Origin of the sequence: Lacihabitans sp. CS3-21 (assembly GCF_024343675.1) — a bacterium.
GTDB lineage: Bacteria > Bacteroidota > Bacteroidia > Cytophagales > Spirosomataceae > Leadbetterella.
Window position 1 is genome coordinate 115343 of sequence record NZ_RJUD01000113.1, and the last position, 57671, is coordinate 173013.

At 36.6% G+C, this 57671-nt stretch carries 53 protein-coding genes (2 of these 53 running past the window's edge); 32 read left to right on the forward strand and 21 right to left on the reverse strand.

The genetic code is table 11. The features are described from left to right. The 4 genes from EGI24_RS20355 to EGI24_RS20370 all read left to right on the forward strand — a co-directional run. Nucleotides 1-811, forward strand: partial view of a VWD domain-containing protein gene (locus EGI24_RS20355; RefSeq protein WP_255050461.1) — the end only. 1460 nt of this gene lie to the left of the window's left edge; 811 of the gene's 2271 nt are visible here — the last part of the coding sequence; its start codon lies beyond the left edge, outside the window; it ends in the stop codon at nt 809-811. Between the two features lie 4 nt (nt 812-815). Next, nucleotides 816-1685 (forward strand): complement C1q domain-containing protein, encoded by an 870-nt coding sequence (locus EGI24_RS20360; RefSeq protein WP_255050462.1) that lies wholly within the window; start codon nt 816-818, stop codon nt 1683-1685. Between the two features lie 49 nt (nt 1686-1734). Then, on the forward strand, nt 1735-2628 hold the full coding sequence (locus tag EGI24_RS20365) for a hypothetical protein (protein ID WP_255050463.1): 894 nt from the start codon (nt 1735-1737) through the stop codon (nt 2626-2628). Nucleotides 2629-2997: 369 nt separating this feature from the next. Continuing rightward, nucleotides 2998-3870 carry an inositol oxygenase gene (locus EGI24_RS20370; protein ID WP_255050464.1) on the forward strand — a complete coding sequence of 291 codons (873 nt, stop codon included), beginning with the start codon at nt 2998-3000 and terminating at the stop codon, nt 3868-3870. Nucleotides 3871-3952: 82 nt separating this feature from the next. On the opposite strand, the gene EGI24_RS20375 is transcribed toward EGI24_RS20370, so the two are convergent. The 5 genes from EGI24_RS20375 to EGI24_RS20395 form a co-directional block, all read right to left on the reverse strand. Then, nucleotides 3953-4330 (reverse strand): VOC family protein, encoded by a 378-nt coding sequence (locus EGI24_RS20375; protein WP_255050465.1) that lies wholly within the window; start codon nt 4328-4330, stop codon nt 3953-3955. Between the two features lie 76 nt (nt 4331-4406). Next, the gene (locus EGI24_RS20380) at nt 4407-4928 is read right to left on the reverse strand and encodes a DUF4199 domain-containing protein (protein WP_255050466.1); all 522 of its coding nucleotides are present in this window, start codon (nt 4926-4928) and stop codon (nt 4407-4409) included. 80 nt (nt 4929-5008) lie between these two features. Beyond that, entirely contained in the window at nt 5009-5422 is a 414-nt protein-coding gene (locus tag EGI24_RS20385) for a LuxR C-terminal-related transcriptional regulator (protein ID WP_255050467.1), read from the reverse strand. A 127-nt stretch (nt 5423-5549) separates the two neighbouring features. Then, nucleotides 5550-6311 (reverse strand): rhamnogalacturonan acetylesterase, encoded by a 762-nt coding sequence (locus EGI24_RS20390; RefSeq protein ID WP_255050468.1) that lies wholly within the window; start codon nt 6309-6311, stop codon nt 5550-5552. 316 nt (nt 6312-6627) lie between these two features. Next, the gene (locus EGI24_RS20395; RefSeq protein WP_255050469.1) at nt 6628-7938 is read right to left on the reverse strand and encodes a glycoside hydrolase family 28 protein; all 1311 of its coding nucleotides are present in this window, start codon (nt 7936-7938) and stop codon (nt 6628-6630) included. A 193-nt stretch (nt 7939-8131) separates the two neighbouring features. Between EGI24_RS20395 and EGI24_RS20400 the strand changes: the two genes are divergently transcribed. Beyond that, nucleotides 8132-9148 carry an Ldh family oxidoreductase gene (locus EGI24_RS20400; RefSeq protein ID WP_255050470.1) on the forward strand — a complete coding sequence of 339 codons (1017 nt, stop codon included), beginning with the start codon at nt 8132-8134 and terminating at the stop codon, nt 9146-9148. A 167-nt stretch (nt 9149-9315) separates the two neighbouring features. Then, nucleotides 9316-9774, forward strand: coding sequence for a hypothetical protein (locus EGI24_RS20405; protein WP_255050471.1), 459 nt, complete (start codon nt 9316-9318; stop codon nt 9772-9774). 127 nt (nt 9775-9901) lie between these two features. On the opposite strand, the gene EGI24_RS20410 is transcribed toward EGI24_RS20405, so the two are convergent. Both EGI24_RS20410 and rhaM read right to left on the reverse strand, forming a co-directional pair. Beyond that, nucleotides 9902-11251 carry a glycoside hydrolase family 105 protein gene (locus EGI24_RS20410; RefSeq protein ID WP_255050472.1) on the reverse strand — a complete coding sequence of 450 codons (1350 nt, stop codon included), beginning with the start codon at nt 11249-11251 and terminating at the stop codon, nt 9902-9904. 225 nt (nt 11252-11476) lie between these two features. Next, a complete protein-coding gene (rhaM, locus tag EGI24_RS20415) occupies nt 11477-11791 on the reverse strand; it encodes an L-rhamnose mutarotase (RefSeq protein ID WP_255050473.1) in 315 nt (104 codons plus the stop codon). 180 nt (nt 11792-11971) lie between these two features. Here rhaM and EGI24_RS20420 point away from each other — a divergent pair, with 180 nt between their 5' ends. Then, on the forward strand, nt 11972-13000 hold the full coding sequence (locus EGI24_RS20420) for a GntR family transcriptional regulator (protein WP_255050474.1): 1029 nt from the start codon (nt 11972-11974) through the stop codon (nt 12998-13000). Between the two features lie 188 nt (nt 13001-13188). On the opposite strand, the gene EGI24_RS20425 is transcribed toward EGI24_RS20420, so the two are convergent. From EGI24_RS20425 to EGI24_RS20445, 5 genes are all read right to left on the reverse strand, one after another. Beyond that, nucleotides 13189-15090: a glycoside hydrolase family 88 protein gene (locus tag EGI24_RS20425; protein WP_255050475.1), complete on the reverse strand. Its 1902-nt coding sequence runs from the start codon at nt 15088-15090 to the stop codon at nt 13189-13191. 103 nt (nt 15091-15193) lie between these two features. Continuing rightward, on the reverse strand, nt 15194-15520 hold the full coding sequence (locus tag EGI24_RS20430; protein WP_255050476.1) for a cupin domain-containing protein: 327 nt from the start codon (nt 15518-15520) through the stop codon (nt 15194-15196). After that, nucleotides 15517-16650, reverse strand: coding sequence for a S9 family peptidase (locus EGI24_RS20435; protein ID WP_255050477.1), 1134 nt, complete (start codon nt 16648-16650; stop codon nt 15517-15519). The genes EGI24_RS20430 and EGI24_RS20435 overlap by 4 nt, the downstream gene beginning before the upstream one ends. Continuing rightward, a complete protein-coding gene (locus EGI24_RS20440; RefSeq protein WP_255050478.1) occupies nt 16647-17618 on the reverse strand; it encodes an alpha/beta hydrolase in 972 nt (323 codons plus the stop codon). Before EGI24_RS20440 ends, EGI24_RS20435 begins: the two co-directional genes overlap by 4 nt. Nucleotides 17619-17721: 103 nt before the next feature. Next, a complete protein-coding gene (locus EGI24_RS20445; RefSeq protein ID WP_255050479.1) occupies nt 17722-18294 on the reverse strand; it encodes a hypothetical protein in 573 nt (190 codons plus the stop codon). 182 nt (nt 18295-18476) lie between these two features. On the opposite strand from EGI24_RS20445, the gene EGI24_RS20450 reads away from it, so the two are divergent. From EGI24_RS20450 to EGI24_RS20520, 15 genes are all read left to right on the forward strand, one after another. Continuing rightward, the gene (locus tag EGI24_RS20450) at nt 18477-19346 is read left to right on the forward strand and encodes a UbiA family prenyltransferase (RefSeq protein WP_255050480.1); all 870 of its coding nucleotides are present in this window, start codon (nt 18477-18479) and stop codon (nt 19344-19346) included. Nucleotides 19347-19432: 86 nt separating this feature from the next. Further along, nucleotides 19433-20503 (forward strand): type III polyketide synthase, encoded by a 1071-nt coding sequence (locus tag EGI24_RS20455; protein WP_255050481.1) that lies wholly within the window; start codon nt 19433-19435, stop codon nt 20501-20503. Continuing rightward, entirely contained in the window at nt 20500-21156 is a 657-nt protein-coding gene (locus EGI24_RS20460; RefSeq protein ID WP_255050485.1) for a class I SAM-dependent methyltransferase, read from the forward strand. Before EGI24_RS20455 ends, EGI24_RS20460 begins: the two co-directional genes overlap by 4 nt. Further along, nucleotides 21153-22286 (forward strand): NAD(P)/FAD-dependent oxidoreductase, encoded by a 1134-nt coding sequence (locus EGI24_RS20465; RefSeq protein WP_255050486.1) that lies wholly within the window; start codon nt 21153-21155, stop codon nt 22284-22286. Before EGI24_RS20460 ends, EGI24_RS20465 begins: the two co-directional genes overlap by 4 nt. Before the next feature lie 70 nt (nt 22287-22356). Next, a complete protein-coding gene (locus tag EGI24_RS20470) occupies nt 22357-22884 on the forward strand; it encodes a YceI family protein (RefSeq protein ID WP_255050488.1) in 528 nt (175 codons plus the stop codon). A 17-nt stretch (nt 22885-22901) separates the two neighbouring features. Further along, on the forward strand, nt 22902-23906 hold the full coding sequence (locus tag EGI24_RS20475; protein ID WP_255050490.1) for a hypothetical protein: 1005 nt from the start codon (nt 22902-22904) through the stop codon (nt 23904-23906). Nucleotides 23907-23910: 4 nt separating this feature from the next. Then, nucleotides 23911-24354, forward strand: coding sequence for a YHS domain-containing (seleno)protein (locus EGI24_RS20480; protein WP_255050491.1), 444 nt, complete (start codon nt 23911-23913; stop codon nt 24352-24354). 75 nt (nt 24355-24429) lie between these two features. Further along, entirely contained in the window at nt 24430-25098 is a 669-nt protein-coding gene (locus tag EGI24_RS20485; RefSeq protein WP_255050492.1) for a Crp/Fnr family transcriptional regulator, read from the forward strand. A 101-nt stretch (nt 25099-25199) separates the two neighbouring features. Then, the gene (locus EGI24_RS20490) at nt 25200-25658 is read left to right on the forward strand and encodes a DM13 domain-containing protein (protein WP_255050493.1); all 459 of its coding nucleotides are present in this window, start codon (nt 25200-25202) and stop codon (nt 25656-25658) included. Between the two features lie 26 nt (nt 25659-25684). Beyond that, nucleotides 25685-26383, forward strand: a complete 699-nt coding sequence (locus EGI24_RS20495; protein ID WP_255050494.1) for a hypothetical protein — start codon at nt 25685-25687, stop codon at nt 26381-26383. Between the two features lie 11 nt (nt 26384-26394). Continuing rightward, complete coding sequence (locus EGI24_RS20500) at nt 26395-26898, forward strand: hypothetical protein (protein ID WP_255050495.1); 504 nt, start codon at nt 26395-26397, stop codon at nt 26896-26898. Then, a complete protein-coding gene (locus EGI24_RS20505) occupies nt 26886-27602 on the forward strand; it encodes an NRDE family protein (protein ID WP_255050498.1) in 717 nt (238 codons plus the stop codon). The genes EGI24_RS20500 and EGI24_RS20505 overlap by 13 nt, the downstream gene beginning before the upstream one ends. Before the next feature lie 161 nt (nt 27603-27763). Continuing rightward, on the forward strand, nt 27764-29053 hold the full coding sequence (locus EGI24_RS20510; RefSeq protein ID WP_255050500.1) for a voltage-gated chloride channel family protein: 1290 nt from the start codon (nt 27764-27766) through the stop codon (nt 29051-29053). 148 nt (nt 29054-29201) lie between these two features. After that, nucleotides 29202-29402: a DUF4177 domain-containing protein gene (locus EGI24_RS20515; protein ID WP_255050501.1), complete on the forward strand. Its 201-nt coding sequence runs from the start codon at nt 29202-29204 to the stop codon at nt 29400-29402. 27 nt (nt 29403-29429) lie between these two features. Then, nucleotides 29430-29777, forward strand: coding sequence for a HopJ type III effector protein (locus tag EGI24_RS20520; protein ID WP_255050502.1), 348 nt, complete (start codon nt 29430-29432; stop codon nt 29775-29777). Between the two features lie 4 nt (nt 29778-29781). Here the strand turns inward: EGI24_RS20520 and uxuA are convergent, their stop codons facing one another. After that, on the reverse strand, nt 29782-30969 hold the full coding sequence (uxuA, locus tag EGI24_RS20525) for a mannonate dehydratase (protein WP_255050504.1): 1188 nt from the start codon (nt 30967-30969) through the stop codon (nt 29782-29784). A 59-nt stretch (nt 30970-31028) separates the two neighbouring features. Then, complete coding sequence (locus EGI24_RS20530; RefSeq protein ID WP_255050505.1) at nt 31029-32480, reverse strand: UDP-N-acetylmuramoyl-L-alanyl-D-glutamate--2,6-diaminopimelate ligase; 1452 nt, start codon at nt 32478-32480, stop codon at nt 31029-31031. 254 nt (nt 32481-32734) lie between these two features. Here EGI24_RS20530 and EGI24_RS20535 point away from each other — a divergent pair, with 254 nt between their 5' ends. Beyond that, a complete protein-coding gene (locus EGI24_RS20535; protein WP_255050506.1) occupies nt 32735-34780 on the forward strand; it encodes an LruC domain-containing protein in 2046 nt (681 codons plus the stop codon). 1019 nt (nt 34781-35799) lie between these two features. After that, on the forward strand, nt 35800-37839 hold the full coding sequence (locus EGI24_RS20540; protein ID WP_255050507.1) for an LruC domain-containing protein: 2040 nt from the start codon (nt 35800-35802) through the stop codon (nt 37837-37839). Between the two features lie 178 nt (nt 37840-38017). Here the strand turns inward: EGI24_RS20540 and EGI24_RS20545 are convergent, their stop codons facing one another. Continuing rightward, nucleotides 38018-39298 (reverse strand): DUF3472 domain-containing protein, encoded by a 1281-nt coding sequence (locus EGI24_RS20545; protein ID WP_255050508.1) that lies wholly within the window; start codon nt 39296-39298, stop codon nt 38018-38020. A gap of 69 nt (nt 39299-39367) precedes the next feature. Here EGI24_RS20545 and EGI24_RS20550 point away from each other — a divergent pair, with 69 nt between their 5' ends. Then, nucleotides 39368-39757: an HIT family protein gene (locus tag EGI24_RS20550; RefSeq protein ID WP_255050509.1), complete on the forward strand. Its 390-nt coding sequence runs from the start codon at nt 39368-39370 to the stop codon at nt 39755-39757. Here EGI24_RS20550 and EGI24_RS20555 read toward each other — a convergent pair. Beyond that, nucleotides 39752-41266, reverse strand: coding sequence for a lipopolysaccharide biosynthesis protein (locus tag EGI24_RS20555; protein ID WP_255050510.1), 1515 nt, complete (start codon nt 41264-41266; stop codon nt 39752-39754). The two genes, EGI24_RS20550 and EGI24_RS20555, sit on opposite strands and share 6 nt — an antisense overlap. Before the next feature lie 152 nt (nt 41267-41418). Between EGI24_RS20555 and EGI24_RS20560 the strand changes: the two genes are divergently transcribed. Further along, a complete protein-coding gene (locus EGI24_RS20560; protein ID WP_255050511.1) occupies nt 41419-42162 on the forward strand; it encodes an NIPSNAP family protein in 744 nt (247 codons plus the stop codon). A gap of 31 nt (nt 42163-42193) precedes the next feature. Here the strand turns inward: EGI24_RS20560 and EGI24_RS20565 are convergent, their stop codons facing one another. Together EGI24_RS20565 and EGI24_RS20570 are read right to left on the reverse strand one after the other, a co-directional pair. Then, nucleotides 42194-43972 carry a family 43 glycosylhydrolase gene (locus EGI24_RS20565; protein WP_255050513.1) on the reverse strand — a complete coding sequence of 593 codons (1779 nt, stop codon included), beginning with the start codon at nt 43970-43972 and terminating at the stop codon, nt 42194-42196. A 92-nt stretch (nt 43973-44064) separates the two neighbouring features. Next, the gene (locus EGI24_RS20570; RefSeq protein ID WP_255050514.1) at nt 44065-46428 is read right to left on the reverse strand and encodes an ABC transporter permease; all 2364 of its coding nucleotides are present in this window, start codon (nt 46426-46428) and stop codon (nt 44065-44067) included. 357 nt (nt 46429-46785) lie between these two features. Here EGI24_RS20570 and EGI24_RS20575 point away from each other — a divergent pair, with 357 nt between their 5' ends. The 5 genes from EGI24_RS20575 (at nt 46786) to EGI24_RS20595 (ending at nt 52378) form a co-directional block, all read left to right on the forward strand. Next, a complete protein-coding gene (locus EGI24_RS20575; RefSeq protein ID WP_255050515.1) occupies nt 46786-48573 on the forward strand; it encodes a tetratricopeptide repeat-containing sensor histidine kinase in 1788 nt (595 codons plus the stop codon). A gap of 63 nt (nt 48574-48636) precedes the next feature. Then, nucleotides 48637-49281, forward strand: a complete 645-nt coding sequence (locus EGI24_RS20580; protein WP_255050516.1) for a response regulator transcription factor — start codon at nt 48637-48639, stop codon at nt 49279-49281. 66 nt (nt 49282-49347) lie between these two features. Further along, complete coding sequence (locus EGI24_RS20585; protein ID WP_255050517.1) at nt 49348-50562, forward strand: hypothetical protein; 1215 nt, start codon at nt 49348-49350, stop codon at nt 50560-50562. A gap of 95 nt (nt 50563-50657) precedes the next feature. Beyond that, on the forward strand, nt 50658-52031 hold the full coding sequence (locus EGI24_RS20590; protein ID WP_255050518.1) for a tail fiber domain-containing protein: 1374 nt from the start codon (nt 50658-50660) through the stop codon (nt 52029-52031). A 17-nt stretch (nt 52032-52048) separates the two neighbouring features. Continuing rightward, nucleotides 52049-52378, forward strand: coding sequence for a LytTR family transcriptional regulator DNA-binding domain-containing protein (locus tag EGI24_RS20595; protein ID WP_255050519.1), 330 nt, complete (start codon nt 52049-52051; stop codon nt 52376-52378). Here the strand turns inward: EGI24_RS20595 and EGI24_RS20600 are convergent. Next, the gene (locus tag EGI24_RS20600) at nt 52375-53472 is read right to left on the reverse strand and encodes a Gfo/Idh/MocA family protein (RefSeq protein ID WP_255050520.1); all 1098 of its coding nucleotides are present in this window, start codon (nt 53470-53472) and stop codon (nt 52375-52377) included. The two genes, EGI24_RS20595 and EGI24_RS20600, sit on opposite strands and share 4 nt — an antisense overlap. A 176-nt stretch (nt 53473-53648) precedes the next feature. Here EGI24_RS20600 and EGI24_RS20605 point away from each other — a divergent pair, with 176 nt between their 5' ends. Next, nucleotides 53649-54566, forward strand: a complete 918-nt coding sequence (locus EGI24_RS20605) for an alpha/beta hydrolase (protein ID WP_255050597.1) — start codon at nt 53649-53651, stop codon at nt 54564-54566. Nucleotides 54567-54907: 341 nt separating this feature from the next. Here EGI24_RS20605 and EGI24_RS20610 read toward each other — a convergent pair whose 3' ends face one another. After that, the gene (locus EGI24_RS20610; protein ID WP_255050521.1) at nt 54908-55822 is read right to left on the reverse strand and encodes a ThuA domain-containing protein; all 915 of its coding nucleotides are present in this window, start codon (nt 55820-55822) and stop codon (nt 54908-54910) included. 207 nt (nt 55823-56029) lie between these two features. Then, nucleotides 56030-57671 carry the 3' portion of an ABC transporter permease gene (locus EGI24_RS20615; RefSeq protein WP_255050522.1) on the reverse strand. Its footprint extends 773 nt past the window's final position, so 1642 of the gene's 2415 nt are visible here — the last part of the coding sequence; the start codon falls outside the window, past its right edge; the stop codon is at nt 56030-56032.

The following is a 57671-nucleotide window of genomic DNA, read 5'->3' on the forward strand; positions in this document are numbered from 1 at the left end:
TGAAAGTGGCAAAAATTCTTTGAGTTTTACGGATGTCAAATTCCCTTACCAAGAGTTTACTTTTAGTCTAACAGCCATTCAGCAAGCCGAAAGTCGTTGTCGGCAGTCTGGTATCAATCGAGAACCTTATCTGAGCCAGTGCGTTTATGATGTAAGTTTGACAGGCGATATTTCTTTTGCAGAATCGGCCAAATGGAGTCAAAGTCTTACCACCTTTAGCACCTTGCCAATAGCTTCTGACCTCAATTATTTTCAGAACGTGAGGATTGAAGTTGGTTCTCGTCAAAACCAAAGCGACATGAAAAATGTGATTGATTTTGATACCGGAAAGACCTACACTTTTGCTGAATCCAAATCAAATAAAGCCATTGACGGTGTTGCCTATTATGACATCATTCAGAATTCCATCTGCACTTTCGCTTTTCTAAAAACCTGCGGAATTTCGTGCGGAGTTGGTTCATTGAATGATTACCTCAAGTCAATTTCATGGAACATCTGGAACACAGGCATGATTCAGATCTCAAATGGCTCCGACAAAGCCTTTAAACTCAAAATCAACAACCTAGACTTTTACAATGTCCAGAATTCTTCAGGAATCAGTAGTCTCTTGCAGAATAAGCTGAATAAGAATTCAGATTATGAAAATGGCGTAGCTGTAATAGAAGACTTCAGTAAAGGCATTGATAGTCAAAATGTTTTTGCATTCATCACGGCAGATGGTAAACAAGGACTTTTTAGAATCGTAGGTACAGGTATTAATCCAGTTACAAAAATTTCATATTATGATATTGACATTAAAATTCAAAAGTAAACTCATGAAAAGGCTATTATTTTCTATTCCATTTTCATTTTATTCCATGGTTGGATTATCCCAGGTAACCACCCTACCAAACAGCATTGGAATTGGCCAAACCATAAACGCTGCCATTCCACTTCATATCAATAAGCCAGGTGAAGTAGCCAGATTTCAGGGTGCTAGCCCTTATGTAACTTTTTATGATGCTTTGAATTTTAAAGGATATATTCAAGTTATTGGAGATCATTTAGAAATAGGTTCTAAAAACAATCATAACATAGACTTTTATACAAATAACCTTCCTCAATTTAGGATTGATGGAACTTCTGGCCAAATCACCGCTTTTCAAAAAATAAATGCAAATAATGGAATTAGACTTTCAGGCCCTTTACAAGCTGAGAACGAAAGTGTTGGACCTGCGGGAAGTGTTTTAGTTTCTAGAGGCAATGCTACGCCAGCTTGGGAAGAACAAAAGGTAGGTTTTAGGGTCATCAGCCCGATAACTGCACTTCCAAATAATTCAGAAACCGAAATCAGTACTTACCATTTTCCGACATTTAATGATGGCGGTGGATTTAACAACACTACTGGTGTTTTTACAGCACCTTCAAGTGGCGTGTATTTGTTTAATGTAAAATACAAAATAAATCCGACTGAAACCCCTTTAGATGACTTTAAAGCTATGATAAGATTAATAAAAAATTCCTTAGGAAATATGCAATATAATGGTGACTTCAAAACTTTTGACAACTATGCCACTTCAGTAGAGACAAATTTTTTAATTAAATTGGTGCAAAATGATGCTGTTAAATTTTCTTTTTTCCAAGTTTCACCTTATGCTCTTAGTTTGAACGTTGTTGCTGAAGTCTCGGGTTTTAAAGTTTATTAATTTTGTTAGACATTATTAATTTTGAAAATTTCCTTAAAAGCTAAATATTATGCCATTTATTAATTTAATCGTTTTATTGTTTTTGGTTAATGGAGCTCTTGCCCAGTCCTTCACTGCCAAAACAGGCTATCTGTATTTGGGAGAAAAAGAAACGGAACTCAATGGTGGAATGGAAGTTATAACAGGCATTATCAAGAAGAATGATAAAATTGATATTTATGCCCCAACGGGTCGAAAATTTACAGCAACTATCACCAAAATATCGGGTAATAGCAATGAAGAAGTAAACCAAGTAAAAACTGGCGAATACGGCTATTTTGATTTAAAATTTACCGAAAATCCTTCAACAGGAAAGGATTATGTTAACAAAGACTACAAAGTATATCCTGCTGGCTTTAAGACAAATACCGCAGAATTGAAAGCCGATGCAGAAGCCATAATCTCGGCGAGTACGAATTTCAAGTCCACGCTTGATGGAAAAACATGGAATGCAAAAGTGACCTATAAAGGTGCTTCTTTCTGGCGAAAAGGCATTAAAAATTATATAGAAAAACCTTATTTGCAATTACAGTTTGCAAGTGTTCGAGCACCAGATGAAAGATTATTAACAGTTCAGGTTTTTTATCCAAAAGAAACACCTGCAAAATACGCTTCAAAAGACCTAGAAGTAAACTTTAGCGGCTCACCTGATGGAAACAAAGCCAACACCGAAATGTATGGTTTTGTAAACGGAAAAGGAAACACCGATTTCAGTCTAGAAATTACAAAATGGCAAAAAATTTCCTCTACAAAAGCCATCATTTCTGGCAAAGTTTCTGGTGAATTGAAAGAAGTTAAACTACTCGGCACTCCAAAACTTATACACCGTTTCTCTGATGGTGTATTTGAGGATGTTGAGGTGGAGGTTTTTAATGAGGTTTTTGATTTGATGGGGAAGAAGTAAAACAATCATTTACTCTTAGAATCCTTAAAAAAATGTTCATTCCATTCTTCAATTAATTACTCTTTTAGTCCTTAAAAACTCACTTCAATAAATAAACCTGCGTTTCTGCCAAAAGATAAAACCCGAGACCACAATACGCAAGATTGACTTTTTTATTCATAGAGAAGAAGTTGGTCATATTTGGGCTATTTAAGACAGCCTATCCCAAAAAGTATACAACTAATTAATAACAAGGATGATTATGTAAATTTTAACATTTTTAGACAATTTTAGACAAAAATGACATTGATTAATAATTTAACTCCAATGTATTTACCTGAATCTTAAAAAATAATTTATATTTGGGCTTGAAATTCAATCATCAAAATAATGGAAAACAATTTTTCAGAAAAAGAACTAAACCCATTGGCTTCTATTGAAGAGTGGGAAGATGATGTACTAGAGCGTTACCCAGAGCCTTTTGAGAAATCAAAAGAAGAATATCGCAACTACGTAGACTCGGCAAGACAAGACACCGTTAAAGAGTTTTATAGATTAAATCATACTTTTCAGACATACGAATTTGCGAAAAACAAGCAGGAGCATTTCTTAAAGTTTGACAAGAAAGAAATGAGTATTTGGGATGCAGTAGATTTCCTAAATACGCTCATAGACGACTCTGATCCTGACACCAGTATGGATCAGTTGCAGCACTTGCTACAAACGTCGGAAGCTATTCGTCAAGATGGTCACCCTGATTGGTTTGTACTGACTGGCTTTATGCATGATTTGGGCAAAGTTTTGTGTTTGTTTGGTGAGCCGCAATGGGCTGTGGTGGGCGACACCTTCCCTACTGGTTGTAAGCACTCAGATAAAATCGTTTATTCAGAGTTTTTTGCTGAAAACCCAGACTCAAGAGATCCGAGATACAATACGAAATATGGTATTTATGAGCCAAACTGCGGCCTTGATAACGTACAAATGTCATGGGGGCACGACGAGTACATTTATCGTATCATGAAGCCTTATATTCCTGAAGAAGGATTGTACATGTTGCGTTATCATTCGTTTTACTCGCAACACCGCGAACATGCGTACGATCACCTCATGAATGCCCACGACCACGAAATGTTTAAGTGGGTGGACAAATTCAACCCTTATGACTTGTACTCAAAAGTGCCATATCCGCCTAATGTACAAGAGTTAAGGCCTTATTATGAGGATTTGGTGGCCAAATATTTACCAGCTACGTTGAAGTTTTAAAATATGAAAACCTCCTGAGTCTCGGGAGGTTTTTTGTTGCTAAATGCATTATAGAATACTCGAATATTAAGCTGTGATTTGACTAATCAATTGGCTCCCAAAGTTCAATTTTGTTCCCTTCATTATCAAGAATATGGACAAATTTCCCGTAGTCGTAGATTTCCAAATTATCAAGAATTGTTACTCCTTCTTTTTTTAATTCAACAAGTAAACTCTCCAAATTTTCGACACGATAATTCATCATAAAGTCTTTCTTCGAAGGTTCAAAATAATTTGAAGTTTCTTTAAATGGAGTCCATTGCGTTTGAGCTTTTTTTATTCCATCTGAATCTTCAAACCAATCAAAGCTGGCACCATAAGGGTTGGTGGTGAATCCAAGATGTTTTTGATACCACTCAGTAGTCGTTTTCGGGTCCTTACATTTAAAAAATACTCCACCAATACCGGTAACTTTTTTCATACCATTGTTTACTTTTTTATAAATACAAATTTAGTCTTTTAAGAAATCTTCTTTAATCATAAAGAATCTCCTAAAGTTATGCCGATTTGTTGTTTTTTAGAATTAAAGAACTTATAATCGTAACCAATAATCCCACTGGAAAAATCTCAGCGAAAGTAATTCCCGCAAACGAAAACACATTGTCATATAGACCTCTACTTTGTTCAATCTCCTTTATTTTAGCATCAAGTTCTGCTGTTGGTAAATTTAATTTTTGTAATTTCTCTATTTCAGACAAAATATACTTATCAAGAAAATCAGGCATAAAAAAATGGTACTCAATGCCCCAAGCTATTACATACATAAGGCTAGCGATTGCTGAGATAGCAATTCCTATTTTAAAAGCTGTAAAAAAGGTGATTTTTCCATCGGCTACTTTATCACGATAGTTTTTAATGCCAATAAAAACAAAAGAAAAAGCCGCCAACATAGAGACATATCCAATGAGCATACTACCTTCAGCATGCTCTGAATTATACACATAGGCCATTGAACAGACCATGAAGATGGAAACAGCAAGTCCTGCAATAAGTCCGTTTTTAAGAATAATTTTTTGCATATCAATTGGGTTTAAATTTTAGGCAATTTTCTGAATTTTAGTGTTTAACACTTTCATACTTTAGTATGAAATTACGTTTTTCATTCTAAAATTTCTAATTCTTTGGCTCTTATTAAAGCTTGAGTACGGTTTTTCACGTCTAGTTTTACAAAGAGATTGGAGCCATGGGTTTTTATGGTATGGATAGAAAGAAAAAGCTTATCGGCTATTTGTTGATTTGTGAAGCCTTGTGACATCAATTCAAGAACTTCCATTTCTCGTTGACTAAGTCCGAGCTCAGGTATCGCTACCATTTCTTTTCTTGCATTTTCCTTTTCCTGTTTCCTCTGCTGAAAATGGTACATCAGCCATGCTCCCAATACCATAAAAACTATGGATATTATTCCGGCATAAATTTCAAAGAGATGATTGAAAACCACAAAGCGGAGCTCTAACCATTTCAGTAGAAATAGCAAAATGGCCATCGAAACTCCGTAAAGAATGGTTGACTTCACATTAATTTGTTTTGTCAAAAATAGTTAGATTTTTGTTGATTTCTATACTTGTCAATGGCACGCTGATGACGTTGATCCTTCTTAAAGCGAATATCACTGATTTTTTTACTTAACTCGCCAAAACATACTATTTTAAAAACTTTTTCAGTTTTGTTTTTTTAGTATTTCTAATTCCATTGACTACATTTTCGGCATTTAATTTGGCACCAGTTAGGTTGGTGTGAACATTATCTTTTGGAGTGAAATATCGCTTTTTGGTTTCGTTAAATCCCAGTTTATCGTAGAAAACGGCTGACAATTCATGCAAGTCTATGAAATGAGCATGGGTATTTTCAGCGACTTGTTTTGTCCATTTTGGGTAATATTCCTCTTGGCGTTTCACCTTACCATTTTCAAACTTATTGAAAGGCACCTGCGAGCATACAAACACATCTACACCTTTCGCTTTGGCTTCATTTACATATTTGCTCATATACCAACCAAAACTATGCACTACTTCATATTTTTTCGTTATCAAATTATCAATTTCAACAGAATCCAAACCAATTCCCTTTATAGTCCCTCTGGCTCTTATGGTATCGTTTATCGCCCAGTCGTCGTTATGCCCAAACTGTATAATCAAAAAATCTCCCTTCTTCATCTTTTTCAAAATCGGCTCCCAGCGGCCATCTGTCAGGAAAGTTCGGCTGCTTCTGCCGCCTATCGCATGGTTTTCGATATGGATTTTAGTAGAATCAAAATACTGCCCGATGAGGCTTCCCCAGCCCCACATATCATTTTCACCCTTACCTTGACCAGCTTTTACGGTGCTATCGCCGATGAGGTAGAGGGTGGGTTTGGGTTTTGGGGTGAAGCTGAAAAGTGCTAAAATTATTATTAGGTATTTCATTATTTGGTGAGTTGAATTTTCACAATTCATTAATAAAAAACAAAAGTAGAATTTTTCCGCCTCAAATCTAAAGAGATTAAAAATTACTAATTAAGCAAAAATATGACTGATGTTCATAAACATAAATAGGCTCGATTGAAACTAGGGAGGACAAAATGCTCGGTTAGAATATATTTAGAAGAGCTCATCGAAGTCCCTTGTTCCACCTTCTAATATTAATTAAGTCTTTCAGATATAAAATGAGTTCTAGATTTTCAAAAGTAAAGAAACATTATTTATTCTAAATGAATATTTTATTACATAAAAACCAAAGATTTCACCTCACCCTCTCTCCATTCACCAACACATTTTTCAAAGAAAAACCTTTAACAATGCTTTTGTCTATTTCCGCTTTTTTGGTTTTGATGATTAGATTTTTGAAGGCGAAGTTGGAGAGTTTGTCATACTCGGTAATGGCTACGTCAAACATTATATTGCAATCCATGTCTATGTTTTTGAGGCTGATGTGGTCGGAGTAGGATAGCGGCACATCTTTGCGTCCTTTGAGGTCGAAAAACTGCGTCCATGGTTTTACATATATCAAGCTATGGGCTTTGCCTCTCACGTTTTCTACGCTTATGTACTCATACATTTGTGGCGTATCAGGCCGCATTTTGAGCCAGAGTACACGCATGGCTTCGTTGACTGTGCAGTTTCGCATGATGATATTTTTATTGTGTATGGCCTCGCTGCCGCAGGTCAATGCCGCATGACAAAACCCAAATTCACAGTCTTCTATCAAGATATTCGCATTGCCGCCATTGTTGGGGTCGGTGTCGGCATAAGGGCCTTTGCCCCCTTTGAGTGCTATGGCATCGTCGTTTACGGCCATATAGCAGCCCTTTATCAATATATTGGTGCAGGCGTCAAGGTCTATGGCATCGGTACTTGGTGCTTTTATGGGTTCATGAGGCGAAAATATGTGCAAATCCATGATTTTGACATTGTTGCATTTATAATAATGACTCGTCCAAAAGCCCGAATTGTGCAGTTTTACGTCTTGCACTTGTACATTATCACTGTTCCATACAAACACCAGACGTGGTCGAGAGACTTCGAGATTGGTGCAGTTGGGGTTTTCTTTGCGTCGTTGCCAAAATGCCTTCCAATAGTTAAGTCCGTTGCCATCTATTGTACCTTTTCCCGAAATCGTGAAGCCATCCACACCATAAGCATTTACCAAAGCAGGGAAATAATCAATGCTTTGACCTTCCATACGCGAGGGCATTATGGGATAATCAGTTATATTATCTGAGCCTTTAAGTTTTGCATTTTCAGACACATAAAGATGCGTTTTGGGTTTGAAAAATAAAGCTCCAGAAAGAAAAGTACCTGTTGGAATTACCACCACACCGCCTGTTTCAGCAGCTTTATTAATAACGGCCTGTAAGGCAACCGTTTGCACCAAAGTGCTGTCATTTTTTACGCCATGTTCAGTGATTATATACTGTTGTCCAAGGTTTTCGAGTTTTGTTTTGGTAAAATCACTAAACCAAGGAAACATTTTTGAGCCATCTGGAAATCGGTTTTTTTGAGCATTTGCACAAAAAAACAGGACTGTAAAGATTAACGTAAGGATGTTTTTCATTAATAGAAATCAATTGTTATTCAAAAATACAAAATCTGAAACGGATTTCGTGTACTGCGGTTGTGGGTGGTTATACTGAATTTTCACTAGTCAATTAAATATAAAATGAGAAATGAATCAATATCAAGGAAATAAGAATTGGATTTTTAAATCAAGACATAAATTTCAATCTTTGCAATACTATTCAATAATTATGCAAAATACTACTCTAGAATACCCCGAATTATTATCAAAGCTTACTTTGGCTTTTCAATCCAAAGGCCTAGATTTTGAAAAAGCAGACTCTACTGCCAGGATATTGCTGGAAGGTGAATTGCTCGGCCATACGACTCATGGCTTGGCTTTGGTAAAACCTTATTTAGACGAGTTGGAGTCAGGACAAATGGAAAAATCTGGGACCTACGAAGTGATAAATAAAACCGATACCGCAGAAACTTGGAATGGAAGATATTTACCTGGAATTTGGCTTACAGAAAAAGCCATTGAAAAAGCCTCTGAAATAGCCAAAAATATGGGAATCGGAACGGTGGTGATTCAAAAATCGCATCATATTGCATGCTTGGCGGCATTTTTAGAAAAAATAGCTAGACAAAACTTAATGGTCATCATAGCCTGCTCCGATCCTCGAAACAAGACTGTGGCCCCGTTTGGCGGAAAGATTCCTGTGTATTCGCCAAATCCGCTAGCTTTGGGGATTCCGACCGAAACCGACCCCATTCTTATTGATGTTAGCATGTCCACAACAGCAAATGCTGTCGTAAATCGTGCTGCCAAAAACAATGAAAAATTGGGTGGTGAATGGCTTTTACAATCAGATGGAACAGCAACCAACGACCCACAAACCTTTTTTCAAAATCCCCCTTCGTCACTTTTACCTCTTGGGGGTTTGGACTTGGGCTATAAAGGGTTTGCGTTGGGCATAATGATAGAAGCCATGACCAGTGCATTAGGTGGCTTTGGCAGAAGTGATAGTCCAGAACGTTGGGGTGCCTCGGTTTTTGTGCAAGTTATCGACCCCAGCAAATTTTCAGGGGAAAGTTACTTTCTTAAAGAAATGGAATTCTTTAAAAATCAATGTTTGGCAAGTATGCCTCTTAATACCAAAAATCCTGTAAGAATGCCAGGAGAAAAAGGTTTAGAAAGAAAAAAATGGAACCTGGCAAATGGAATTAAAATTAGTGATGAATTGGCAAATTTAATTTCAATTTAAGTTTCTACAATTCACAAAGTATTGATTTTTATATTTTTGTGTAATTTGTGATAATTTAAAATTGGCTTTTTGTACTTTTCTAATAGCCAAAGTTTAAGGGAAATTTAACTGGGTTTCTAAACCTAATAATTCGTGTAAACGTAATTTTGGAAAAACAATCTGAAATTATGAAACAACTAATTATTCTTTTTCTACTTATAAGTTTTTCGACAACCGCTCAATACAAATATGCTTTTGGAGCAAGATTTGACGGTAGTCCCGGCATCACTTTCAAAATCAACAACGGCAAAAAAGCATCCTTAGAAGGACTTTTGAATAGCTTTGGGAATGGAGCCAAAGCAACATTGCTCGCCGAATGGCATCAAAAGGCATTTTCGACAGGGCAATGGAGATGGTACTATGGCGTGGGCGGTCATGCAGGAACGGCAAATCGTTACAGAAACCGTTACTACTATGACAATTATGTGCAGGTCGGTGCTGACGGAATTTTGGGACTTGAACACACTTTCTCCGAAATCCCACTCAACCTCAGTGTAGATTGGAAACCCGAACTCAACTTTTTCAATGACGCAGGTCTATATGTGACTAATCTAGGTTTTTCGGCAAGATTTACTTTGAAGAAGTAAACGAAAATACCGATTTTTTTATACATTGAAAATAGGCATAAAGTGAGAAAACGCTCTATGCCTATAGTTTTTCTGGCGACAATAAAAATCTATGCTCTCTATGTGTCTATTTGTTTAAAATAAAAAATCACTTCTTCAATTGCACCGAACTATCATTTATCTCAAACTTGCTGTTATTCAACAAGTTAATAATCTCTGATGCTGCATAAATGGTAGGTCCATACCCATGTGCAGCGAAAGGACTTACTGGTCGGTGGTAATAAAAAGCTGGGTCAAATCCCATACCTGTTCCCACACAAGTACCTTCCACTTGACCTTTTTCATTGATTTTTGTAGAAACCGCATTCCAGCCTAACATCACCATGGGCGAATAAGCCATTTTATCTATCCAGCCTTTATTTATAGCGTGGGCTATGCAATACGTATAAATGGCGGTGGCCGAAGTTTCCAAATAAGAGTCTTCTTTGTCCAATAATTGATGCCAGAAACCTGATCCTGATTGATATTTTGCTAAACCTCTGATATGATCTTTCAGCATTTTAAGAATAATCGGTCTTCCGGGATGATTTTCGGGCAAAACATCCAAAACCTCAATTTTAGTTAAAATCGCCCAACCGTTAGCTCTTGCCCAATGAAATTGCGGATGCTCAGCCATACCTTGAATCCAGCCATGCATATACACCCCTTTTTCATTATTAAACATCTTACTATGAAACAATTGAATCTGCTTTACGGCTTCGTCGAAATATTTTTTTTCTCCTGTAAACTTACCCATGTTGGCTAATGCAGGAACGCCCATAAACATATCATCAAGCCAAAGTGCATCCGCTTGCGGACGCATTCGAGCCAAAGTTCCATCCTTTAAACGATGCTCTTTTTTCATGATATAATCAATGTGCGTATCTATCAAAAGTTGGGCATCAAGGCTTTCTCCTGCCATTTTTGTTTTCAGAATAGCCGTACACATGGCACCACAATCGTCGAGGGCTTTCGGAGCTATTAATCCTCTCAGTGGGCCGGCAGTTGCCCAGTCGGCATGTTCTTCTGAGGTCTTTTTAAAATACGGTGCTGCATTGGAGATGAATTTAAGTCTATCAATTGAATATTTCTTATACTTATCGTCTCCAGTAGCTTTTGCAGCGGCCAACATGGCAGCATATGTTACGCCCCATTCGTAACTAACAATTCTGTAATCCCCTTTTTTAAGTGCGGTAGTGGAGCTAATTTTCGATAAGTCAGTGATTTCTTCACCAGTTTTGGTGTCCACAAAGGCCGTTGGAGTTACGTTATTTAAATATTCATAAATTCTGTTCAAAGAAGACTTTACATCTTCAACTTTCGGTATCCCATAAGGAACTGGATAATCAGGTTGTAACAAGTGCAGCGGTGTGTTACTATCGTTGGCATTGGTTACGTTGCGTTGAGCAAATACGTTTACAGTTATAAATAAGGCTGTAATTAATAATTTAATTTTCATTTTTTATGTTTTCGAAAAAATTGTTTTGTTCTCTATTGTTCTGAGAAAAATGTTTGACGAATACAAGGTCATTTTAATTTTCTCTATTTTTTCATGCATGGTTATTCGGATTTTACCCTTTCCGGGTTATGAAAACTTAAGGTTTATTAAATCTTTCGTTATCAGTCTTTTTTACTGAATTGAATCTTGTAACTTAGTACTCAAAACTCGGTTCTCGGAACTCAATCATCCCATATAAAACACATCCTTCAAACTTACACTAACAGGCGAATTGTCGGGGTTGGTTTCCATAATATCTGCCATGTATGCCCACCATTTTTTCATGACTTCGGTTTTAGGGAGTTCATCCATTTGGGTTTCGTCTTCCACACTCAAAACCCCAAATAGGCTGAGCGTTTCTTCATCTAAAAAAATGGAATAATCTGAAATACCGTGTTCATGAAGCAAATCGACCAATTCGGGCCAGATTTCATCGTGACGTTTTTTATATTCCTCTACTTTTCCGGGGAAAAGCTTCATTTTGAAGGCAAGTTTTTTCATTCAGGTTTTGTTTTCAAAGGCAATTTAACGGATATAAAGCAATATCCATGTCCTGCACTCCTATGTTTTGGTACAAGAATTTACGGAATCGATTGCGGTAGAAAAATGAAAACAGTGCAGGAGACATACATCCAAAAATAATGGTTAATTTGTGATAGATTTAATGTTAATTGACTTTAGATGAAGAAATCAGAGAATCTAAATAGGGTATTATCTATCAACGAAAAGGACAAAACGCCTAAGTATAAGCAAATTGTAAATGCCATCGTAAATGACATAGAACGCGGTTATTATAAAAAAAATGACCAATTAATGTCCATAACCGAGCTCAGCATTGAACATTTGCTCTCGAGAGATACTGTGGAAAAAGCCTACCGAGAACTTAAAAGATTGGGATTTATTGAGTCGGTTCATGGAAAAGGATATTTTGTTAAGGCCAACAGAGAAAATAAGATGCGGGTCCTGCTGGTTATGAACAAAATGAGTTCATACAAAAAACTGATATACTATGCTTTACTGAAAGGTCTAGGTGAAAACAGCATTGTAGACTTGCAAATCCACAACTATTCAGCAGATTCATTTGAAGATATTATAGATAGAAATTTAGGAAAATACAACTTCTATGTGGTGATGCCACATTTTTTAGAAAGCAAGGAGGTTTACTTGCCAGTTTTAAACAAAATACCAAAGACAGAGTTGCTCCTACTGGATAAATACGTACACGAACTAAAAGATGTACCCACCATTTATCAAGACTTTGAACAAGATATTTTTTCTGCTTTTGAGAAAAACTTATCTAAAATAAAAAATTACAAAAAGCTGTATTTGATATTTCCCGACGACAACAATTATCCAGCCGAAATCATGAAAGGCTTCAGGACTTTTTGTGCGTACAACAACCTCTCAGCCAAAGTTTTCTCATCTGCCGAAGCAGCCTTGGCAGATCATGAAAACAATGTTCTTTATGTGGTTATTGAAGAATACGACCTCGCTGAGCTGATAAAATATGCAAAAAAGAAAGAGCTTGTTTTGGGTAGAGATTTGGGCATAATTTCATTCAATGAAACCACTTTGAAAGAGGTTTTAGACATAACCGTGATCACCACCGACTTTGAGGCCATGGGCCGAAGAGCCGCTGAAGTGGTTTTGCAGAAGATTTTTGTTTCGGAGAAAAATCCGTTTTATTTGATAAACAGAGGGTCGGCTTAGTCTGGTTTCGATTATTCGCTTATTTTTTTGTTTCCTACAAAACACATTTTAGAACTATAGAAACACGGATTTTTCGGATTTGCCACAGATAATAATGGTTAATACTATATAGCTGCACTTCATATTTACTTTGACCTATATGTCAGAATCCGTGTCATATCTGTCCTAATCCGTGTTCCAACTAAACATTACTTACTCAAAACCCACTTAGCTAGGTCTTTAGCAGCCTGGTAGTTTTGATATTCTTTCGGTATCCTTCGTCCGTCTACATATTCATTGTATAACCAGGGATCACCGATGACAAAAACTCGACCTTTACCAAAATTGGTTGCGGACATTATTACATCTCCACCTTCTTCTATAACTGGATAGGCCTTTCCGCTTAGTTGAAGCGTAACCAATTCTTTCACATAAACTTTTTGGGTATTCTTGAAGATTGGGTTGCCGACAGGAATATCCACCAAACCTTGGTGCCATTGGGTGCCTTGTACCATATTGCGGCTTTTTCCTGTAAATGCTATTCCGAAAGACTTCGACAATTCATTGAATTTTGGAATCTCGCAATTGGCTGTATCATTGGCCATTAGCACCAAGGTACCACCTGCGTTTACCCAATTTCTGATATTTTCTATCGAAGTTTTATCCATAAAATTTGGAGCAGTGGTTTCTTTCTTTGTATCCGGGTCAACGATGATATAGACATTTTGCCCTTTCAAATTGATGGCCGTTGGTTTGTCTTTTATTGCAGTAAGCTTAGCCCCATAGTTTTTGAAAACATCTCCCCACCACAAGAATCCCGAATGAAAAGTATCTTCCCAAGTATAATGAAATTGCTCGTTCTGACCATTCCAATCCTTTCTGAATTCTCTATTGAAATAATAATCTAAAGCCACTTTTTTGCCTTTTCCGATATTATTTTCTTCCATAATCTCCATCTCGGTACTCGCAAAAATGAACGGACCTACACCTTTCAAATCGTTTTTACGAAGGGGCTCACTCAAGTAATATTCGTAAGTGCCATCTCTATAGGGGTTTCCACCTAAACCGCCCACCGAAACTGTTTTTTGAAATGCCAAGCCGCCGTCCGCTTCTTTTTCAACAAATTCTTTCAAAATACCTGCATAGCCTTTTTTGGCATTGGTTTTAAAAACAGGACTGATGTAACCTAATCGAGCTGCTTTGGCTAAAGTATAAACAAACATACATGAAGACGATGCTTCCAAATAGTTGCCCTTTTTACCAGCCAAAGCTGTCATTTGATACCAAACACCTGATTTTGGGTCTTGATATTTCGCCAAAACCGGTGCTAATCTTTGTAAATATTTAATAAGCTTGGGTCTTTCGGGATGATTTTCTGGGAAATAATCGAGTACTTCTACCAAAGCCATTCCATACCAACCAATGGCTCTACTCCAAAAATGTGGAGAAAGTCCAGTTTTTTTATCGGCCCATTTTTCGCTTTTAGACTCGTCATAACCATGGTAAATCAATCCTGTTTTTGGGTCAACCATGTATTTCTCGACCATTTCAAATTGTTTAGCGATGTGATTAAAATGCTCAGTATGATTAAATACTTTGGCATATTCCGCAGAAAACGGTTCCGCCATAAAAAGGCCATCCAGCCAAATTTGAAAGGGATAACGTTGTTTATGCCAATAAGCCCCTTCTTTGGTTCTAGGCTGGTTTTCAAGCTGATGCCAAAGCACATCTGCCGCTTTTTTAAATTTATCTTTTCCAGGTTGTGTTTGTTGGTAGAGCATCAGTAAGCCTCTACCTGAATTGATATTATCTAGATTATAATCCTCTGTTTTGTAAGTTTTTATACTGCCATCTTCGGCCACAAAACGGTTCATATCGGCCAAAATATAATCGTAATATTTGGTATCAGCGGTTCTTCGCCATACTTTTTCGATGGCTTTGAGCATCAAACCTTGCTCATAATCCCAAGTCGATTTCACGCGTGGTTTCACAACAATAGAATCAGGATACCAGGCAATAAATGAATCAGCCATCTGTTGTGAATAAGGTTTCTGGGCATTTCCAGATATTGAAAAACAAAAGAACGAAATGTATAAAATGTATTTTTTCATTGTTTATTAATTATCGCCAAGACGCAATGACGCCAAGCTTTATTTTCTAAATTCTTTGTGCTACTCTGTGGTAAACTTTGTGCTTCTCTGTGGTAGAAAACTCTCAAAGAAAATCCTCTCTCAACGGATGAAAAACATCTATCAACTCACCGTCTTCAAGACAAACTGCCCCATGCTCCAAGTCGCTTGGCACAAAATACACATCTCCACCTTTTAGCGTTTTGGTTTTTCCGTCGATGGTTATATCGAATTTCCCACTGGCCACATAACTCGCCTGCGTATGTGGATGACTATGCATAGCACCAATTCCTCCAGCCTCAAAAGCCACTTTTACAACCATCATTTGGTCGTCATAAGCCATCACTTTGCGTTTTATTCCGCCGCCAAGCTCAATCCATTCTACTTCTTTGTCTTCTACTAATGTGTTCATTTAATGGTTTTTAATAAACTTATTATTGCGTCATTGCCTTTCAATGCGTTGGTTGGTAATGGATTTTGAGCATTGAAAACTGTCAAATCTTCCTTTGGCAAAACTGGACTTTTTGTTTCATCTGCCATATTGAGGTCTAAGCCTAAATTTTTAGCTAGAAAATCGTAGGCAGCTTTACGTTTTGAAGGGCCATAATCATGTTTTTCAAGTGGTAAATGTACATTTTCAACATTGCTTTTAGCATCAAAAAATGAATAGATTCTTTGAATATGAGGAAACTCCAAATCAGGAGTAAACTTCGTCCAATCGTCACCATCTGATACCAAGAGCATAGGTTTTGGAGCGAAACAAGCGGCTATTTCAACATTGGTAGTTGCGTGGTCAGGCCTTACATGAATCGGCATTCCACTTTCACAAGTACATCCACCAAAGAAATAATTGGAGACCATCACCACAGGTACTGAAACCGCCACCCGATTATCCAAAGCTGCCAAAATAAAGGTCTGGGTTCCTCCGCCTGACTCACCCGATACCGCAATTTTGGTTTTGTCTACTTCTGGCTGTTGGCTCAAAAAGTCAAGTGATCGAATGCTATTGATAATCTGTATTTTTAGGGCTGGGGCTATTTTATGCTCACATTGCTGCATATCTCCATAACCAATCATGTCATAGGTAAAAACCACTGCCCCCATTCTGGCCATTGTTGCACAACGTTTTTGTGTAGCTTCTCCAAATCTTGGATCTTTCCCATGGCCATGTGGTGCCAGGACCGCGGGTATCTTTCCAGAAACATTGAGTGGTTTATACAGATTCCCAGAAACATAAACTCCTGGAAGACTTTCAAAAAATACATTTTCAATGGTGTATCCATCCATATTTTTTTTTGAATGAATAGTCGCATTTATTTTCTTATTGGGCTTTATGGTTTTTACTTCAGCACCTTCTATTATACCTTTTTTTATAGCTTTTGCTTTTTTTTGCCAATCAGATTTGGAGTTGTATAGTGATGCCAAATGCTCCATTTCTACCTTCGATTGTTCAGGGGTAAAAAACGCACCTTGTCGCAATTGAACTTGAGCAAAAGCAATTTCAAAAGTGAACAAAAAAAACAAAAGTGTTAAATTTCTCATTGCTTTAAGGTTTTTATTAAAAACTTGTCCATAAGATCTATGGTGGGCAAAAACCATTCATCTAACATGCAAAAGGTATGAGGAGCTTTAAAAGTATGAACCTCAGAATAAATGCCGAAAGTATTTAGTTTTTGTATAAAATCTTCTCTCCCAGCATGCATTCGTTCCTGGGAGCTATTGATAAAAAGTATAGGAGGATCTAAAGCCGAAACATGGTTTAATGCACTGGCTTCGTTCCAAAGTTCAGGCTTTTCTGTTTTATTATATCCAAACCAATAGGTTGCTGCTGAGGTATTTCTACTATCATCTCCTTCACCAGATTCTGGATGGATATAGGCCAAAATTCCGTCAATATCTATCACTGAAGCTACTTTTGAACTTATGTTTTTAAACGTTTCGCTTCTGTCATAAAGCGTTTCGTCGTTTGTAGTGCCAATCAAAGCGGCCATTTGTCCACCTGCCGAAAAGCCAGCAAGAGCTATTTTTTCTGCGTTAATTCCCAATGATGCGGCGTTTGCTCTTGTCCATCTGATGGCAGTTTTTGCATCCACCACTGCAGCAGGATAGAGTGCGTGAGTTGAAAGTCTGTAAGAGGGTGTGATTACCACATAACCTTTGGATGCCAATACTTTGGCCATTTCGTGGTGATGGGTTTTATCACCAGATCGCCATCCTCCGCCGTGAATGATGATGAGACAAGGAGCATTTTGTTTGCTTTTAGGAGAAAAAACATCCAACATCAAGTTATTACCGTCTTCTGTGGTGTATTTGATATTTTCTTTAATATTAATATTTTTAAAATCTTTCGCAATCGCTAGTTTGGCATTCGGCGATTGAGAAAGTGCCCATTTTACAGCTTGATAATGAGTAAAAGAAGTGTCTGGTTTGTATGTCAATCCTTTTTTGCTTTGGGCAAAAACCGCATAGAAAGAGCAGAGTAAAAAAAACAAAAAGGCAGTTTTGTTCATTGGAAAAGGGTTGAACACTAAAATTACTCAAATAAAAATAATTTATTCCTTTTTGAATAGCCCGATTTCGAGAAAATTTATGGGAACGATTGCAGTGAAAAGTCTACAAATCAGTAATAATTTCGTTTGGCAATATTTTTTTTAACAAAGGATTTATTTTCTCCTCAATACCCAAAACCTTCCAATCGGTTAAACCTGCGGTTTTTAAGGCCAACATTTCTTTCTTTGCATAAACCTTGAATTTTTTATTCCCAGAATCAAAACTCACGTTCTCATCACCATACATTTGCTTGAAAATATTGGTAGTCATGGTGATTACTTCCTCACCGGGTGCTGGATTTTCGTCAGTTTCTACATATTTGAGTGTCATCACAAACGAATAACCCACTTTGGCATAAGTAACGGTATCAGCCGTTTTCAGTGGCGAAATTTCCAAGATTTTTGAATCCATCAACAGAATTTCGAGGTTCGGGTCATTCATAGACTCATCTAAAGTCTTCACCATCAAATCACGCGGATACAATTCAAAAAACTTGGGATACATATAATCCATCACTCTTTCGGAGTTTTTTGTTTCTACCACTTTAAGGTATTCGCTGAGAGTTTTTCGGAGGTCTGGTTGAGCAAAAACGGAAATTGAAAAGAAGAAAAAGAAGGCGAATGTTAGTTTTTTCATTTTGTGAAATTGTTTTTTTGTCAAAAATAAAAAATTTAACAGAAATAGTTCCATGACAATTTTAAGAATGAACCCAAATCAATCTTTTAATGGAAATCACCCTCTCGGAAATTGAATCTTTTTGAAACCAACAGCACCATATCACCGTATATCTTCCTAAATTACTTCGAAAAAAAACTTATATGACAAAAAAGGACATTTTCTTGCACCTTCGCTTTCCTTTTTCATTGTTTTTAATGCCTATCTATTGGCTGGCTATCAGCCAACAAGTAGAATCTGATTTTGTAAAAAATTTCTGGATATTTCTAATATTACACCTTTTGATATATCCCGCATCCAATGCCTTCAATAGCTATTTTGACAAAGACGAGGGCAGTATTGGTGGTCTTAAAAATCCGCCTAAAGTAGATATTAAACTTTGGTATGCTGCCAATGTTTTTGATGGTCTGGGTGTCATATTTGCCATAATTATGGTAGGTACTTGGTTTGGCATTTTGGTGATATTATATATTGCGGTGAGCAGGATGTACAGCCATCCAAAGTCTCGACTGAAAAAATATCCCTTTTTGAGTTGGGCAATTGTGGGCTTATTTCAGGGAGCCTTGGTATTTATGATGGTTTATACTTTTGGCCAAAATTTGACCATAAAAGACTTTTTTGAAGCAACAAATGTATCCAATGCTCCACTTTGGTTAGGCTCCTTATTTTCTGCTTTGATACTTTGGGCGGTTTACCCCATCACACAAGTATATCAGCACGCGGAAGATGCACGAAATGGCGACAGAACCATGAGTATGTTGCTCGGAATAAGAGGCACCTTTATATTTTGCATACTGTTTTTCTCTTTATCTATTATTAGCTCCTACTTTTTCTTGGAAGTCAAGCATTTCCAAAGATTCTTGATCTTCTGTATACCCATTGCCATTTTCATGAATTGGTGGTTTCTGAAAGTTTGGAAAGATGAAAGCATGGCCAACTTTAAATACACGATGATTCTCAACCTAATGGCTTCCGTGTTATTAAATATTTGTTTTCTGACCATGATATTCTAGCAATAAACAATTGCCCATTTTGAGTGTTTGTCTTTTAACCGACAAACCATTTTATTTTAAAATACAATTTTCGAGAAAAACTTTAAATGAGTAATATAACACACATAGGTACTTCGGTACCTTCACACAAAAACGAGCAAACAACCATACAACAGTTTATGCTCAAAATGAACGATGGAAGCTCATCAGACAAACGCAAAATAAGTTTAATGTATGCCCGCTCAGGAATAGAAACTCGCTATTCTGTCATTCCAGATTATAGTTGTGAGGCCTCAGAAAGAACTTTTTTCTCCAAAAACGAAGATTTGGAGCCTTTCCCGAGTATAGAAAAGCGAATGACTAAATACCAAGAAACGGCACTTCCTTTAGCCATGAAAGCGGTTGAAAACACTTTTGGAGGGTCGGAATTGCCCAAAGGAATTACACATTTGATTAGCGTTTCGTGCACTGGAATGTCAGCTCCAGGTTTGGATGTAGAATTGGTACAAGCCCTCAAACTTCCCACAGATATTCACCGCACTTCCGTAAATTTTATGGGTTGTTATGCCGCTATACATGCTCTAAAGCAGGCTAATGCTATTTGTAGAAGCGAAGAAAAAGCAAAGGTTTTAATAGTTTTGGTAGAACTTTGCACGCTTCATTTTCAGAAAGAAAATAAACTTGATTTTATTACTTCTAACCTACTGTTTGGTGATGGAGCAGCATGTTGTTTGGTCGAAAATTCGAACACAGGAATGCAAATGGAAGGTTTTTATTCAAAACTTTTCCTCGAAAGCCAAGAAAGTATGGGTTGGCACATCAGTTCGCATGGATTTTTGATGAGCCTTAAACAAGAAGTACCTACGCTGATAGAAGATAATATTGCGGATTTTGTAGCAACCAGTTTGAGTAGAAATAATATACAGAAAAACGAAATTCAAAATTGGGCGATTCATCCGGGTGGAAGAAAAATATTGGATGTGACAGCCAAGTCTTTGGGAATAGATTCGGATGCGATTTCAGAATCTTATCAGGTTCTAAAAAATTACGGAAATATGTCGTCCTGCACCTTGCTTTTTATTCTTGAAAAAATAAAAAAAGACAAATCTGGCCATACTTTTGTGGCGGGATTTGGCCCAGGCATAACCATGGAAAGCTTAATATTAAATAGTTTATGAAAAAAAGTCACCAAAAAGAATTGCTTGATGCAGACGAAATTCCTGAACCTGATTTAATTCAAAATCTGAAGGAGTTAAAATTCATTAATACTTTTTTGGGTGGCCATGATGTTATAAAAAAAGGATTAAAGAAATTTGGAAAAGAAAGCCATAAAATACTGGAAATCGGCTCAGGGGGCGGGGATAATTTAATGATGCTCAAAAAGCATTTTCCTGAAAATGAATATGCGGGTTTAGACATCAAAGAAGTTTGTATAACCTATAGCGAGTCGTTAGACTCACAGATAAACTGGATAAAAGAGGATTACAAAAAACATCAACCTGATAAGCCTTACGACCTGATATTCAATTCTTTATTTTGTCATCATTTTGATGATGATGCTCTTATCGAAATGTTGATTTGGATGAACAAAAATTCGAATAAAGGCTTTTTTATCGGAGATTTACACAGACACTGGTTGGCATATTATTCCATAAAATTCCTTACAAAACTATTCTCGAAATCTTATCTTGTAAAAAACGATGCACCACTAAGTGTCCAACGGGGATTTACCAAAAAAGAGTGGGTAATTTTACTCAAAAAAGCAGGAATTGAGAATTATAAAATCACTTGGTGTTGGGCGTTTAGGCATTTAATTATGGTAAATAAATGAAGAATCCCCAAACCTTCGATATAGCCATAACAGGCGGCGGATTGGCAGGTTTAAGTTTAGCCATTCTTCAAGCCAAAGCAGGCAAATCAGTCGTTTTGTTTGAGAAAAACTCCTATCCATTTCACCGAGTTTGTGGCGAATATGTCAGTTTGGAATCCTGGAATTTTCTCGAAAGTTTAGAATTGCCATTGAGCCAGATGCAACTTCCGATTATCAAAAACCTTCAAATCACTTCTCCATCAGGTACCTCTATCGAAGCTCCGCTTGACTTGGGCGGATTCGGAATAAGTCGGTATAAACTAGACTTTGAATTGGCTCAAATTGCCAAAAACTTGGGTGTAAAAGTCTTGGAAACCACTAAAGTAATTGACATCAAAAAAACTGAATCTCCGTATGAAGTCATTACCGAAAAAGAAGTTTATCATTGCAAAATGGCTGTTGGCAGTTTTGGTAAAAGATCCAACCTTGATGTGGATTGGAAACGGCCGTTTATAGAGAAAAACAGGACTTCGCTGAACCAATATGTGGGCGTAAAATACCATATTAAAACCGACTTTCACAAAGATAAAATAGCCCTTCACAACTTCTCTGATGGATATTGTGGCATTTCGGCCATTGAAGATGATTCATATTGCCTTTGTTACATGACCACCAAATCCAACCTTAAAAAAAGTGAAAATAGCATAGCTAATATGGAAGAGAAAATCCTTTCCAAAAATCCTTTTTTAGCGAATATTTTTAAAAATTGTGAGAAACTTTGGCCACAACCTGAAGTGATTTCTCAGATAAGTTTTGAGAAAAAAGGTCAATTCGAAAACGAAATTCCGCTTTTGGGCGATGCGTCAGGAATGATAGCTCCGCTTTGCGGAAATGGCATGAGCATGGCATTTCATGGTGCGTATCTTTTGCACAATATGCTTGAATCCGGAGAAAATATTAAAGAAGAATATCCAAAAAAATGGAAGGATAATTTCGCCACAAGGCTGCTAGTCGGAAGAACTGTCCAAAGGCTTTTCGGTAATCCCATTATGACTGACTTGCTAATAAAAGGCATGAAATTAACCCCGAGTTTGTTACAATTGATTATCAAAAACACGCATGGAAAGGACATTTTGGCGATAAATGAATAAATTCAGAATAAAGTAAGCCACCTGACATTCCAAATTCGCTATTCTCCACATCTTTGCAAAAAAACCAACAATGAAAAAATTTCTTTTTTACACGCTTTTCTTTTTTGCCAATTCGGCCATGGCTCAAAATTGGCAACCAACCACTAGTAGTGTGAGTTTTAAAATAAAAATGCTAGGTGTAAATATTGAAGGAACATTAAAAGGCATGAAAACAAGTCTAAAATTTGTTAGTAATGAACCCATATCCCTTTCAGCAACCATAGATGCCAAAAGCGTAAATACTTCTAATAGCCTCAGAGACAAACATCTAAAGGAAAAAGAGGAGTTTTTTCAGCCAGAGCTGTTTCCAGTTATCAGTATGAGCAGTGTTTCTATTCAAAAAACCGCAGATAGCAAATACTCAGGCGTATTTAGGGTAACCATAAAAAACGTTTCCAAAAACCTTAAAATACCTTTTAGCTTTAGTGAAGATGCCGGAAAAGGTATGCTAATTGCAGATTTTACATTAAACAGACAAGATTTCAAATTTGGAGGAGATACTCCGGGCATGGGCGACAACGTTAAAGTGTCCATTTTGCTTAATTTGGCAAAAAACTAATTTCAAATTTGTAGGATGTGAAACTGCTTTTTATTAAAATATTTAGATTTGAATTTTGGCCTTGGAAAGTATTTTACTTTCCATTGTTGCCTTATTATCTGTACTTAAGCCTAAAAAACAGAAGCCTCACATTTCCCTATATCGTAAATACCTCTTTGCGAAATGGTGGTTTTTTCGATGAAAACAAGCAGGAGATTCTCTCTAAGATTCCAGAAGAATTTTTGCCCAAAAGTATATATGTTCAGCCCAATACTGTATTTTTTGAAGTCCTAAAAAAAATAGAAGTAAATAACATAGGTTTTCCGCTCATAGCAAAGCCATTAAATGACCAAAGAGGCAAAGATGTAAGTATTATTTCAGGAGAAACAGAACTACTGCAATATTTTCAAAAAATAGGCAAAGACTTTGTTATTCAGGAGTTTATAACTTACCCAATAGAGCTTGCTATTCTTTATTCACGCATGCCCAATGAGCCAAAAGGTGTTGTGAGTTCCATCACTTTCAAAGAGTTTTTGACTGTAAGTGGCAACGGAAAAGACGATATAGAAACCATTTTGAGAAAAAATCCAAGAGCCGAAATGATTTGGGTGGATTTACAAAAAAACACCAAAACCGACTGGAAAAAAATACTCATAAAAGATGAAACACAGGTTATAGAAAAAATTGGGAACCATTGCAGAGGAACAATTTTCAGAAATGCTACAGAAATAGACAAAGCGAAAACAGCTGAAGTAACGGACAAAATTCTGAAAGAATTTGAAGGTTTCAACTATGGAAGATTCGACCTAAAAGTAAAATCAATTGCAGATTTGTATGAAGGGACAAACATAAAAGTACTCGAACTCAATGGCGTAAATGCCGATGCAGCCCACATTTTTGACCCAAACTACAAACTCCTGAAAGCCTACAAAGATGTTGCATGGCACTGGAAAAGACTGAGTGACATAGCTGGGTATAATTCAGACTTAGGTCATGAACCCTGTTCATTTAAAGCACTATGGAAAAGAATTAAAACAAACTAAAAACATGAATTTGCTTTTCACAAAAATAATTATCTGCTATCTTTTATTTCAAACTACAGTCTCGAAAACCAACTATCTACTAACCGATGGTTTTGTAGCTTCGGGATACGATGTAGTGAGTTATTTTAGCCAAAATCCAAAGCTAGGAAACAATGCCTTTATAGCTGAATACGAGCATGTTAAATTCAAATTTTCGTCTTTAGAAAACCTAAATATTTTCAAAAGCAACCCACTGAAATATATTCCTAAATACGGAGGATGGTGTGCCTACGCCATAGGTCTCAATGGCAGCAAAGTGACTGTTGAACCTAAAAATTATCGTATTTATAACAACGAACTTTTCCTTTTTTACAAAAAAAACCGAAACGATACGCTACAGGATTGGCTAAAAAACGAAAAAGAACTATACCAAAAAGCTGAAATTAATTGGCTAAAAAATAAAAAATAAGGAACAGCACAACCATTTAAAAGATACATACGTATATTTGTTAAGAATGAACTCTAACCTCTAAATCATAACATTTTGTACAGCTCTCAATACTGGTATCTGCAAAACCATTCGCTATTTAAACACCTAAACAACAGCGACTTAAACGAAATATGTTATATCGCAGCCTACAAAACCGTACGAAAAGGAGACATCATTTTTTTTTCAGAAGAAAACAATGGCAGAGTTTTTACACTCAAAAAAGGAAGTCTAAAAATTGTCAAAATTGACGTAGAAGGTAACGAGATTGTTAAAGATATTCTGAAAGTGGGCGATCTGTTTGGCTCACTTGACCTGATAGAATCCAATGAAGATGAATACGCAATTGTATTGTCCGACACCGCCACTTTTTGTAGTTTCAAGACCGCTGACTTTGAAAAATTCATTGAAAACAAACCCGAAGTAGCCGTAAAATACACTAAATGGATAGGTTTTTGGTTTAAAAGACTTGAAAATCGATATTCTAACATCATGTTTAAAGATGTAAAAACCAGACTACTGAACTTCCTAAAAGATATAGCCAAAGACCACCAAACCGACCCAGATGGATATGTCTCGCTTCCTAACTATCTGACACACCAAGACATTGCGAGTTTAATATGCAGCACCCGTCAAACCGTAACATCCTTATTGAATACGCTTAAATCTGAAGGAATAATCACATATTCGAGAAAAGAAATTAAAGTGAAAATTTCAGTTTTGTAACGCTGAAATAACTGGAAAAAGTCTTTTAGCCGACAAACACAATTGAAGAAGCATTATACTTTTGATTCAGTATTTTTCTGAAATAAAACCTATTGAAAATCATGAGAGTTCTAATGCTTTTTGCTTTGATTGCCCTAAGTAGTTGTAACAAATCTACCGAAATAGACCCGGCTGCGACCACTACACCAAACCCGACAGAAAATGGTGTTAATACCACGACAGAAAAGATGACAATGGATTTTTCTGGACAAAAATTACTTTTAGAAGGCAAGTTTGTGAATGGTGCCCATCCGACAAGTGGAACTGCTAAAATCTATGAAGCAAAAGATGGTAAAAGAACGCTGGTTTTTGAAAGTCTAAAATCAGACGCTGGCCCAGACCTCAGAATATATTTAGCTAACGACAAGGCTGTTACAAACTTTGTAGAACTGAGCAACAAAGTGGAAAACGGCAACAAAATGTACGATATTCCTGCTAAAGTTGATCTCAGCAAACAGAAATTTGTACTCATTTGGTGCAAACAATTTTCCGTACTTTTTGGTCACGCTGAACTGAAATAATCAAAATTTTAATCCAAAAAAACATTATGAAAAAATCAATTTCATTGCTATTGCTCTGCCTATTTTTTACAAAAACTTGGTCGCAAAGTCTCGATTTTGCGGTAGCCACTAAAAAAGAATTTGCACCTTCGGCCTCTTTTCAAAAAACGTACGACTTGGGAAAAAAGAAAAACTTTCAACTCGGCTGGGGAATAAGAGCCAACGGTTATTTCAGCGGAGAAAAAGAATATTTAACTGCACCGGCATTGTTGTCATCGGGAAAGCAAAGCTTGGCGGCATTTTTTACCGAATACAATCCCGCAAAAATAGACACCATCAATTTCTCCAAGTCCAGTTTGGTTTCTGTCAATGCTTTAATAATTCTTCAATATTCCTTTAAGAAATCGGCAATTGGTTTCAATATAGATGCCGTGGGATTTACTGTAGGCGGTGCACAAAGTGGAGTTTTCCGAGCAGCAGAATCTCCATCACTAAACAAAACCACCCAAATGGCCTCACCGACTCCAATAAATGTTTTGCTGATTTCTGACAGCGACAGAGGAAGTTTAAACTCTGAGTTATACTTTAAACAAACACTAAAAAACCAAAATGCTTTGAAATTTGGCCTTAGTTTTCAGTTTATGGAATACACTACGAAACAGTTACTTACATACGAAAATGACAGATTTAGACATAAATCTTTGATGCCATTTGTGGCTTATACCATAAACCTTAGAAAAAAATAAGCATGAATAATATGGTAAAATACCACCTGAATATATTTGCTGAAATAGAGAAAATATGCCGTCAATTGTCACACGACAAGTTTGTGGAAAAAATAGAATTACTAAGCGGAAGCTCTATTGGGCAACATATTAGACACATTGTGGAGTTCTACGTTTGTTTATTTTCAGATAAAGACTACGTAAACTACGATGAGCGAGAACGAAACCTATTGATAGAAAACTCGCCATTATATACCCTTGAGGTGTTAGGAATATTAAAAGATAAGGTACAAAATCTGGATTTCGAAAAAAACGTAATCTTTAAACAGTCGCTAAACGATGACAAAGTGTTTTTATCTACAAGCTATGCCCGTGAGCTAATTTATCTTGGTGAACACACCATTCACCATTTTGCTTTGATAAAAATAGGCATAACAGCTCTTTGTCCAGAACTCGACCTAGACCAAAATTTCGGGGTAGCTGACTCCACAATAAAATATCGATCAACCCAAACATCCACAAAATGTGCGTCTTAACTTATGTTCCAGTGGCTGAAAATGGCTTCATAGTAACCTCCAACCGAGACGAGAACATAGCTAGACCAAAAGCAAAACCACCGAAAAAAATAAAAATAAATGGCATAGAAGTATTTTGCCCAGTTGACCCAATATCGAAAGGAACTTGGATAGCAACCTCAACATGTTATACCATGGTGTTGCTGAATGGCGGATATAAAAAACATGAAGTAAAACCGAGTTACAGACAAAGCAGAGGGCAGGTAATATTAGAATTTACCAAATGGAATGACCCTGAAACCTTCCTAAATAACTTTGATTTCAATGGAATGGAACCCTTCACTTTGGTTCTTTTCAAAAATGAAAACAGGCAGAAAATTACAGAAATAAAGTGGTGTTCGGGCGAAAAATACATCACACATTTAAGCGGCGAATTACCTCTAATTTGGTCTTCGGCAACTCTTTACGACCAGCAAGCTATGAACAAAAGACAATCGTGGTTTATGGACCATTTATCAAAAAATCAGATGGAAATTTCAAGCGAAATCATTTTAGATTTTCACAATACTGGAGGAAAACAAGATTTAGAAAATAGTATAAAACTGAAAAGAAAAAACGGAATAGAAACCGTTTGCATTACACAAATAGAAATCTACCCAACCGCTAAATTCCTGTTTTACAACGATTTAGAAAACAACACCAGCAATAGATTTGTAATCTATTGAAAAGAATAACCTACTCAAAAATTTCGATTTTCCTAAAGCAGATATTTATAATTACCTTTGCCCACTAAACTTAAGAGACCGTTTTCTCTCTCAAATAATCGCTTCTTTTGAGCTTAAATACTTTGATAAAATAGAAAGCTGCCCAAATATTAGAAATATAGATGTCGGATAAAGATAAAATAGCGTCTAATATTTCAGGATTTTTCTCAAAATATCCTGCACTTCCCTATGTATTAAAATGGGCATTAATTTCGCTTCTCATCGGTACATTAGCGGGTTCTGCATCCGCTGGATTTCTGATTTCGCTTGATTATGTTACAAATTTACGAGAAGCAAACATTTGGTTGATTTCGCTTTTACCAGTAGCAGGTTTGGCGGTAGGATTAATGTATCAATACTTCGGAAAAGACGTTGAGGCAGGAAACAATCTGTTGATAGACAATATACATGAGCCAAAAGAAACCATCCCACTCAAAATGGCGGTTTTTGTGTATTTAGGAACCATAATTACACATCTTTTTGGTGGTTCGGCTGGTAGAGAAGGTACTGCTCTACAAATGGCGGGTTCATTAAGCGACCAACTCTCTAAACCTCTGAATTTAAGCAAAGAAGACAGAAAAGTCCTAATAATTTCAGCAATTGCGGCAGGTTTTGGTTCGGTATTCGGAACCCCTCTGGCTGGGGCTATCTTTGCTTTGGAGTTTCAGAAAACGGGCAAAATGAGATACAATGCCATTTTTCCAGCATTTTTTGCGGCTATATTGGCTGATTTAGTTACTAGTTTGTGGCAAGCAAAACATACCCATTATAGCATTTCTAATATTCCAGAGTTGGACTTCAAAACACTCCTATACAGTATTTTATCCGGCATTTGTTTCGGAATTTGTGCAGCAGCTTTTAGCAAATCCATACACAAAATTGGGCATTTATTCAGGTCCAAAATCTCATTTCCAGCTTTGCGACCATTTGTTGGTGGAATTATAGTAGCTGTTGCGGTTTGGTTAATTGGCTCTACCAAATATATTGGCTTAGGCATTCCTACTGTTCTTTTATCATTTAACGAAGCCTTACCTTATTATGATTTTGCAATTAAAATGGCTTTAACCATTCTGACTTTAGCGGCTGGTTTTAAAGGTGGTGAAGTTACGCCCTTATTTTTCATTGGAGCCACTTTAGGCAATGCTCTAGCCTACTTCATTCCGCTCCCGCTAGACCTATTGGCTGGTATGGGATTTGTATCTGTTTTTGCAGCTGCTACCAATACTCCTTTGGCCTGCCTTATGTTGGGTATAGAACTTTTTGGAGCAGATTCAGCTATTTACATAGCCGTCGCACTAGTTACAGCTTACCTATCTTCAGGTCATAACAGTATTTACACCAAACAAATAATAGGTAAAACCAAACATAAAAACTATAAACATCAAGAAGGTAAAAGTTTTCAGGAATTGTAAAATTTGAGCTAATTTTAAACTTAAAACTAATAAATTCTTTGTGCAACTTAGTGCAACCTTCGTGTACCTTTGTGCAATAGCTTAGTCACAATTTTCACTAGCGATTTCATCGAAAAAAACCTTTTAAATAATATCTAACACTATAAATATGAAAAAATACGAATACAAAGTAATCAAAACTACTCAAGAAGGCTTTTGGGACCCAAAAGTAAACGATGTAGATCTTACTTCAAAATTAAACGGCTTAGGTCAAGATGGATGGGAATTGGTTTCAGCAGTAGAAACCAATTCTTACCAAGGAAGTACAAAAGAAATAGTCTTGTTTTTCAAAAGAGAAACAACTTTTTAAACCAAATTTTTACAAAAAAAAGAAAAAATGACAGTAGCAGAATTAGTGCAAAAAATCAAAACTCAAGTAGAGAATATTCAGTTTTCAGAAATTATTGAGACAGTGGATGCCCATTACAATTTCACCCCAACGGCCTTTAAAAATGGAGAGACGATAAACGAGGCAAACCAAAACAATGGCTCTTGCAAAGTATTTTCTTTTGCGAAAAAACATTCCCTAACCCAAGAAGAAACACTTGCTTGCTTTGGCGATTATTACAGAAAAGACGTTTTAGAAAACCCAGAAAGCACTGACCATCAAAACATTAGAAATTTCATGAAATTTGGTTGGGATGGGATAGTTTTTGATGGAGAAGCATTGGGGGAGAAAAACTAATTTCTCACTCCTCCAAATTTCTACTTATGGCCAATTCCATTCCACGAATTTCGGCCAAACCTTTGAGTCTTCCTATGGCTGAATAGCCTGGATAGGTAGTTTTTTGTAAATCATCCAGCATTTGGTGGCCGTGGTCAGGTCGCATAGGTATTTGGGCATCGTCTTGCCCAATTCTGCGTTTTTCTTCTTTTATTATCTCAGAAATGACGCCGTACATGTCCACATCACCAGCCAAATGTGCGGCTTCATGAAATACCAAAGTGTCATATTCAGTTTCACGCTTGGTAGTTCGCAAATGCACGAAATGTATTCTATCCCCAAATTTTTGGGCCATTTTCACCAAATCATTGTCGGCTCTTACACCTAACGAACCTGTACAAAACGTTATACCATTGGCTCTTACATCCGAAGCATTCATCAGCATTTCTAAATCTTCTTCCGTACTCACTACTCTAGGCAATCCCAAAAGCGGAAAAGGAGGATCGTCGGGGTGAATACAAAGATTTATACCCAATTCCTGGGCATAAGGAGCTACTTGAGAGACAAAATAATGCAGATTTTCTCTTAATTGGTCCGCTCCTATTTCAGCATAATTATTCAAAAGTCCTTGGAAAGTTTCTAAATGAAAAGCTTCCATAGAACCGGGCAATCCAAGTAAAACTGTATTTTGAAGTTCGGCCTTTTCGGCATCACTCATGGCTTCAAATCTTAGTTTCGCAGCAACTTTCGTTTCCTCAGTGTAGGCATTTTCCGAGCCTGGCCTTTTAAGAATAAATAAATCGAACGCAGCAAAATCTATCCAAACAAATCGTAAAGCTTTGGCCCCATCGGGCATGGTATAGTCTAGTTTGGTACGTGACCAGTCCAATACCGGCATGAAATTATAGCAGACGGTTTTTATTCCGCACTTGGCCAAATTTTGCAATGAAAACTTATAATTCTCAATATATTTTTCTTTCGAAGGAAGTCCTTTTTTGATGTCTTCATGTACGGGCAGACTTTCTACCACCAACCATTTCAACTCAGAAAACTTATGGTTATCTTTTTCGATAATGGCGATTCTTTCTACAATTTGCTCTTCTGTCCAAACATCACCAACAGCTATCTGATGTAGTGCAGAAACTACACCTGAACAGCCGGACTGACGAATATCCATCAAACTTACGGGGTCGTTGGGACCAAACCAACGCATGGTATGTAACATATTTTTAGGTTGAATTTTAAAATATATTTTAAAATCAGGCAATAGTTTTATAAACCAAACGCCAAGCCCAACTCTTCTTTATCGTCAAAATGGCTTTTTATGCCTTTCACATCTTGGTAGGTTTCGTGGCCTTTGCCAGCTACCAAAATAATATCTTTCGAACCAGCCAATTCTGTGGCTTTTTTGATGGCTTCTCGTCTGTCGGTGATTTGCAACACTTTTTTTCTCTGTGTAATACTTACTCCAGCTTGCATATCAGCCAATATATCTTCGGGTTCTTCATTACGCGGATTGTCGGATGTAAGTATTACTATATCTGATAATTCGCAAGCTATCTTTGCCATTAGAGGCCTTTTGCCTTTGTCTCTATTTCCACCACATCCTACCACAGTTATCACTTTCTGATTTCCTTCTCTGAGGTCTTTGATAGTTTCTAAAACATTTTCTAATGCATCGGGCGTATGTGCATAATCAACAATTCCGACACGATGGTCTGTGGCCAAAATTTGCTCAAAACGACCAGGAGGCGGTTTGAGTTCTGATAGAATAGTCAGTACATTTTCAGAATTTTCTCCCAAAAGCATGGCTGTTCCGTAAACCGCTAAAAGATTGTAAGCATTGAAATTACCTATCAATTTGAACCAAACTTCCTGACCGTTTATGTCCATTTGCAGACCAAAAAGCCCACAATCCATCACTTTTCCTTTAAAATTACCTATGTTTTTTAAGGAATATGAATACTTTGTTGCAGCGGTATTTTGCAACATCACTTTGCCGTTTTTATCATCGGCGTTGGTGATGGCAAATGCCGATTTGGGTAACATGTCAAAAAAACCTTTCTTGGCTTTTATGTAATTGTCAAATGTCAAATGAAAATCGAGGTGATCCTGCGTGATATTTGTAAAAATCCCGCCCGCAAAACTCAAGCCCGATATCCTTTGCATTTCCACAGCATGTGAACTCACTTCCATAAATACATAAACGCAGCCTTTTTGCTGCATTATGCTCAACAATTCATTGATTTTCACAGAATCAGGTGTTGTATGCGTAGACGGAATGACTTCATCTTCTACTTGATTTTGTACAGTAGAAAGCATTCCACATTTATAGCCCAATTTCCTAAAAAGATTAAAAAGTAAAGTGGCTATGGAGGTTTTTCCGTTTGTACCTGTTACCCCGACCAATATTAAGCTTTTGGATGGATTTCCGTAAAAATTACAGGCTGCTATACCCATACACTTTGCTGAATTTTCAACCAAAATGTATGTGACATTTTCTACTAAAACCTCGGGAAATCTTTCACATAGAATGGCAGTTGCACCTGAATCTATGGCTTTTTGAATAAAATCATGTCCATCGACTTGCGTACCTGGAATGGCAACAAATAGTGTTTTTGGCTCAATTTTCCTTGAATCAAATTCGATTTTTAATATGTCGATATCTGTAATGCCTGATACGGATTTTAAAGGAATAGTATATAAAAGTTCGCTTAGAAGCATCTGAAAGGAAATTTCTGGTAAATATAATTTAGTAATTTGATTGGAAACCTAGATTTCAATATAAAATTTCTGCAAATCACCACCCAAAATAAAGCAAATGATAAAGTAAAATCTATGTTTTTTTCCAAGCAATAGGTCGAATTCCATTTTTTGGAAAATTTCCAATATTGATTTATTTGTAAAATCTTAATAATCAAACATTTATACTTTTGGCACCATTTTACTTAGTTTTTCAAAGAATAAAAACATAAAATATGTACAAGAAAATTTTACTTTACTCTCTAAGCCTAATAGGAATATCAAGTTGCCTTCCGATTCCCGACAATCTGGTGGAAAGCAGTACCGATGTAACCAGCGAAATTGAAAAAATTAAAGTTCCAGAATCTTTTGATTTTAAAACCTCCAGTGTCACTACCATTAAAATAAAGGTTCTCAATGGTCAGGATAAACCTATGAGCAATATACCTTTTTCAATCGTAACAGAGCCAGATGGAGAAATTTTATTTAAAGCCATTACCAATGCTTCGGGGTATTTTGAAACTCAAAAACAACTTGGCAACCATGTTGAGAAGCTGAGCTTTAAGACTGATTTGATAGGAATTCCTGGAAATATTACCATGAAAATTGAAAACAAAGAAGTATTTTTCACAATTGGAGGAACTAAGCCCACAACTGGTTTAGTAATAGAAGAAGATGAAACTAGAGCCTTGAGAGTTGGCGATTTTACAGGCATAACCGCTTTGCCAACTTTAAAAACCTTAGGAACGTGGAATTCATCGGGTGTTCCTTCCTATCTTTTACCTGTTAATGATAACATTAGTTCTTCATTTTTGTTAGATATCACCACAAGTCTACCTGAAGGTGCCAATCCATTACCGGTCACACATCCAGAATATTTACAAGAAAACAGACCTACAACATTAACTGTAAAAGAGCGTGCGGATGTATGGGTGACGTTCGTTCATGAAGGAGCGGGATATAAAAATACCTTGGGATTTTATACTTTTGATGCTCAAAATCCACCAACCACCACAGATCAGGTCACAAATCCGACCATCATCTTTCCAAACGTTTCATACGCTGGGTCAGGTGGAGGATTGGTATCAGGAAATAAAGTAAAAATTGGCACCTTCGATGCTGGCACTTCCATTGGATTTTTCTTATTATCTAATGCCTATAGTGGAACAACCGTAGGTAGCGGACTTTATCCTTTATTTAGCCATTCAAATCTAAATCCTGAAACCAACTCTGCTATAAAAAGACATTTTATCCTCTTAGATGATTCAAAATCTAATAACATCCTGTTGTCTGTTGAAGATATACGTCGTGACAATTCAGGTTGTGATAATGACTTCAATGATGCCGTTTTTACAGTTAGTTCTAATCCAGTAGTAGCCATCCAAGATCCAAATATTCCGAAAATGGACACCAATGTCGACACTGATGGAGATGGAGCGGGCGACACAAGAGACGAATTTCCGAACGATCCCGAAAGAGCCTTTAGATCATATACCCCATCAAAAACAGCATTTTCTACATTAATATTTGAGGATTTATGGCCTGCAAAAGGCGATTACGACTTCAATGACCTTGTTATAGACTACCAAATAGAGGAAGTATACAATACCCAAAACAAAATTATAGACATCTATCATAGGTCTGTTATCAAAGCCGTTGGAGCATCATTTAAAAATGGGTTTGGATTTCAGCTAAATGCCTCTCCTTCATTGATAAAAAGAGTTACTGGCAGTGTTTTAAGAAATAATATTATAACACTAAATGCCAACGGTACTGAGGCTGGCCAAAACAAAGCTGTAATTATACCTTTTGACAACGTGTTTGACAACATCAAAAGGGTAGGCTCGGAGTATCTTAATACAGTTCAAAATCAACCATACTCAAAGGCAGACACTTTGGTTGTTAAAATTGAACTAAACAATCCACAGACCCAAAGTACTGTTGGAGTAGCTCCTTACAATCAATTTATTTTCACAAATCAAGTACGAGGCCGAGAAGTTCATTTGCAAAACTACCCGCCTACCAGTTTGGCAAACATGAGTTTATTTGGAACTTCTCATGACAAATCAAATCCAGTGACGAATACCTATTACAAAAATTTCAAAAATCTACCATGGGCCATGCAAGTACCTACTAGTTTCGAGTACACCGTCGAGAAACAAGAGATAACAAGTGGCTACTTAAACTTTAGAGCATGGGCCGAAAGTGGAGGGACATTATTCAACGACTGGTATCTACCCAAACCAAATTATAGGAATACATCAAAAATCTTCATTAAATAAATAAAAAACTCTCTGCAAAGCAGAGAGTTTTTTATTTATACCTATTGTCCCGTCTTGAAATAGCCTTAAAAATTAGTAGTAATAAAAACATACAAATGATAACAAGTATGTCCAGCATACACAGAAAGATTACAACTATGCTTTTAAAATAGCCAGTATTCAGGAGGTTGAAAATGGGGAATTGGACATAAAATCAGCAACTCAAAAATATGGGATTCCATCTCATTCCACAGTTACTAGTTGGTTGCGAAAATATGGTAACATTGATTGGTAAAATAAATCAACTCAAAGGATGCCCAAATCAAAAGAATAAAAAATATTAGAATTTGAGCTGTGGGAACTTTTGCTTTTCAAGCAAAAGAAAGAACTTGAAAAGTAAGTTGAGCAAGCTAATAAAAGGCGATATTCTTGGATATGATGATCGATATCTCGGAAAAAGCATTTAAAATTCTAATCAGAAAATAGTATTGACCCAAGCAATCAAATGGAATAAAATTGCACAAAACGAAAACTAGACTAGCTTAACTAGATTGCTTGGCAAAAAGGATTCATAGACCTCCATAATTTTGCTCTGTGGTATGTCTACATCGATTATTTTATGTTTATATGTATGATTTTCTATATTTCTTTGGCCAATTCGGCACGAACGAACGAGAAAGACCTACAACATCACTATTTTCATTAACTGCGTCATCTTTTTTCTCTATTGATAGTCAATGTTTATGTTTTAAATCTTCCTTAATACCTTCTATTCATAGCATCTTCATTTGTTATTTTAGTGTTCTGGGTTATTTATTGGCTAAATGACACAAGTAATGAAGAAATAGATTTTATCGATTAAATTCCAAATCCTTTTTTTGAATCTTAAACCCAAAAAAAAGGTATTTTTTTCCATAAATTACAATATATTCCATTTTTTGGAATTATTCCAATTTAAAATACTGGCAGAGTGCTGATTATCAGACCCTTACAACCTTGGCACAATTTTCCCAACATTCATAGTAACAAAAAACCTTAACATGAAAAAAAGAATAATCATTTATTCAATAGCTACTATTGGATTAACTAGCTGTCTGCCTACTGTAGACAATCTTCCAGAACCAAAGTTGGAAACAACCAGCGGTATTGAAAAAACTAAAGTTCCAGAATCTTTTGATTTTAAAACCTCCAGTGTCACTACCATTAAAATAAAGGTTCTCAATGGTCAGGATAAACCAATGAGCAACATACCTTTTTCAATAGTAGCAGAACCCAATGGAGAAATTTTGTTTAAAGCCATTACCAATGCTGCTGGGTATTTTGAAACACAAAAACAACTTGGCAACCACGTTGAGAAACTGAGTTTTAAGACTGATTTGATAGGAATTCCTGGAAATGTTACCATGAAAATTGAAAACAAGGAAGTATTTTTCACTATCGGTGGTACGAAGCCCGCAACTGGCTTAGTAATAGAAGAGGAAACTAGAGGCATGAGAGTTGGCGATTTTACAGGCGAAACTGAGATGCCAACAATGAAAACCCTAGGAACATGGAATTCTTCGGGCGTTCCTTCCTATCTTTTACCTGTTAATGACAACATTAGTTCGTCTTTTTTATTAGATATCTCAACCAGTCTTCCTGAAGGTGCTAAACCACTGCCATTTACACATCCAGATTATTTAAAAGAAAATAGACCCACGACTTTAACTGTAAAAGAGCGTTCGGATGTTTGGGTGACGTTTGTCCATGAAGGAGCGGGATATAAAAATACAATGGGATTTTATACTTTTGATGCTAAAAACCCTCCAACCACCACAGATGAGATCAAAGAAGCTACCATTATCTTTCCAAACGTCTCTTACGCTGGGTCAGGTGGGGGATTGATCTCGGGAAATAAGGTAAAAATTGGCACCTTTGAGGCTGGCACTTCCATTGGATTTTTCTTATTATATAATGCATATGATGGAAATACGGTAGGTAGCGGTAATTATCCTTTATTTAGCCATTCAAATCTTAACCTCAAGAACAAAGAAATCAACAGACATTTTATCCTCTTAGATGATTCAAAATCTAATAATTTTCTACTTTCTATTGAGGATATTCGCCGTGACAATGAGGGTAGTGATCATGACTTCAATGATGCTGTTTTTACAGTTAATTGTAATCCAGTAGTGTCCATCGAAGATCCAAATATCCCAAAAATGGACATAAATATCGACACCGATGGCGATGGAGCTGGCGACACAAGAGACGAATTCCCGAAGGATCCAGAAAGAGCCTTTAGGTCATTCACGCCATCAAAAAAAGAATTTTCTACATTAATATTTGAGGATTTGTGGCCTTCAAAAGGCGACTACGACTTCAATGACCTTGTTTTAGACTACCAAATTGAGGAAGTATACAATACCCAAAACAAAATTGTAGATATCTATCAAAGGTCTGTCATTAAAGCCGTTGGAGCATCATTTAAAAATGGGTTTGGTTTTCAGTTAAATGCTTCTCCTGACGTGATAAAAAAAGTTACTGGCAGTGTTTTAAAGAATAATATGATAAAACTATATGCCAACGGTACTGAAGCTGGCCAAAGCAAAGCTGTAATTATACCTTTTGACAATGTATTTGATAATATCAAAAGAGTAGGCTCGGAATTTATTAACACTTTACAAAATCAGCCCTATTCAAAAGCAGACACTTTGGTAGTTAAAATTGAACTAAACGGTCCACAGACCCAAAGTACTATTGGAGTAGCTCCTTACAACCCATTCATTTTCACAAACCAGCAGCGAGGCTGGGAAGTTCATTTACAAAACTACCCTCCTACCAGCTTGGCAAAAATGGGTTTATTTGGAACTTCTCATGATAAATCGAATCCGGTGACGAATACCTATTACAAAAATTTCAACAATTTACCATGGGCTATCCAAGTTCCAACGAGTTTCGAGTACATGGAAGAGAAAAAAGAGATAACAAGTGGGTACTTGTACTTTACAGCTTGGGCCGAAAGTGGAGGAACAAAATACAAAGACTGGTATCTACCCAAACCAGATTATAGAAATAAATCAAATATCATTATAAGATAAAAGAATATAAAACTCTCTGCAAAGCAGAGAGTTTTATATTTATATCCATGATCTGTTAGCTATTCAAAATAATTGACAATCATTAGTATCGCTTCTTATCCATCGTATCAGGGCTATTATACTTTTAGACTTAAGCAACTTTCTTATAAAATAATCAATCACATTCTTCACAAAAACCTTAAGGAAGTATTGAAAAATTAATTTGGGGCATTTTGTTTTTAATTTCTCTTTCGAAAGGGGTTTTAATCATTGTGTTTTCATCAAAAAAACCACAATTTTTTAGGAAAAACCCCTCCCCACTCCTACCGCCTGCATAATCCTTTCTATAACCTATTCTAGCTGTTGCATCAGCTGAAAATACAATTTTGTTGATCTCTACCCAACCTTTTTGCTTTTCGAAAGCCCATTGGTTGCCAAAATATGCTTGGCGAGTTAAGTTTCCAGTTTCTGGTGTAAAATTTTCAAGAAAAGAATAGAGACTTTTCAAATAGGTATTTGTTTTGGGTCTATTAAAACTGGCCACAAGCCTCCATTTACCTTCTTCTGGAGCAAAAAAGTAAGCAGAATATGTCGTATGTCCTTCTCCAGCAGGTTCTGCTCCAACCAAAAACTTATAAGTATTTCCAGTTTTCCAATTAAATTTCAAATAGCTTTGGCCTCCTGCTCCTTCGTTGCCAAACTCCCCAGTGTACACATTGTCTCCTTTTTTGAGTAATAATATTTTTTGGTCGTTTGGAACTTTAGTGGGGTCATCTGTAGTAAAGGGACTCCAAATAGAGAACAAGACTCTCCTTTCGGTTTCAGAATTTACCTGCATGCCGAAATATCCCTCCTTAAATCCATTTGCCATGTAATAAGAACCCATCACATCATTCTTTTCAGGAACTGTGATTTCAGAATAAAACCATTCGATATTTTCCAATCCATCGGTGTTATAATTGAGATGAACAGATGGTCCACGTCTTCCCCAATAAAAGTAATTGCCCTCATTGTTTTTCACGAAGGAAGTTTCCAAATTTATACAAGAGCCACTTACCCCTATAGCAGAAATTTCAGCAAAACTAAGGCCTTGTTTATCAATGCCTTTCAATTCAAGTTCAACATAGCCTTGTTTATTTATTTCCCATTCCCCAGCCATGGTTTCAGATTCTCCAGTGAAGTTTATACTTTTGTTAACTCCAGCAATAGAGATTTGAATCTTGCTATTTTTGGCATTTGAAAATAGCGATACTTTCAGATTACCAATTTTATTGACTTTGAAATATACTTTACAAATTTGATCAGCCCTTGTCCAGTTTTCTAAGCCATTTTCGGTTATTTTGGCTCCATTTGTGGCCCAAGCGTTTCCACCGAGGGGAATTATTTGAGGATTGGAATCATGAGAAGTATTAATGATCGCTGACGATTTCTCGCAGGAAATGAAAAGGAGGTAAATACAAAAAGTCGCTATTCTAAACATATTTAAATAGTGAATTATCTTGTTAGGGAATGAAATATAGGCTAAAATTGCATAAAAAATTTCAGACTCATGGCCTCCATATTCACGAAAATAATCAATGGCGAGATTCCTTGCCACAAAATAGCAGAAACAGAAGATTTCTTTGCGTTTTTAGATGTATTCCCATGTGCTCCAGGACATACTTTGGTAGTACCTAAGAAGGAAGTGGACTATCTTTTTGACCTTTCTGATGAGCTATATTTGGGATTGATGGCTTTTGCAAAGTCTTTAGAACCGGCCATAAGAAAGGCTGTTCCTTGCAAAAGAGTGGGTGTGGCAGTTATAGGTTTGGAAGTACCTCATGCACACGTGCATTTAATACCGATGAACAGCATGAATGACATGAATTTCAACTCTAAAATCAAGATTTCGCAAGAGGAATTAGCCGAAATTGCTGGAAAAATCAAAGCCGGATTATAAAGCCTTTTTTAGCAAATCTGGATTTTCCTTCACCTTAAACTCATGCCAATAAACTACGCCAATAAACAGAAAAGTGAGTAGCATGTGATAGGGTATTGATACCCAAAAATTACTGATATGTATTTGAGTATTTGCCAAAATGATTAACCCTGCACCGAGTAGATAAATGGAAATTTCTTTCAATTCATAAGGAATAGGATAATACTTTTGGCCCAAAATATAGCAAGCTACTACCATAAATAATGACGAAATAGTGAACGTAATGGCACACCCCAGGTATCCAAGCCTAGGTATAAGTAGTATGTTGAGAATAATGGTCAAAATCATGGCTCCAATGGTAAGGTAAGTGCCAAATTTAGTCTTATCCACGAGTTTAAACCAAATAGAAGTATTACCATAAACACCTATAAATAAGTTGGCTAAAAGTAAAATGGGCACAATGTAAAGTCCTGAACGATAATTTTCTCCTATTAATAGGCCAATCCAGTCAAGGTTTAGACTTACACCTACCCAAAGAATTATACAGGCTATGGTAAACCATTTGGTGCTGAGTGCTATCAAATTCGGTGAGTTTTTTTCGCCCATTTTTGAGAAAAACAAGGGATCGGCGGCATAACGATACGCCTGAACCACTAGCGTCATAAAAATGGATAATTTATAGACTTGTGAGTAAATACTAAATGCTTGGTCGGGCTCGGGGAAGTCTGGATAGAAACCTATTGGAAGCAACTCCCTGAACATTAGTCGGTCAGCTGTAAGATTGATTGCTCCTGCAAGACCCATAATCATGAGTGGATAAGCATACACCAAAACTCCTTTCAACTTTGGCCAATTTATAGTGAATTTAAAACCCACAAATTCTTTCCATAATAAACCAAGCGTAATCATACTTGCCACATAATTGGCCCAAATGATATAGTCGGGGCCGATATTGACATTGTAAGCAAACGCTGCAAAAGGCTTGAGATTGGGAAGGAATTTGTCTTTGAGAATATTATTGCAAAAAATCAGATAAAAGGCATTGAGGAAAATATTAATGGCAATGTTGGTGATTTTAATCCCGACAAAACGCTTGGCTTTATTTTGAGCCCGAAGTTTTACAAAGGCTATTGCACAAATGGCATCAATGGCGATAATAATGGCCAACATGACAACCAAGCGTTCTTTTCCTTGAAAACGCATGGCATTCACCAAAGGGGTTGCTCCCAAAATCAATCCCAAAGAAAGTACGCCACTGAGAACAATAATAAAACTCAGAATAAGGTTAAAATACTCGGCTTGGTCCTCTTTTTTAGAGCCAAATCTAAAAAAAGCCGTCTCCATACCAAAAGTAAAAAGTATGTTCAGCGGAATCACGTAAGTGTAGAGCTGGGCGTTTTCAGTGAGGAGTTCGGGCTGTACAAAAACACGTGTATGCACAATCACCAGAAGCCAGTTTAGCAGTCGCCCAACGATGCTACTCATTCCATAAAGCACCGTGTCACCTGCTAATTTTTTAACTAAACTCATTTATAAAGATTCAAAATTGTGCCGCAATGTTCCGAATTTTTGGGCAAGAATGCAAAAGAAACCATCACTTTCAATTCTTATGTAACAAATAAAACATTCTGTTTATTAAAAAATTAATACTTTTACGACAAACTTATTCAAACTATTCAATAATGAAAAAAATACTATTTTTGTTTCTATTTTCTATCCTCTCCTTTTCTGTTTCTGCCCAACGCGAATTTTATGAAATGCGGGTCTATACCATGAAATTCGGTAGCCCATCTTCTGGTTTACACAATTACCTCGAAAAGTCGCTACTGCCTGCTTTAAACAGACAAGGTGTAAAAAACATTGGTGCATTTGAAGAGTGGAGCCAAGATAATCCTGCTAAAATTTATTTATTGATACCTTATGAAAGCATGTCTGCTTACGAAAAGGTAACCAAGGCTGTTAGTTCTGATAAAACTTTCGCCGAGAATTCTGCTGATTATAATTTAATAGCACAAGATAAAGTCCCTTTTAGTAGATACGAAACTTCTTTTTTCAATGCTTTTTCTGGAATTCCTCAGCTCGTAAAACCTGAAGTTGGTTCAATGGTATTTGAAGTCCGTACATACGAAGGCTACATAGAAGATGCTTATCAAAGAAAAATAAAAATGTTTAATGAAGGTGAGTTACAGATTTTCAAAGAAACTGGTCTGCATTCGGTAATGTTTGGCGAAAAAATTGCTGGCCCTCAAATGCCTTGCCTCACTTATATGCTTGCCTTCAAAGATTTGGCTGAGCGTGATGCCAACTGGAAGAAATTCTCGGATCACCCAGAATGGAAACGTATCTCAAAACTACCAGAATACGCGAACTCAGTTTCTAATATTTACAGGGTGTTTTTGAAGCCTTTGAAGTATTCACAGTTGTGATAATTTGAAAGTGAGATTAATTACCTCACTTTCAAATCCCTCCCTTCACCTCACTAACTTTACTCACTCCATTTTCATTAAAAGATTCGATGGCGAAATAGTATTTCACACCTACGTTTAGGGCTCGGATTTCTTTTTCAGAAGGTTCGTCGGCCCAAATTTGGTAGGTTTGGTAGAGTTTATCGGGTGCTATACCCCACAAGATGTTATAACCTACTGCTCCTGGTACTTTCTCCCATTTAATGAAGGCGTTGCGTTCGTCTTTGTCACGTTTGGCTTCTAGATTTTTTGGTGTTTCGGGGGCACTACCTCCGCCATTGCCAAAAACTCTAATATCGCTCACGGCCAAATTTGGCATCGGAACATGCACATTCTCAAATTTGATGTATCTCGCCTTTACGGCTTTTGGCAATTCGATATAGGCATTTGGGCGGTCACGTTTTTCGTTAGAATTATCTTCAATTTTTGTCCAATTTTTGCCATCCAAAGAACTATAAATTCTGTATTGAATGAATACTTTTGGGAGAGAAGAATCGTAAATATCTGACTTATAATCCGTATAGTTGATTTGCAAAGCATTCACTGTGCAGGCTTTTTCTAAATCTATGGTCAACCATTCTTTGGCAATGTTGGTATTGGCCACCCAGAAAGTTCTTGGGTTTTCGTCTGTAACCAAATTCGAGCTAAATTTATCCTCTTTTTGAGAAGAAGTCATTGTCGGTTTTTTGTAAGAAAGCAGCATCCAACCCGTAAAAAGCTCGTCTTTATCAGTCAATTTTTTTGTTGGCAATTTGTGCGGAAAATCTGCGAAACGGGTATTGGCAAACATCTGTCCGTCTTTATCAAATGCCGTTGGCACCATCTCTATTCTACGCTCAAAATTCCAGTTTACGGCTATCCATGGTGTACCCATGTTCCAGTAATTTCCATAGTTGTCTTTGAAAGTACATCCATGGCCCATTCCTTGCATAAAGCCGCCAGGTTTGTACGAAATTGGATTGTAAGGTGCATATTTGAACGGCCCGAGCGGGTGGTCACCCACATAAGTACCATTGGCGTATACGTTGTACTCTGTCCCGGGTGCACCATATTGCAAATAATACTTGCCATTGTGTTTGGTCATCCAAGCTCCCTCGGTGAAAGGTGTAATGTCGGATTTATGGTCTTGTCCGAAGCGTTCCCAACCATGATTTACGGGGTCGAGGTATATGAATGGCTTATAGTCCCCTTTATAGGTCAGTTTTTTGTCTTTATCAAGCTGAGCTCCAAACAAGGGGTAGGTATTTGAGGAACCCCAATACATATACCATTCTTTCAGGTCTTCGTCATAAAAAAGAGCAGGATCCCATGGGCCAACGTCTTTAGGGAGTTGAGGTAACCAGCGGTTATAAAATTCCAGTTTGCCAGTTTTGGGTTCTGTGGTATAAAAAATGGGTCTCTGCTGAAAAGTAGATTGAAAAAGAAACAAAGTATCGTCTTTGCTCCATGCAGCTGGAGCACACATATCTTCCATCGGCCAGCGGCTCGGTTTTATATATCGCCAGTCTGAAAGATCTTTGGAATGCCAATAGCCACCCTGGATGGTATGAAAAAGGTAATATTCGCCATTATGATTGATTACCACAGGGTCAGCTCCACTGCGGTAAGATATTTTATCGTTGACCTGTTCCCAATTGTACTGATAGTTGATATCCATGGGATTGCAGTAGGTTTTCTTTTGGGTAGCATTGGCAGCAGGGATGTTAAATTGCGGCAACTGTGCTGTTGCTCCAAGACAAGAAATAAACAGAATAGCTAAGTATTTTTTCATACAAATTGGGTTGAAAAGTATGCTAAAATACAAAATGAAGTTTAATTGTTATACGGCAATAAACTTTAAATGGTTTTTCGGCATTATAATTTTTACTCTGCTTTCAAACTTTTAACAGGATTTGAAAGTGCAGCACGCATGCTGTAATAGGCTATGGTAAGTATGGCTATCAAAAGAACAGTCGTAAAAAATATTACCATCAGGCTGAAATTCAGTCCATTATTGAAAATAAAGATACCGTTGAAGAATATTCCTCCAAAAATACCAATGGGCAAGGCAATCAATCCAGCTATAAGTAATAATTTCAAAAAACTCCATGAAAGTATTTTAACCACTTCCATCACAGATGCACCCAATACTTTTCTTATTCCTATTTCTTTTATGCGTTTTTCAGTAGTGTAAATAACCATTCCTAACAAACCCATCACCGCAATCACCAATATCACCAAACAGGCCATTCCCATCATTTTCATGTCTTCAGCTGGATAATATCTTTCGTACATTTCATCCTCAAACCAACTGAAAGAAACTGATTCATAAGAATTCTGTTTTTTCCAAAGCGTCTCAATAAATGTTTCGAACGCTGCTTGGTCGGTTTTTCCCTCGGTTTGAATAACCAACGACTTAAACATATCGGGATTATATTGAAAAACTAAAGGTTGAATTTCGAACTGATAATTAAAATGGCAAAAGTTTTTTACCACACCAATCACCTGTACTTCAATGTTTTCATTTATAAAAATGGTTTTTCCAAGGGCGTCATTCACGCCACCAAGATGAAGTTTTTCTACTGCTTTTTCATTAATAACCACAAAATTTCCAGCCGAATCAGCACTTGAAAAAGGTAAATTTTGACCTGCTAAAAAAGTTAAGTGCATGTTTTCGATAAAATTATTATCGGTGGCATAGTAGTAAGATGCCTGATTTTCTCCTTGTTTTTGTGCTCTGATACCGAGTTTGGTCGTTTCTCCTCCAAATGGCACGGAAGTATAACCTATTTTTTCTACGTTTTTGTTTTCAGAAATTTCTTGGCTAATCAATTTTAAGTTTTTGTTCGGAATGGCCAAATTGAAGATTCCTTTTCGATTAAAATTCTCATTTTCGGTAGCCATGTATTTAAACTGATTATACATATGGCCAATCTGAAATACAAAACCCAACGTAACAATAAACTGTATAACAATCAGGCTCTTACGAAAATTAATCTTACCAAACGAAGCTGGAGATAGTGAGCCTTTCAGCACTTTTACTGGCTGAAAACTAGACAAAACCCATGCTGGCAAACTTCCTGCTGTAATACCTAAAAACAATGTGAAAAGCCCAAAAAGTACCATGATTATGTATGGATTGTCTACTTTCCAGGTCACCCACTCCACATGAATATATTCTTTCATGAGCAAAAGTATCAGCGTGCCAATGGCCAACGCAAAAAATGCAATAATGACAGCTTCGCAAATAAACTGAAAAACGAGCTGGGACCTAACTGCTCCCATTACTTTTCTGACGCCGACTTCTCGGGAACGATTCAATGATCTGGCCAATGTGAGGTTGGTGTAATTAAAGCCCGCTAAAAGCAAAATCATTAGCGGGATAGAAAAATTGACATAAATATCACTCCAATTTTCTACATAAGGATTATTTTGGAGGTTCTCCTTACTTGGCGAAATGTCAGAAAGTGCTTGTTTCCTAAATTCATTTGCTTTCTTTAAAGTCGCCAAATTCAGATTGGTATTTTTTGCGATTTGAGCAATCGCCACATCCAAAGAAGTCGATTTCACGTTGGGCTTTAACTTCACAAAAGTGTAGCTTTCATATACTCCCCACGCCTTTGAACTCGCTGATTCCTTATTTCTATTTGTGTAGGTAGCCATAGAAACCATTACGTCACTTCTAAACTGCGTTTCTTTCTTGAAAGGCATCAAAACACCCGTTACTTTAAAAGAACCATAAGTAGGATGAGATAGAATCTGCCCGATGGGATTTGAATTTTTATAGAACTTTTCAGCAATTTCATGGCTTATAACTAGGGTGTTAGGCTCTATTGGATATACTCCTTTTTCTAATTTGAAATTAAATATTTTGAAAAAATCAGGTTCGACATATATTTGATTTACACGAAAGCTTTTTAGTCGATTATTGAGTTCCCAGCCAAATTCTCTGATGGTTTTAGTAGCAAATTCTGTACTTGCATAATCATTTCTGAGTTTATCGGCTAATAAAAATGGTGAAGAAGCATAACTGGTTTTTCCACCTTCTTTACTTTGCTCATCGGTTATGATTCTGAAAATCCGCTCGGGGTCTTTGTGGAAATTATCAAACTCAAATGTACTTTGCAAATGCAATAAAGAGAGCAAGGCAAATGGCAGTGCGAGGCCCAAACCAAATATATTGATGAATGAAAAAAGTTTGTTTTTCCACAGATTTCGGAAAGCTATTTTTATGTAGTTTTTTATCATAGTTTTTTGAGAAAAATAAAAGAAAAAGTCTCCAATTCAGTTTTGAAAATATTTTTAGGAGACCTCTTCAATTATAACAAATAGTTTTTTCATAACCCTGTTTTAATAGTTTCAAATGCTGTGCCAATAGTTTAGTGATTTATTTATCAGGTATTTATGAATTTTCATTTCATTTTTTTCGTCCGAAATCGAACACTTTTGTACGCGTGTGGACGAGTTGATTTTTTAATTATCTTTGTTGAGCTATGTTAAACTAATAAAGTTTTAATTATGACAAAAGTCCTCAAAAACTTAATAATTGTTTTTTGGATTTTTCCTTCCATTTGCTTTTGTAGGTCTGTTGCAGATTCATTAGAAATGAAACTAAAGACTTCTCCTCAAAACAAAGCATATATAAAAAATGCTGAAAATTATATTTGGTTTTTAGTAAATCCATTAGACAATGTAAAAAAAGCAGACTCTATCTTGAAAATCGTAAAACCAGTAGCACTAAAAATTGGTGATTTTGAAGGCTATGCTAGATTATGCTGGTATGACGGCATACTTTATCTTCGAGACAGTAAATCTAAAGCTTCTTTAGAATCTCTTGAGCGAGTTGAAAAGTTAATTCATAAACATAATTTATCAAAAAGCCTTCTTCAGAAAGTTTATGCTGGAATTGGAAACAGCTATTACCATGATGGTCTCTTAGACAAAGCTTTAAGTTACTTTATCCGAGCTACTGATTTGACCGAAAAGTATAATTTAACAGAATCAGTTACACAAGCTTATATCGGTATAAGTAATATTTACTTAACTACAGACGTTTCGAAGGCCCTGACAATGAACGATAAGTTATTGAAATATACCTACTTAGATACTGATTTAACTATGAGGTTTTTGGGTGAATTTCAGATTGTTAATCACTTAATAACTGCAAAAAACCTTGACAAAGCATTACACCATTTAAAAAAAGCTGAATTTTTTGCATTAAAGTATTGTAGAAAATCCATAGTAATAAACGCCTGGACAGGCTATGCTCAAATATTTATACTCCAATCCAAGTTTCCTGAAGCTTATGTATATCTGAAAAAATCAAAAGAACTGGCCGAAAAACTAAACATTGATACTAGAAGATCGCAAGTATATGGTGGTTTGGGATATTATTACTTTCTCCAAAAGGACTATTATTTGGCGGAAAACTATTTTTCCAAAAAGTTAGAGATTGATAAGAAAGACAAGTTCGAATATGGTCAATTTGAAGATTATGAAATATTAAGTGAAATTAACTCTCTATCTAAAAACTATCAAAAAGCCCTTGATTATAAAATTAAAGCAAACGCAATTGATGATTCGCTTTTTTCAAAAAAACTTCTAATTAAAATCAACATGCTTGAAAAAGAAAAACAAGATTCAGATATAAAATTGTTAGGGCTGGCTAATAAAAATTCAATTTTCCAAAGAAATGCCATTTTAGTCGGTGGTATTTTACTTTTAATAATTTCCGTCATTTTGGTGATTTCCATAATTAATAGGAATAAATACAAACGCCTTGAAAGTCAACAAAAACTTAGGAATCAAATAGCCGCAGACCTCCACGATGAGATTGGAAGTACTTTGAGTAGTATCTCAATTTTATCAGAATTGGTTGCTCAAGAACGAACAAAGGAACATTTTAAGCCAGATATCATGACCCAAGTAAGCAACGATGCTAGGAATGTGATCGAGAAAATGGATGAAATCATCTGGACCATCAACCCCGACAACGATGAGTTTTATAATCTTGAAACCCGATTAAAATCTTATGCTATTCCACTTTTTGAGTCCAAAGACATAGACTTCAAATTCGACTTTTCTACTAATTTGGAAAATATTAAAATTGATATGTCCAAACGTCGTGATATTTATCTCATTCTGAAGGAAGCAATCAATAATCTTTTGAAATATAGCGAATGTAAAAATGCCCAAATATGTGCTCTTTTAATTGATAATGATTTGATTATGAAGGTTTCAGATGATGGAATTGGATTTGATAAAGAGTCCGAATCCCTTAGAAATGGCCAAAGAAATATGCAAATAAGAGCTGAAAAAATTGGAGCCAGACTATTGGTAAATAGTGTTCTGGAAAAAGGCACTGAGGTTGCTTTGTTTTTACCAATAAAATAGAAAATCATATATTTATACGATTGATTTCTTAGAAAAATAGTATTCACTTTGTCCCAATAAAAAATGAGCCAAAACGTGATAAAAGTAGCATTGTACGAAGACAACTTAACGCTCAGAACCAGTTTGGCTCATTTGCTGCAAAGTTCGGAGGAGTTTGAATTTCTTGGTGCTTATGAATCACCGATTGAAATTCTTCGGAATTGTAAAAATGCCCTTCCTCACGTAATTCTGATGGATGTAGATATGCCACTCATGAATGGCATAGAGGCCACAAAATTGGTAAAAGAGCAATATGAAAATGTCAACATTTTGATTTTGACAGTATTTGAAGACCGCGACAAACTTTTTAGTGCTTTACAAGCTGGTGCTTCTGGTTATTTGCTTAAAAAATCTAAAATCATCGAAATCATTGAGGCTATACATGAAATTTATAACGGTGGCTCACCCATGACACCAGCTATTGCACGAAAGGTTTTGGAGTTTTTTGCACAGCCTAAAGTCGTTAAGAATACAGAAAACAACCTTTCCGAACGAGAACTGGACATTTTGAAATGTCTCGTTGACGGCGACTCTTACAAAATGATAGCTTCTAATTGCTACATTAGCATGGGTACGGTTCGTAGCCACATTAATAATATTTATAAAAAACTTCATGTCAATTCGAAGTCGGAAGCGGTGGTGAAAGCCTTGAAAGACAGGCTGGTATGATTCGAAATTTTTAATTAAGTATATATTAATCAAAAAGATATTTTTTCGCGATAAAATAATATAACCATGAAAAACGATTGGAACGCAGCTCAACGAATCGGTTTTAGATTCATTTCTTTATTTTTTGGGCAAATCATTTTTGTAGATTTTTTTGGAAGGTTTTTACCCTTTGTTGGGCAATTTCTACATTGGTTGGTGCCATTAATTTCCAAAACCTTGGGTATTGTGCCTTATGACATCGTAACGTTCGAAAACGGCAGCGGAGACACTACTTACAATTGGGTTCTTGTATTACTTATATTGATATTGGCAATCGTTGGATCAGTTATTTGGGGAGTATTTTCTACTAGGAATACTAATTATGACCGATTAAATTATTGGTTTATGGTGGCACTGAGGTTTTATGTTGCAAGTGCTTTAATAGACTACGGAATGATAAAAATCTGGAAAATGCAGTTTCCTTATCCAAGCCCTTACAGACTGATGCAAAACTATGGAGAGTCTAGTCCGATGGGTTTAGCCTGGACTTTTTTGGGCTTTTCTAAAGGATACAATATTTTTATGGGCATTGCGGAGCTTTTAGCAGCGTTGTTATTTTGGAGACGGACAGCCACACTTGGGGCTATTATCACCATCATGACCACTGCAAACGTGATGGCTATTAATTATTTCTATGATGTCCCTGTCAAAATTTTCTCGACTACTTTATTTCTGACGACCGCCTATATATTGTTCTTCAATCTAAAAGACCTCATACGGTTCTTTTTTACGCAAAATCCAGTCACTTTAAAAGTCCAGAGAGCCTACAGATTCTCAAATCTATATTTAAATATCGGTCTGCTTTCTGTGAAATATCTTTTTATCTTTTTTTCTCTGGTTGTGATAGCCTATTTGACCAATAGTGCTTATAATCAAGATTTTAATACACCAAAACATGCTCTTTTTGGATATTATGAAAAAAGCTTTTCTAGCAACGACTCCACCAATAGCTGGTCAAAGATAAATTTTGTTTACAACGATTTGCTCAGGGCCTATAATTCCAATGGAACCACCAATACTTTTTCAGTCGAAATAGACAGTCTGAAAAAGCAAATAAAGCTTACCAATGTGGTCTCGAAAGACTCCATATTCCAATTTTCTTACAAAATGCATCAGGACACCCTGCGTTTATCGGAAATGATTAAAAATAAAGAACTGATTTTCTTACGAAAAAACACAAGCAATTCTAGATTGATGACCAGGGGATTTCATTGGATAAACGAGAAACCATATAATTTCTGATTTGACTTGAAGGTAAAAACCATATATTTATTCGATTGACGAGAATGAATGGTTTGCGGAAATTTGTATGTTTTTCAACTAAACTTATTATTTCCATGAAAAAAATCATCATTATTACTCTTTTTGCAATCAATTTTGCATTTGGGCAGTCGATTACGATTTCTCCATCAAGTCCAGAGCATATCAAAATCATAAAAAATGGTACTGCAAGGCTCGACCTTCTCGGAAATGCAACCAGTAATGTTAGCTCTGGAAATTCAGAAATTAATCTTTATAATTTGGGTACTTCTACCGCATTTGGTCCAATTAATGGGCAATCATCAATAAATTTTTTAAATACAGGAAGTAGTACACCATTATTTAAGATTTTTAGTACTAATTCAAATTATATGTTTACTGAAGACTACTTAACGATAAGTAGTGGAGCCAATAATTTTTTAAGGTTTTATACGGATGGGTCAATGTCTTTTGTGAAGTCTAATGTCAATTTTTTTAGTGATGAAAAAATACTTTTTGGGTCTGTAGGATATAACTCGCTAAGAACAAATTTTACTGTAAATTCAAAAATAGGAAATACGCATGCTATTTTTGGAAATGAAGAGCAGGGTGTATCAATCGAAAGTAACTGGCCAGGAATAAGTTTTAATGGATACTATAACGCAGGGCGAAAACCACTTAGTGATGGATATGTAGGGGGTATAAGCATGGACCCAACTACAGGTCTTATTAGAATTTATAATTCCCCCACAAGTGGCACTCAAAATACAAACATTACTCAAATTGATAGGGTATTAATTGACAAAGATGGCGATGTAGGAATCGGAAATAATAATCCAACGGCGTCTTTGCATGTGTCACGTGGTACGGGTGTCAATGGTACTGCTGCATTTAATGGCACAACACATGCTTCTCATTTCAATTATTCTACTTCCGAGCATACATTTATTAGAGGAGGTAAAGATGGAGCTAATGTCTATATCAGTGATTTAGGAACACTCGGAAATGTTGCAATTGGAAACGGAACGCCCACCGAAAAACTTCATGTTTTTGGAAATCTTAGGGTTTCGGGAACCATCTGCAATACTTCAGGGGCAATCACAGCTTGTTCAGATGTTCGTTATAAAAAGAATTTTTCTAAAATTGAAAATCCACTTAGTAAAGTCTTAACTCTTAATGGCTTACATTATGATTGGCGTATAGATGAGTTTAAAGAAAATAATTTTTCAAATAGTCGTCAAATCGGTTTTATAGCTCAAGAATTAGAGGAAATCTTTCCCGAAATGGTCTTTACCGACGAAAAAGGATACAAATCAGTAGATTACGCCAAGCTTACACCAGTGTTGGTGGAGGCCTTGAAAGAACAACAAAAAATGATTGATGATTTAAGAAAGGCCAACGGTGATTTGAAAAATATCAATGACAAACTTGAAAGCCGTTTGGATAAAATTGAATCCCTTTTGAATAAATAAATAACTTTAGCAAGGCAATGAAAAACAAACCCCGCCAAAATCATTTATTGCTCATTGAAAATGCAAAAGACGACGTAATCAAGCTCGAAGCTATTCAGAATTATACCAAGTTTGTTTTTGAAGATGGCAGCTCCAGATTGATGGCTTATACATTAAAAAACTACCAAAATTCTCTGGAATTTCCGTTCGTGAGAGTCAGTAAATCATGTATCGTAAATCTGAACTTCTGTTCTGATTTTTCACCTAAAACAAAAAGAATCTGGATTTCTGATGGTTCAGAAATCCAGATTTCAAGAAGACGATTGCTAGAAGTTTCTAACAATATGGAGCGATATAAATATTTCTAAATCATCACTTTTTTCCCAGTTTCTGCAGCTTTGTAAATAGCATCTAAAACCTTCATATCTTTCCAACCTTCAAGGCCCGAGATATGATCAGGCATAGGTTTATTTTCCAGAATAACTTTGCTGATGGCATCCATTTGGGCAGCTTGCTGGTTTATTTGCGGAAAATCCATTTCTGATTCACGTGTTCGGCCTTTGAATGGGCCATAACTGATGGCAGGGCTCAGTTCAAACGAGCCGTTTTCGGCACTTGCATATAGCCTGTCAATACCCGCAGCAAGCGTTGAAGTAGATGTACAAACTGCTCCACTTGGAAACTCCATTTGCCAAGTAATAGATTCCTCCACTTCTGTAAACAATTCTTTTCGTAGAACTGGCCCAAACTGAGCAGTGACTGCAATGGGCTCTTCGCCTGTGATATACCTACCAGCTTGCACACAATACACGCCAAGATTCATCAACGGTCCGCCACCAGCCAGTTTTTTATTTAATCTCCACTCTCCTTTTTGGCCAGCAAAATATCCCAATGAAGCTTCAACCACTCTAACTTTACCGAAAATCTGTTTCTGCCCCAGTCGCATCATTTCCATGTTATAAGGCTCAAAATGAAGACGATAACCCATGGCCAATTGAACTTTGTTGTCTTTACAAACTTTAATCATTTCCAAGCAATCGGCAGCACTTACTGCCATTGGTTTTTCAACCAGCACATGTTTTTTAGCCTTTGCTGCTCTGATGGCGTATTCTTTGTGCATGGCATTAGGCAAAATGATGTACACCAAGTCTATGTCTGGATTGTCTTTGATTTTATCAAAATTCTCATAATTATACCTGTTTTTTAAGGGTACATTGTAGGTTTTTCCCCATGATTCCAACTTCGAGGGTGTTCCGCTAACGAGTCCGGCCACTATGCAATATTGGCAATCTTTCATTTGATCTGCCACGTATTCTGCATATCTACCAAGGCCAACTAAGGCTACTTTAATTTTTTTGCCTTCGTATTTTGATTGCATATTAGCAAAAGATAAGGATGGAATTAAGGCGGAAGAGACTGTAATTCCTTTTATAAATGATCTTCGGTTTAGGGCATTTTTCATATAAAAATTCTGTATCGCATTTTATGTAGTTCTAACTTAGAATATCAAGGTTAAATTACTTTTTTTTGGTAAAGAAATATAATTAATTACAAATTATTAAAACGTGTCAAAAATACACTATATTTGAATTCTCAACCTTAAAATATCAGAAAATGGAATTAAGTATTAAAAAAATTATGAAATTGGCTTGTGTATTTACTGCACTTGCATTTTCGAAAGTTGCCCTAGCTCAAGATGGTACAATTTATCCGCTGGAGACCCCAAATGAACCTAAGGCTATTCCGCTTGGAACAGGTGGAGTTGAAAACCAACCTGCATCTGAAACTTGGTTTCGCCAGTGGGGCGATCCAATGGCCCGAAACATTACAAAAGCTACTTTGACACCATTTTTGCCTGAACCTGGTAAGGCAAACGGTACAGCGGTAATCGTAGCCCCAGGTGGTGGCTTCAGTTGGCTATCATTGGGAAACGAAGGTTGGGAAGTGGCCGAGGCTCTTTCAAAACAGGGTATTGCTGCTTTTGTTTTGAAATATAGACTCAATCCAACGCCTGAAAAGCTAGAAGATTTCACGGCTTGGATGAATCGACCGCGTACTCCTGCACCTGCACCATCTGATGGTTCAAAGGCCGCAACTCCCCCACCAGCACCTCAGCGAAACCTCGACAACCAACTTCAAGATGCAGAAGCGGCATACGCCATGATTATCAACAGAGCCAAAGAATGGGGCGTAGATACCAAAAGAATTGGTATGATTGGTTTTTCAGCTGGTGCAGGACTAACCATGCATTCTACTTTGCATTCTAAAACTATGAAATTGGCATTTATTGGTCCGATTTACGGTGGCATGGGGCCTGTGGAAGTTCCAAAAAATGCTCCACCGATGTTCGTAGCAATAGCCTCAGACGATTTTCTTTTTAGAGGTCAGTTTGGTGTTGTTGAGTCGTGGTTTAAAGCCGGCATTCCTGTCGAGTTTCACCTTTACCAAAATGGCGGCCATGGATTCGGTCTAGGAAATCCCAACCGCACAAGCAACAAATGGTTTGATGCCTTCACACATTGGTTAGATGTGAATAAGTTTTTGGTGGCGAAATAAATTAATGCAAAATTTGGTAGGATGCTTAAGCATTCTACCAAATCTAACAACTCGCTATTTGCCTATTCAAGCCTTTTTTTATCAAAAATCTATTTGTTTAATGATTTTGAGTTTTTTTCCTCAGGTAGAAAGAACTTCTTAATTCTATGCAAAGTTTCCTGGAATATTACTTCACAAATAGTTATTTCCTCCTTACAAAACCTTATGACTTTGTTTCTTCAGAATTTCAACTTGAGCGTGTATTCCTTGAAGAAAAACCAATCGGACAATAAAGAATACTAGTCAAATTCTTTATAAAAAATGAGATAATCGATTCTACATTTAGGCCTTCTCAAAAATCTTTATTTGCCCATCACGCTGTCATCACATTTCAGGTCTCCGGTCACGTATTGGATGCCGTCGAGAAAAAACTCCAGTAGCTCAGCTTGGTAGGCACTTTGGATATTGTGGCTCATGGAGCTATAAAGTACGCGGCCTTTGCCATGGCGTTTTACCCATGCCAAATACACGATGTCGTCATGTGCTTGGTCGCGTTTGCCAGTGATATCTTTGCTTTCCATGTAAAGTAGCGGTCTGAAATTGTGCTCTTTATAAGCATTATTAAAAAAATATGGCTCATCCACATGCGTAAATCCATCGCCATGAAAAGCTGCCACCAATGGATGGTTTTTGTCCACTTCTTTGAGGTGAATTGTTTGTTGTTTCGGGTGGTAATCAAAGCTACCACCTGTGAGGCGACTGAATTCCATGTCATTGTTTTGTACCGTAATGGCACCATGCATGATGAAAAGGCCGCCTCCTTTGGCAATATAATCCATGAAATTTTGCTGATACACTTTGGCTTTGGCCTCTATTTCTTTTTCGCTGAGGCTGCTTCTCATTTTCAAGAGATCATAAAACAAATCTCTTTTGGGGCCTGAAGGATTGCAATTGTTGAAAATGACAGCGTCGTATTGTTTCAGGTTTTTCTTTTCAAAACTCTCAATATCATGAGCGATATGGACCTCAAAAGCTCCAGATTTTTTGGCCATAATTTTCAGCAACTCGTCGTTATGAGGGATGGTCCAATGGTAAAAACCGGTGTGCTGCGAATACACCAAAAGCTTACGTTTGGGTGCTTGAATTTTAGCTTTAGCCGGTGCAAGGGATTCAATTTTGTCCAGAAATTCCTTATCAATTTTAGGTGCCTCCAAACTTTGACTATGAGCAGGGATTGCGGCAATTGTCAGCCACAGAAAGATGATTTTTTTAAGCATTATGATAGGGTTGAAAATGTTTTGAATCCACATTATCGTGGACTTTTGCGAATATAAGTTTTTTTACGGAATTCAAAGTAGTAAAAATTCAATACCTTGAAATTAGTGTTTGATTTTTAATTTGTTTTAAAATATTAATTCAAAATAATTACCGTCAATCATTCAATCGTTGGTCAGTCGCCAAAAACCTATACCCTTCTTCCCTTATCAATCTACCTTCAAACTCTTAACTGGATTAAGCATGGCTGCTTTCACAACCTGAAAACTCACCAAAAACAAAACGAGGACTGCGAAAACTAATCCGACTATAAGGAATGATATCCAGGATAAATCAATGCTGTAGGCATAGTTTTCGAGCCATTTTTTCATGGAAAACATAGAAAAAGGCAATGCAAAAAGTACCGCAATGAGGATCAAAACTGAGAATTCTTTGTGGAATAAATTAACAATACTTAAAGTGGTTGCTCCCAATACTTTCCTGATTCCCAGCTCTTTGGTGCGACGAACAATACTTAGCGATACTACGCCCAAAATCCCCAAAAGCACTATAAAAATAGCCAAAATAGTGGCCAAATGAGCCGCTTTTTTCAGCTGGATTTCGGTTTGATATAGTTTTTGGAGCGTTTCGTCTATGAACTTGTATTCAAAAGGGGCATTCGGTAAAAAGGTCTTCCATTTGGTTTCAATGTTTTTGAGTGATTCGGGGAGATTTCCGGGTTTGATTTGGAAACTTAAATATCTGAAAAAATTATTGTCCCGCACAGGCATGAAGGCCACAGGTCCGATAGCTTTGTGCATCGACTCAAAATGGAAATTTTTACAAACGCCAGAAATAGTGAAAATTGAAGGTGTAGAATGCATCCATATATTTTTTCCAACGGCCTCTTGCGGATCTTTATAACCCAAAGACTTTGCAGCTTCTTCATTTAATACAATTTGTCCTCGTTGATAGGCTTTTCCATCGGCGTTGAAGAATTGACCACCTTGCATTTTGATTTTGTAAGTCTCGGCAAATTTTTCATCCGTAAATAATAAAGGTGTGAAAACCGCATCTGTTGAGTCTTGGCCTACTCTGTAAATTCCGTTTGTCTGTCCAAAATTGCCATCGGGAATTACCCACGAGAGGCTGGCACTGTTTACATCTTTCAATTTGGCCATTTCATTTCTTATAGTTTCCATTTTTTCCACCCCTTCAGGTGACCAGTCACGGGGAACTTTCACACTCAAAACCGAGGATTTGGTGTAGCCCAAGTCTTTTGTAAAAAAATAGTTGACTTGTTTTGAAATAACCAACGCCCCGCCAAAAACAAAAATGGCAACAGAAAATTGAGAAACTATCAAAGCTCTTCGGAAGAACACGTTTTCTTTTACTGATTTTAACTTTCCTTTCATGGAATCAACGGATGGCAAAGTTGACAACACAAATGCAGGATATATTCCTGATAACAAACCAATTAATAAAGTCAACAACAAACTTGAAAGATAAAAAAATGGAGAGGCAGAAAAGATAGAAACAATCTCTTTTTCTAAAATTCCCTCAAAAACTGGGCGGAATATTTGATACAAAACGAGCGAAAACAAAAAGCTAAATAAAGCTATGAGAATGGATTCTGCCAAAAACTGAAACAATAATTGTTTTTTGGTACTTCCCATAACTTTCCTCACGCCTATTTCTTTAAGTCTCGAGGATGCTGCACCTACAAAAATATTGACATAATTGACCACAGACATTAGCAAAATAAAAATGGCGACCAAAGACAATGTCCAAACCGTTTTTCTAACCAAACCACCATTTCCTTCTAGATATACATCTTTAATAGGTACTAATTTCGGTACAAGATTTTGAAAA

Coding starts and splice junctions, on each gene's coding strand:
- EGI24_RS20515 (WP_255050501.1), top strand. CDS start 29,202: ATGAAAAAATACGAATACAAAGTAATCAAAACTACTCAAGAAGGCTTT.
- EGI24_RS20555 (WP_255050510.1), bottom strand. CDS start 41,266: ATGAGTTTAGTTAAAAAATTAGCAGGTGACACGGTGCTTTATGGAATG.
- EGI24_RS20510 (WP_255050500.1), top strand. CDS start 27,764: ATGTCGGATAAAGATAAAATAGCGTCTAATATTTCAGGATTTTTCTCA.
- EGI24_RS20390 (WP_255050468.1), bottom strand. CDS start 6,311: ATGAAATACCTAATAATAATTTTAGCACTTTTCAGCTTCACCCCAAAA.
- EGI24_RS20500 (WP_255050495.1), top strand. CDS start 26,395: ATGGTAAAATACCACCTGAATATATTTGCTGAAATAGAGAAAATATGC.
- EGI24_RS20425 (WP_255050475.1), bottom strand. CDS start 15,090: ATGAAAAAATACATTTTATACATTTCGTTCTTTTGTTTTTCAATATCT.
- rhaM (WP_255050473.1), bottom strand. CDS start 11,791: ATGAAAAAACTTGCCTTCAAAATGAAGCTTTTCCCCGGAAAAGTAGAG.
- EGI24_RS20550 (WP_255050509.1), top strand. CDS start 39,368: ATGGCCTCCATATTCACGAAAATAATCAATGGCGAGATTCCTTGCCAC.
- EGI24_RS20560 (WP_255050511.1), top strand. CDS start 41,419: ATGAAAAAAATACTATTTTTGTTTCTATTTTCTATCCTCTCCTTTTCT.
- EGI24_RS20430 (WP_255050476.1), bottom strand. CDS start 15,520: ATGAACACATTAGTAGAAGACAAAGAAGTAGAATGGATTGAGCTTGGC.
- EGI24_RS20565 (WP_255050513.1), bottom strand. CDS start 43,972: ATGAAAAAATACTTAGCTATTCTGTTTATTTCTTGTCTTGGAGCAACA.
- EGI24_RS20490 (WP_255050493.1), top strand. CDS start 25,200: ATGAGAGTTCTAATGCTTTTTGCTTTGATTGCCCTAAGTAGTTGTAAC.
- EGI24_RS20585 (WP_255050517.1), top strand. CDS start 49,348: ATGAAAAACGATTGGAACGCAGCTCAACGAATCGGTTTTAGATTCATT.
- EGI24_RS20380 (WP_255050466.1), bottom strand. CDS start 4,928: ATGCAAAAAATTATTCTTAAAAACGGACTTATTGCAGGACTTGCTGTT.
- EGI24_RS20455 (WP_255050481.1), top strand. CDS start 19,433: ATGAGTAATATAACACACATAGGTACTTCGGTACCTTCACACAAAAAC.
- EGI24_RS20395 (WP_255050469.1), bottom strand. CDS start 7,938: ATGAAAAACATCCTTACGTTAATCTTTACAGTCCTGTTTTTTTGTGCA.
- EGI24_RS20440 (WP_255050478.1), bottom strand. CDS start 17,618: ATGAACAAAACTGCCTTTTTGTTTTTTTTACTCTGCTCTTTCTATGCG.
- EGI24_RS20610 (WP_255050521.1), bottom strand. CDS start 55,822: ATGCTTAAAAAAATCATCTTTCTGTGGCTGACAATTGCCGCAATCCCT.
- EGI24_RS20465 (WP_255050486.1), top strand. CDS start 21,153: ATGAAGAATCCCCAAACCTTCGATATAGCCATAACAGGCGGCGGATTG.
- EGI24_RS20400 (WP_255050470.1), top strand. CDS start 8,132: ATGCAAAATACTACTCTAGAATACCCCGAATTATTATCAAAGCTTACT.
- EGI24_RS20540 (WP_255050507.1), top strand. CDS start 35,800: ATGAAAAAAAGAATAATCATTTATTCAATAGCTACTATTGGATTAACT.
- EGI24_RS20420 (WP_255050474.1), top strand. CDS start 11,972: ATGAAGAAATCAGAGAATCTAAATAGGGTATTATCTATCAACGAAAAG.
- EGI24_RS20445 (WP_255050479.1), bottom strand. CDS start 18,294: ATGAAAAAACTAACATTCGCCTTCTTTTTCTTCTTTTCAATTTCCGTT.
- EGI24_RS20460 (WP_255050485.1), top strand. CDS start 20,500: ATGAAAAAAAGTCACCAAAAAGAATTGCTTGATGCAGACGAAATTCCT.
- EGI24_RS20370 (WP_255050464.1), top strand. CDS start 2,998: ATGGAAAACAATTTTTCAGAAAAAGAACTAAACCCATTGGCTTCTATT.
- EGI24_RS20520 (WP_255050502.1), top strand. CDS start 29,430: ATGACAGTAGCAGAATTAGTGCAAAAAATCAAAACTCAAGTAGAGAAT.
- EGI24_RS20435 (WP_255050477.1), bottom strand. CDS start 16,650: ATGAGAAATTTAACACTTTTGTTTTTTTTGTTCACTTTTGAAATTGCT.
- EGI24_RS20595 (WP_255050519.1), top strand. CDS start 52,049: ATGAAAAACAAACCCCGCCAAAATCATTTATTGCTCATTGAAAATGCA.
- EGI24_RS20570 (WP_255050514.1), bottom strand. CDS start 46,428: ATGATAAAAAACTACATAAAAATAGCTTTCCGAAATCTGTGGAAAAAC.
- EGI24_RS20365 (WP_255050463.1), top strand. CDS start 1,735: ATGCCATTTATTAATTTAATCGTTTTATTGTTTTTGGTTAATGGAGCT.
- EGI24_RS20535 (WP_255050506.1), top strand. CDS start 32,735: ATGTACAAGAAAATTTTACTTTACTCTCTAAGCCTAATAGGAATATCA.
- EGI24_RS20505 (WP_255050498.1), top strand. CDS start 26,886: ATGTGCGTCTTAACTTATGTTCCAGTGGCTGAAAATGGCTTCATAGTA.
- EGI24_RS20590 (WP_255050518.1), top strand. CDS start 50,658: ATGAAAAAAATCATCATTATTACTCTTTTTGCAATCAATTTTGCATTT.
- EGI24_RS20480 (WP_255050491.1), top strand. CDS start 23,911: ATGAATTTGCTTTTCACAAAAATAATTATCTGCTATCTTTTATTTCAA.
- EGI24_RS20450 (WP_255050480.1), top strand. CDS start 18,477: ATGACAAAAAAGGACATTTTCTTGCACCTTCGCTTTCCTTTTTCATTG.
- EGI24_RS20580 (WP_255050516.1), top strand. CDS start 48,637: ATGAGCCAAAACGTGATAAAAGTAGCATTGTACGAAGACAACTTAACG.
- EGI24_RS20375 (WP_255050465.1), bottom strand. CDS start 4,330: ATGAAAAAAGTTACCGGTATTGGTGGAGTATTTTTTAAATGTAAGGAC.
- EGI24_RS20470 (WP_255050488.1), top strand. CDS start 22,357: ATGAAAAAATTTCTTTTTTACACGCTTTTCTTTTTTGCCAATTCGGCC.
- EGI24_RS20575 (WP_255050515.1), top strand. CDS start 46,786: ATGAAACTAAAGACTTCTCCTCAAAACAAAGCATATATAAAAAATGCT.
- EGI24_RS20545 (WP_255050508.1), bottom strand. CDS start 39,298: ATGTTTAGAATAGCGACTTTTTGTATTTACCTCCTTTTCATTTCCTGC.
- EGI24_RS20605 (WP_255050597.1), top strand. CDS start 53,649: ATGAAATTGGCTTGTGTATTTACTGCACTTGCATTTTCGAAAGTTGCC.
- EGI24_RS20530 (WP_255050505.1), bottom strand. CDS start 32,480: ATGCTTCTAAGCGAACTTTTATATACTATTCCTTTAAAATCCGTATCA.
- EGI24_RS20410 (WP_255050472.1), bottom strand. CDS start 11,251: ATGAAAATTAAATTATTAATTACAGCCTTATTTATAACTGTAAACGTA.
- EGI24_RS20600 (WP_255050520.1), bottom strand. CDS start 53,472: ATGAAAAATGCCCTAAACCGAAGATCATTTATAAAAGGAATTACAGTC.
- uxuA (WP_255050504.1), bottom strand. CDS start 30,969: ATGCGTTGGTTTGGTCCCAACGACCCCGTAAGTTTGATGGATATTCGT.
- EGI24_RS20405 (WP_255050471.1), top strand. CDS start 9,316: ATGAAACAACTAATTATTCTTTTTCTACTTATAAGTTTTTCGACAACC.
- EGI24_RS20495 (WP_255050494.1), top strand. CDS start 25,685: ATGAAAAAATCAATTTCATTGCTATTGCTCTGCCTATTTTTTACAAAA.
- EGI24_RS20360 (WP_255050462.1), top strand. CDS start 816: ATGAAAAGGCTATTATTTTCTATTCCATTTTCATTTTATTCCATGGTT.